The sequence below is a fragment of the Halobellus sp. Atlit-38R genome, from assembly GCF_003665925.1.
GTDB lineage: Archaea > Halobacteriota > Halobacteria > Halobacteriales > Haloferacaceae > Haloquadratum > Haloquadratum inordinatus.
Genome location: NZ_QXIJ01000002.1, coordinates 331,093 through 386,310, shown reverse-complemented (window position 1 = coordinate 386,310; position 55,218 = coordinate 331,093). Strand labels below are relative to the sequence as shown.

At 67.1% G+C, this 55,218-nt stretch carries 59 protein-coding genes (1 of these 59 only partly in view); 33 read left to right on the top strand and 26 right to left on the bottom strand.

Going from position 1 to position 55,218, the window contains the following annotated elements; translation table 11 throughout:
• The 12 genes from D3D02_RS04550 to argF all read left to right on the top strand — a co-directional run.
• Positions 1-597, top strand: partial view of a cation:proton antiporter gene (locus D3D02_RS04550; protein WP_121568784.1) — the 3' portion only. The gene continues 639 nt to the left of window position 1, outside the view; the window shows 597 of its 1,236 coding nt (coding positions 640-1,236); its start codon lies beyond the left edge, outside the window; it ends in the stop codon at positions 595-597.
• A 51-nt stretch (positions 598-648) separates the two neighbouring features.
• Positions 649-1,365, top strand: a complete 717-nt coding sequence (locus D3D02_RS04545; protein ID WP_121568783.1) for a DUF429 domain-containing protein — start codon at positions 649-651, stop codon at positions 1,363-1,365.
• Positions 1,366-1,428: 63 nt separating this feature from the next.
• Positions 1,429-1,560: a hypothetical protein gene (locus tag D3D02_RS21460; RefSeq protein WP_255410143.1), complete on the top strand. Its 132-nt coding sequence runs from the start codon at positions 1,429-1,431 to the stop codon at positions 1,558-1,560.
• A gap of 137 nt (positions 1,561-1,697) precedes the next feature.
• A complete protein-coding gene (locus tag D3D02_RS04540) occupies positions 1,698-2,909 on the top strand; it encodes an argininosuccinate synthase (RefSeq protein ID WP_121568830.1) in 1,212 nt (403 codons plus the stop codon).
• 3 nt (positions 2,910-2,912) lie between these two features.
• Positions 2,913-4,400 (top strand): argininosuccinate lyase, encoded by a 1,488-nt coding sequence (argH, locus tag D3D02_RS04535; RefSeq protein ID WP_121568782.1) that lies wholly within the window; start codon positions 2,913-2,915, stop codon positions 4,398-4,400.
• Between the two features lie 204 nt (positions 4,401-4,604).
• Positions 4,605-4,784 (top strand): lysine biosynthesis protein LysW, encoded by a 180-nt coding sequence (lysW, locus tag D3D02_RS04530; RefSeq protein ID WP_121568781.1) that lies wholly within the window; start codon positions 4,605-4,607, stop codon positions 4,782-4,784.
• A 1-nt stretch (position 4,785) separates the two neighbouring features.
• The gene (gene lysX, locus D3D02_RS04525; protein WP_121568780.1) at positions 4,786-5,652 is read left to right on the top strand and encodes a lysine biosynthesis protein LysX; all 867 of its coding nucleotides are present in this window, start codon (positions 4,786-4,788) and stop codon (positions 5,650-5,652) included.
• On the top strand, positions 5,649-6,713 hold the full coding sequence (gene argC, locus D3D02_RS04520; RefSeq protein ID WP_121568779.1) for an N-acetyl-gamma-glutamyl-phosphate reductase: 1,065 nt from the start codon (positions 5,649-5,651) through the stop codon (positions 6,711-6,713). Before lysX ends, argC begins: the two co-directional genes overlap by 4 nt.
• A gap of 2 nt (positions 6,714-6,715) precedes the next feature.
• Complete coding sequence (locus D3D02_RS04515) at positions 6,716-7,720, top strand: acetylglutamate/acetylaminoadipate kinase (protein ID WP_121568778.1); 1,005 nt, start codon at positions 6,716-6,718, stop codon at positions 7,718-7,720.
• Positions 7,717-8,856: an aspartate aminotransferase family protein gene (locus D3D02_RS04510; protein ID WP_121568777.1), complete on the top strand. Its 1,140-nt coding sequence runs from the start codon at positions 7,717-7,719 to the stop codon at positions 8,854-8,856. The genes D3D02_RS04515 and D3D02_RS04510 overlap by 4 nt, the downstream gene beginning before the upstream one ends.
• Positions 8,853-10,070, top strand: coding sequence for a [LysW]-lysine hydrolase (locus D3D02_RS04505; protein WP_121568776.1), 1,218 nt, complete (start codon positions 8,853-8,855; stop codon positions 10,068-10,070). Before D3D02_RS04510 ends, D3D02_RS04505 begins: the two co-directional genes overlap by 4 nt.
• Positions 10,071-10,078: 8 nt before the next feature.
• Positions 10,079-10,978 (top strand): ornithine carbamoyltransferase, encoded by a 900-nt coding sequence (argF, locus tag D3D02_RS04500; protein WP_121568829.1) that lies wholly within the window; start codon positions 10,079-10,081, stop codon positions 10,976-10,978.
• An 80-nt stretch (positions 10,979-11,058) separates the two neighbouring features.
• Here the strand turns inward: argF and ppk1 are convergent, their stop codons facing one another.
• The 3 genes from ppk1 to D3D02_RS04485 all read right to left on the bottom strand — a co-directional run bounded on the left by ppk1 (position 11,059) and on the right by D3D02_RS04485 (position 14,858).
• The gene (gene ppk1, locus D3D02_RS04495; protein WP_394337710.1) at positions 11,059-13,257 is read right to left on the bottom strand and encodes a polyphosphate kinase 1; all 2,199 of its coding nucleotides are present in this window, start codon (positions 13,255-13,257) and stop codon (positions 11,059-11,061) included.
• Between the two features lie 301 nt (positions 13,258-13,558).
• On the bottom strand, positions 13,559-14,260 hold the full coding sequence (locus D3D02_RS04490; RefSeq protein WP_121568774.1) for a metallophosphoesterase family protein: 702 nt from the start codon (positions 14,258-14,260) through the stop codon (positions 13,559-13,561).
• A 142-nt stretch (positions 14,261-14,402) separates the two neighbouring features.
• Complete coding sequence (locus D3D02_RS04485) at positions 14,403-14,858, bottom strand: histidine kinase (protein WP_121568773.1); 456 nt, start codon at positions 14,856-14,858, stop codon at positions 14,403-14,405.
• Between the two features lie 264 nt (positions 14,859-15,122).
• Here D3D02_RS04485 and D3D02_RS04480 point away from each other — a divergent pair, with 264 nt between their 5' ends.
• From D3D02_RS04480 to D3D02_RS04470, 3 genes are all read left to right on the top strand, one after another.
• Positions 15,123-15,671, top strand: coding sequence for an OsmC family protein (locus D3D02_RS04480; RefSeq protein ID WP_121568772.1), 549 nt, complete (start codon positions 15,123-15,125; stop codon positions 15,669-15,671).
• Between the two features lie 85 nt (positions 15,672-15,756).
• A complete protein-coding gene (locus tag D3D02_RS04475; RefSeq protein WP_255410142.1) occupies positions 15,757-17,934 on the top strand; it encodes an ATP-dependent DNA helicase in 2,178 nt (725 codons plus the stop codon).
• Positions 17,935-18,061: 127 nt separating this feature from the next.
• On the top strand, positions 18,062-19,432 hold the full coding sequence (locus tag D3D02_RS04470) for a cytochrome P450 (RefSeq protein WP_121568771.1): 1,371 nt from the start codon (positions 18,062-18,064) through the stop codon (positions 19,430-19,432).
• A 24-nt stretch (positions 19,433-19,456) separates the two neighbouring features.
• On the opposite strand, the gene D3D02_RS04465 is transcribed toward D3D02_RS04470, so the two are convergent.
• On the bottom strand, positions 19,457-19,984 hold the full coding sequence (locus tag D3D02_RS04465; RefSeq protein WP_121568770.1) for a 2'-5' RNA ligase family protein: 528 nt from the start codon (positions 19,982-19,984) through the stop codon (positions 19,457-19,459).
• An 86-nt stretch (positions 19,985-20,070) separates the two neighbouring features.
• A complete protein-coding gene (locus D3D02_RS04460) occupies positions 20,071-20,280 on the bottom strand; it encodes a hypothetical protein (RefSeq protein ID WP_121568769.1) in 210 nt (69 codons plus the stop codon).
• Between the two features lie 143 nt (positions 20,281-20,423).
• On the opposite strand from D3D02_RS04460, the gene D3D02_RS04455 reads away from it, so the two are divergent.
• The 3 genes from D3D02_RS04455 to D3D02_RS20585 all read left to right on the top strand — a co-directional run bounded on the left by D3D02_RS04455 (position 20,424) and on the right by D3D02_RS20585 (position 22,077).
• Entirely contained in the window at positions 20,424-21,599 is a 1,176-nt protein-coding gene (locus D3D02_RS04455) for an SPFH domain-containing protein (RefSeq protein WP_121568768.1), read from the top strand.
• A gap of 107 nt (positions 21,600-21,706) precedes the next feature.
• Positions 21,707-21,853, top strand: coding sequence for a hypothetical protein (locus D3D02_RS20835; protein ID WP_199723004.1), 147 nt, complete (start codon positions 21,707-21,709; stop codon positions 21,851-21,853).
• Between the two features lie 71 nt (positions 21,854-21,924).
• Complete coding sequence (locus D3D02_RS20585; RefSeq protein ID WP_158547650.1) at positions 21,925-22,077, top strand: hypothetical protein; 153 nt, start codon at positions 21,925-21,927, stop codon at positions 22,075-22,077.
• Between the two features lie 45 nt (positions 22,078-22,122).
• On the opposite strand, the gene D3D02_RS04450 is transcribed toward D3D02_RS20585, so the two are convergent.
• The 3 genes from D3D02_RS04450 to uvrB form a co-directional block, all read right to left on the bottom strand.
• Positions 22,123-22,566, bottom strand: coding sequence for a universal stress protein (locus D3D02_RS04450; protein ID WP_121568767.1), 444 nt, complete (start codon positions 22,564-22,566; stop codon positions 22,123-22,125).
• Position 22,567: 1 nt separating this feature from the next.
• The gene (locus D3D02_RS04445) at positions 22,568-23,680 is read right to left on the bottom strand and encodes a sulfite exporter TauE/SafE family protein (protein WP_121568766.1); all 1,113 of its coding nucleotides are present in this window, start codon (positions 23,678-23,680) and stop codon (positions 22,568-22,570) included.
• 346 nt (positions 23,681-24,026) lie between these two features.
• The gene (gene uvrB, locus D3D02_RS04440; protein ID WP_121568765.1) at positions 24,027-26,201 is read right to left on the bottom strand and encodes an excinuclease ABC subunit UvrB; all 2,175 of its coding nucleotides are present in this window, start codon (positions 26,199-26,201) and stop codon (positions 24,027-24,029) included.
• Between the two features lie 146 nt (positions 26,202-26,347).
• On the opposite strand from uvrB, the gene D3D02_RS04435 reads away from it, so the two are divergent.
• Together D3D02_RS04435 and D3D02_RS04430 are read left to right on the top strand one after the other, a co-directional pair.
• On the top strand, positions 26,348-27,079 hold the full coding sequence (locus tag D3D02_RS04435) for a fumarylacetoacetate hydrolase family protein (RefSeq protein ID WP_121568764.1): 732 nt from the start codon (positions 26,348-26,350) through the stop codon (positions 27,077-27,079).
• Positions 27,080-27,149: 70 nt separating this feature from the next.
• Entirely contained in the window at positions 27,150-27,419 is a 270-nt protein-coding gene (locus D3D02_RS04430) for a hypothetical protein (RefSeq protein WP_121568827.1), read from the top strand.
• A gap of 171 nt (positions 27,420-27,590) precedes the next feature.
• On the opposite strand, the gene D3D02_RS04425 is transcribed toward D3D02_RS04430, so the two are convergent.
• Positions 27,591-28,211 carry a transcription antitermination protein gene (locus D3D02_RS04425; RefSeq protein WP_121568763.1) on the bottom strand — a complete coding sequence of 207 codons (621 nt, stop codon included), beginning with the start codon at positions 28,209-28,211 and terminating at the stop codon, positions 27,591-27,593.
• A gap of 116 nt (positions 28,212-28,327) precedes the next feature.
• On the opposite strand from D3D02_RS04425, the gene D3D02_RS04420 reads away from it, so the two are divergent.
• The gene (locus D3D02_RS04420) at positions 28,328-29,935 is read left to right on the top strand and encodes a stage II sporulation protein M (RefSeq protein ID WP_233560578.1); all 1,608 of its coding nucleotides are present in this window, start codon (positions 28,328-28,330) and stop codon (positions 29,933-29,935) included.
• A 171-nt stretch (positions 29,936-30,106) separates the two neighbouring features.
• Here the strand turns inward: D3D02_RS04420 and D3D02_RS04415 are convergent, their stop codons facing one another.
• Complete coding sequence (locus tag D3D02_RS04415; protein ID WP_121568761.1) at positions 30,107-30,973, bottom strand: sulfurtransferase; 867 nt, start codon at positions 30,971-30,973, stop codon at positions 30,107-30,109.
• 253 nt (positions 30,974-31,226) lie between these two features.
• Here D3D02_RS04415 and D3D02_RS04410 point away from each other — a divergent pair, with 253 nt between their 5' ends.
• Together D3D02_RS04410 and D3D02_RS04405 are read left to right on the top strand one after the other, a co-directional pair.
• Entirely contained in the window at positions 31,227-32,009 is a 783-nt protein-coding gene (locus D3D02_RS04410) for a sulfurtransferase (RefSeq protein ID WP_121568760.1), read from the top strand.
• 39 nt (positions 32,010-32,048) lie between these two features.
• Complete coding sequence (locus D3D02_RS04405) at positions 32,049-32,900, top strand: hypothetical protein (protein WP_121568759.1); 852 nt, start codon at positions 32,049-32,051, stop codon at positions 32,898-32,900.
• A gap of 46 nt (positions 32,901-32,946) precedes the next feature.
• Here the strand turns inward: D3D02_RS04405 and hisB are convergent, their stop codons facing one another.
• Complete coding sequence (gene hisB, locus D3D02_RS04400; protein ID WP_121568758.1) at positions 32,947-33,549, bottom strand: imidazoleglycerol-phosphate dehydratase HisB; 603 nt, start codon at positions 33,547-33,549, stop codon at positions 32,947-32,949.
• A gap of 127 nt (positions 33,550-33,676) precedes the next feature.
• Between hisB and hisG the strand changes: the two genes are divergently transcribed.
• Positions 33,677-34,522 (top strand): ATP phosphoribosyltransferase, encoded by an 846-nt coding sequence (gene hisG, locus D3D02_RS04395; RefSeq protein WP_121568757.1) that lies wholly within the window; start codon positions 33,677-33,679, stop codon positions 34,520-34,522.
• 61 nt (positions 34,523-34,583) lie between these two features.
• On the opposite strand, the gene D3D02_RS04390 is transcribed toward hisG, so the two are convergent.
• Complete coding sequence (locus tag D3D02_RS04390) at positions 34,584-34,958, bottom strand: hypothetical protein (protein WP_121568756.1); 375 nt, start codon at positions 34,956-34,958, stop codon at positions 34,584-34,586.
• 33 nt (positions 34,959-34,991) lie between these two features.
• The gene (locus D3D02_RS04385; protein WP_121568755.1) at positions 34,992-35,555 is read right to left on the bottom strand and encodes a TATA-box-binding protein; all 564 of its coding nucleotides are present in this window, start codon (positions 35,553-35,555) and stop codon (positions 34,992-34,994) included.
• Between the two features lie 176 nt (positions 35,556-35,731).
• On the opposite strand from D3D02_RS04385, the gene D3D02_RS04380 reads away from it, so the two are divergent.
• Entirely contained in the window at positions 35,732-36,721 is a 990-nt protein-coding gene (locus D3D02_RS04380; RefSeq protein WP_233560577.1) for a methyltransferase domain-containing protein, read from the top strand.
• Positions 36,722-36,828: 107 nt separating this feature from the next.
• On the opposite strand, the gene D3D02_RS04375 is transcribed toward D3D02_RS04380, so the two are convergent.
• From D3D02_RS04375 to D3D02_RS04365, 3 genes are all read right to left on the bottom strand, one after another.
• Positions 36,829-37,434: a protein sorting system archaetidylserine decarboxylase gene (locus D3D02_RS04375; RefSeq protein WP_121568754.1), complete on the bottom strand. Its 606-nt coding sequence runs from the start codon at positions 37,432-37,434 to the stop codon at positions 36,829-36,831.
• Positions 37,435-37,437: 3 nt separating this feature from the next.
• Complete coding sequence (locus D3D02_RS04370; RefSeq protein WP_121568753.1) at positions 37,438-38,532, bottom strand: AAA family ATPase; 1,095 nt, start codon at positions 38,530-38,532, stop codon at positions 37,438-37,440.
• A 67-nt stretch (positions 38,533-38,599) separates the two neighbouring features.
• Positions 38,600-39,145: an SHOCT domain-containing protein gene (locus D3D02_RS04365; protein ID WP_121568752.1), complete on the bottom strand. Its 546-nt coding sequence runs from the start codon at positions 39,143-39,145 to the stop codon at positions 38,600-38,602.
• A gap of 94 nt (positions 39,146-39,239) precedes the next feature.
• Between D3D02_RS04365 and rnz the strand changes: the two genes are divergently transcribed.
• Both rnz and D3D02_RS04355 read left to right on the top strand, forming a co-directional pair.
• Positions 39,240-40,169 (top strand): ribonuclease Z, encoded by a 930-nt coding sequence (gene rnz, locus D3D02_RS04360; RefSeq protein ID WP_394337709.1) that lies wholly within the window; start codon positions 39,240-39,242, stop codon positions 40,167-40,169.
• 192 nt (positions 40,170-40,361) lie between these two features.
• Positions 40,362-42,341: a DUF460 domain-containing protein gene (locus D3D02_RS04355; RefSeq protein WP_121568750.1), complete on the top strand. Its 1,980-nt coding sequence runs from the start codon at positions 40,362-40,364 to the stop codon at positions 42,339-42,341.
• Between the two features lie 14 nt (positions 42,342-42,355).
• On the opposite strand, the gene D3D02_RS04350 is transcribed toward D3D02_RS04355, so the two are convergent.
• Positions 42,356-42,673, bottom strand: coding sequence for a PLDc N-terminal domain-containing protein (locus D3D02_RS04350; RefSeq protein WP_121568749.1), 318 nt, complete (start codon positions 42,671-42,673; stop codon positions 42,356-42,358).
• A 128-nt stretch (positions 42,674-42,801) separates the two neighbouring features.
• Here D3D02_RS04350 and D3D02_RS04345 point away from each other — a divergent pair, with 128 nt between their 5' ends.
• The 3 genes from D3D02_RS04345 (at position 42,802) to D3D02_RS20580 (ending at position 44,974) form a co-directional block, all read left to right on the top strand.
• Positions 42,802-43,635, top strand: coding sequence for an aldo/keto reductase (locus tag D3D02_RS04345; protein WP_121568748.1), 834 nt, complete (start codon positions 42,802-42,804; stop codon positions 43,633-43,635).
• Between the two features lie 84 nt (positions 43,636-43,719).
• Positions 43,720-44,715: a tyrosine--tRNA ligase gene (locus D3D02_RS04340; protein WP_121568747.1), complete on the top strand. Its 996-nt coding sequence runs from the start codon at positions 43,720-43,722 to the stop codon at positions 44,713-44,715.
• A 106-nt stretch (positions 44,716-44,821) separates the two neighbouring features.
• Positions 44,822-44,974, top strand: coding sequence for a hypothetical protein (locus D3D02_RS20580; RefSeq protein ID WP_158599317.1), 153 nt, complete (start codon positions 44,822-44,824; stop codon positions 44,972-44,974).
• 48 nt (positions 44,975-45,022) lie between these two features.
• Here the strand turns inward: D3D02_RS20580 and hisA are convergent, their stop codons facing one another.
• Positions 45,023-45,751, bottom strand: a complete 729-nt coding sequence (hisA, locus tag D3D02_RS04335; RefSeq protein WP_121568746.1) for a 1-(5-phosphoribosyl)-5-[(5-phosphoribosylamino)methylideneamino]imidazole-4-carboxamide isomerase — start codon at positions 45,749-45,751, stop codon at positions 45,023-45,025.
• 166 nt (positions 45,752-45,917) lie between these two features.
• Between hisA and D3D02_RS04330 the strand changes: the two genes are divergently transcribed.
• Both D3D02_RS04330 and glmM read left to right on the top strand, forming a co-directional pair.
• Positions 45,918-46,178, top strand: coding sequence for a hypothetical protein (locus D3D02_RS04330; protein WP_121568745.1), 261 nt, complete (start codon positions 45,918-45,920; stop codon positions 46,176-46,178).
• Positions 46,179-46,304: 126 nt separating this feature from the next.
• Complete coding sequence (gene glmM / locus D3D02_RS04325; RefSeq protein WP_121568744.1) at positions 46,305-47,666, top strand: phosphoglucosamine mutase; 1,362 nt, start codon at positions 46,305-46,307, stop codon at positions 47,664-47,666.
• Between the two features lie 174 nt (positions 47,667-47,840).
• On the opposite strand, the gene D3D02_RS04320 is transcribed toward glmM, so the two are convergent.
• From D3D02_RS04320 to hisI, 3 genes are read right to left on the bottom strand one after another with little or no spacing between them, the layout of a single operon-like run.
• Entirely contained in the window at positions 47,841-48,158 is a 318-nt protein-coding gene (locus D3D02_RS04320; RefSeq protein ID WP_121568743.1) for a hypothetical protein, read from the bottom strand.
• The gene (locus D3D02_RS04315; protein WP_121568742.1) at positions 48,158-49,342 is read right to left on the bottom strand and encodes a hypothetical protein; all 1,185 of its coding nucleotides are present in this window, start codon (positions 49,340-49,342) and stop codon (positions 48,158-48,160) included. The genes D3D02_RS04320 and D3D02_RS04315 overlap by 1 nt, the downstream gene beginning before the upstream one ends.
• Positions 49,343-49,348: 6 nt before the next feature.
• Complete coding sequence (gene hisI / locus D3D02_RS04310) at positions 49,349-49,717, bottom strand: phosphoribosyl-AMP cyclohydrolase (RefSeq protein ID WP_121568741.1); 369 nt, start codon at positions 49,715-49,717, stop codon at positions 49,349-49,351.
• A 134-nt stretch (positions 49,718-49,851) separates the two neighbouring features.
• Between hisI and D3D02_RS04305 the strand changes: the two genes are divergently transcribed.
• The gene (locus tag D3D02_RS04305; RefSeq protein WP_121568825.1) at positions 49,852-50,121 is read left to right on the top strand and encodes a HalOD1 output domain-containing protein; all 270 of its coding nucleotides are present in this window, start codon (positions 49,852-49,854) and stop codon (positions 50,119-50,121) included.
• A 12-nt stretch (positions 50,122-50,133) separates the two neighbouring features.
• Here D3D02_RS04305 and D3D02_RS04300 read toward each other — a convergent pair whose 3' ends face one another.
• The 5 genes from D3D02_RS04300 to D3D02_RS04280 form a co-directional block, all read right to left on the bottom strand.
• On the bottom strand, positions 50,134-51,195 hold the full coding sequence (locus tag D3D02_RS04300) for an A24 family peptidase (protein ID WP_121568740.1): 1,062 nt from the start codon (positions 51,193-51,195) through the stop codon (positions 50,134-50,136).
• Between the two features lie 122 nt (positions 51,196-51,317).
• Positions 51,318-51,740 (bottom strand): ester cyclase, encoded by a 423-nt coding sequence (locus D3D02_RS04295; RefSeq protein ID WP_121568739.1) that lies wholly within the window; start codon positions 51,738-51,740, stop codon positions 51,318-51,320.
• A 274-nt stretch (positions 51,741-52,014) separates the two neighbouring features.
• Complete coding sequence (gene fer, locus D3D02_RS04290; protein ID WP_121568738.1) at positions 52,015-52,404, bottom strand: ferredoxin Fer; 390 nt, start codon at positions 52,402-52,404, stop codon at positions 52,015-52,017.
• Between the two features lie 138 nt (positions 52,405-52,542).
• On the bottom strand, positions 52,543-53,700 hold the full coding sequence (locus D3D02_RS04285) for an inorganic phosphate transporter (RefSeq protein ID WP_121568824.1): 1,158 nt from the start codon (positions 53,698-53,700) through the stop codon (positions 52,543-52,545).
• Between the two features lie 109 nt (positions 53,701-53,809).
• Complete coding sequence (locus D3D02_RS04280; RefSeq protein WP_121568737.1) at positions 53,810-55,111, bottom strand: O-acetylhomoserine aminocarboxypropyltransferase/cysteine synthase family protein; 1,302 nt, start codon at positions 55,109-55,111, stop codon at positions 53,810-53,812.
• Between the last annotated feature and the right edge of the window lie 107 nt (positions 55,112-55,218).

Below are 55,218 nucleotides of genomic sequence, written 5' to 3'. Positions count from 1 at the left end.
GTCGTGCAGTACGGAACCGGGTTCTTCGTCCGCGTCCTCGACGTCTCCGAGAACGAGGCGTTCGTGCTTCGGGCGCTCGCAGTGGTCGTCCCCGTCGCCGGCCTCGCGCTGGCGCTGGGTGTGAGCGAGGCCGTCGCGGCCTTCTTCGTCGGGATGGGATTCTCGACCAGCGGGCACCGCGAGCGTATCGAGCGCCAACTCACGCCCGTTCGGGACGTCTTCGCGGCCGTCTTCTTCTTCTGGATCGGCGTCGGGACCGATCCCCGACTGCTCGGCGGCGTCGCTGTCCCGCTCGCGGCGGCGATCCTGCTGACGACGCCCTCGAAAGTCTTCTCGGGCTATCTGGGCGGTCGCGCGTACGAGCTTTCGAGGCGGCGCTCGCTCCGGACCGGCCTCGGGTTAGTGCCGCGCGGGGAGTTCTCGCTCGTCATCGCCGCCCTCGCTGCCGGCGGGTCGACGCCGGTGATGCAGGAGACGATTCCCGCGCTCGCCGTCGGCTACGTGCTCGTGATGAGCGCGCTCGGGACGGTGCTGATGCAGCGCTCCGACGCTGTCGCGGGACTGATCGAACGCGCGTGGCCGCACGCTGACTTCTGACGCCTATTTTTGCCAGCAGGCTTTCGTCGGCGGCGCGCGAGCGATCGGTACATGGCTGCACGCTCGCCCGTCGTCGGCGTCGACGCCTGCCCCGCTGGCTGGGTTGCGACGGTGTTCGACCACGACGACGCCCGAATCGAGACGCATCGAGATTTCGCGGCGGTCGCCGACACGTATGCGGACGCCGAGCGGGTTCTCGTCGATATCCCGATTGGACTGCCGACGACGCGTCGGCGGCGCTGTGACGAGGACGCCAGCGACCTGCTCGGCTGTCGCGGGATCTCCGTGTTCTACCCGCCGAGTGCGGCCGCGATCGACTGCGACGACTACGAGACCGCGAGTGAGGTCCACCGCGACGACGTCGGCCACGGGCTCTCGCGGCAGGCGTTCTACATCGGCGAGAAGATCCGGGAGGTCGCCGCTGTCGTCGGCGACGACTACGACGGGCGGATCCGCGAGGCGCACCCGGAACTGTGCTTCGCCGCGCTGAACGGCCAACCGATCGCGTACGCCAAGTCCGCAGCGCGCGGACGTCGCCTCCGGCGGTCGCTTCTCGCCGACGCGCTCGACGGCGCGGACGACGCGTACGAGCAGGCGCGAGACGACTATCCGCTGCGTGACGTCGGCCGCGACGACATCCTCGACTCGATGGTGCTCGCCGTCGCGGCCACGGGCGAGGCTGTGGCGGATGGGTCGCTGACGACGGTCCCCGCGGACCCCGACGCCGACGAACCGCGGATCTACTACCCGCCGTTCGAGGTGGCCTGAGCCGCGCCAGTCACAGGCCTGTCCCGAAAAAGTTTAGTGCGGCGGGATTGGTGTGGTGTTACGATGACGCGGCTCTCGCTGCCGACCGCTCGCGTCCAATCGAGAGTCGCTACTGCGGCCGTCTCGGCGCTTTTCTCCGCGTTCTCCGTCGAGACCGCCGACGCCGCGCGACGACCGCGACGACGGGCCTGCTAGGCCCACTATTACCTCACCTCCACGTTGCAGCGAACTCAACTGAAAAGCGACCAGCGTCTCTATAGGCATCTCTACGATTTAATTTCTAACACTCAAACCGTGTAATTTATACGGGAGAGAGCCGGACTCGGATGTATATGACAAGCGTGGCACTCGCGTTCTCCGGCGGACTCGACACCACAGTATGCGTTTCGCTCCTCCAAGAGGAGTATGGCTACGACGAGGTCGTCGGCGTCACCGTCGACGTCGGACAGCCGGAATCGGAGTTCGAGGAGGCACAGGAGACCGCCGACGCGCACGGACTCGACCTGCACGTCGTCGACGCCAAAGCGGAGTTCGCGGACCTCTGTTTCGACTCGGTTCGCGCGAACGCGACGTATCAGGGCTACCCGCTCGGCACGGCGCTTGCGCGCCCGGTCATCGCCAACGAGATTCTCGACGTCGCCGAGGCCGAGGGTTGTGACGCACTCGCACACGGCTGCACCGGCAAAGGGAACGACCAGCTCCGTTTCGAGGCCGTCTGGCGCGCCTCCGACCTCGACGTCGTCGCGCCGATCCGCGAACTCGAACTCACCCGCGAGTGGGAACAGGAGTACGCCGAGGAACACGACCTGCCCGTCCAGTCCGGTAACTCCGGCATCTGGTCGATCGACACGAACCTCTGGAGCCGCTCCGTCGAGGGCGGTGAACTGGAAGACCCCGCCCACGTCCCGCCGGAAGACATCTACGAGTGGACCGACGACCCCGCGAACGCCACCGAGACCGAACTCGTCGAGATCACCTTCGAGGACGGCTACCCCGTCGCGCTCGACGGTGAGGAACTCTCCCCGACGGAACTCATCCGCACGCTCAACGAGCAGGCCGGCAAACACGGCGTCGGCCGCACGGATATGATGGAAGACCGGATGCTCGGGCTGAAGGTCCGCGAGAACTACGAGCACCCGGCCGCGACGACGCTGCTCACCGCCCACGAGGCGCTCGAACAGCTCGTTCTCACGAAAGACGAGCGCGACTTCAAGCGCAGCATCGACAACGAGTGGGCCCAGAAGGGCTACGAAGGCCTCGTCGACCACCCGCTCGTCGGCGCGCTCGAAGGCTTCATCGACGAGACGCAAGAGCGTGTCACCGGCACGGTGACGATCAAGTTCCAGGGCGGGCAGGCCCGCCCGGTCGCCCGCGAGTCCGAGTACGCCGCCTACTCCGAGGACGCCGCCTCGTTCAACACCTCCGGCGTCGGCGACATCACCCAGAAGGACGCCACCGGCGTCGCGAAGTACCACGGCTTCCAGTCCCGCCTCGCGAACGCCGCGACGGCCGCTGCGAAGGCGAAGAAGAACGACTCCGAATAGACAATGACAGGCGCGGAGGAGACGGGAGACGGCGACACTGACGCCTCGGGCGTCGTCCGGCGCGACCGCTTCAGCGGCGGCCCCGCCCGCGGCTTTATGTCCAGCCTCGCGGCCGACGAGTGCATCTTCGCGGCGGATCTGGCCGTCGACCGCGCACACGCGGTGATGCTCGCCGAGCGGGACATCATCGGCGACGACGTCGCCGGCGAGATCCTCGCCGCGCTCGACGACGTCGAATCGGCGGGCCACGGCGCGCTCCCCGACGGCGAGGACGTCCACGAGGCGATCGAGACGGCCGTCGTCGACCGCGTCGGCCCCGACGGCGGGAAGATGCACACCGCCCGCAGTCGGAACGACGAGGTCGCGACCTGCATCCGCTACCGCCTGCGCGCGGACCTCCTCGACGCGATCGAGGCGACGGTCGCGCTCCGCGAGGCGCTCGTCGAGACCGCCGCGGCGCACGTCGACACCGTGATGCCCGGCTACACGCACCTCCAGCCCGCACAGCCGACGACGGTCGCGCACTTCCTGCTCTCCTACGAGTCGGCGGTCGCCCGCGACACCGCGCGCCTGCTCGACGCCTACGACCGCACGAACCGCTCGCCGCTCGGTGCGGCGGCGTTCGCCGGCACGCCGTTCGACGTCGACCGCGAGCGCACGGCGGACCTGCTCGGCTTCGACGGCGTCGTCGAGAACTCGATGGACGCGTCGGCGGGGAGAGATTTCCTCGCGGAGGCGACGGCGGCGCTCGCGACGCACGCGACCACCGTATCGGGCCTCGCGGAGGACCTCGTGATCTTCGCGAACAAGGGCTTCGTCGACCTCGCCGACGAGTACTCCTCGACGTCCTCGATTATGCCGCAGAAGGTCAATCCCGACACCTTGGAACTGGTGCGCGCGGTCGCGGGCGACGCCGTCGGCGGCCTCACGGGTCTCTTGACGACGCTGAAGGGGCTCCCGCGGGCGTACAACCGCGACCTCCAGCGCGCGACGCCGCACGCCTGGGAGACGGTCGACGCCGTCTCCGAAGCGACAGCCGTCGCCGCCGGCGCGGTCGCCACCGCCGAGTGGCCCGCCGAGACGCTCGAAGCCGAGGCCGGCGCGGGCTTCTCGACGGCCACGGGCGTCGCGGACGCGCTCGCGATGGCCGGCGTTCCGTTCCGCACCGCCCACGAGGTGCTCGCCGCGGCCGCAGAGCGCGCCGACGGCGAGACGCCCGACCTCGCAACACTTGACGCGGTCGCAGCGGACGTGCTCGGCGAGTCCCTGTTCGAGTACGTGAGCCGCGAGCGCGTCGAAGCGGCGCTGGACCCCGTCCAGAGCGTCGCGAGCCGCGACTCCGTCGGCGGGCCGGCACCCGAAGCGGTGGCGTCACAGCTCGACGGGTCCGAGGCCGGAATCGATGCCGACCAGACAGCACTCGAAGAGCGCGGCGACGCGCTCGAGGACGCCACGGAGACGCTCCAGGCGGAGGTGGCCCACTATGTGTGAGCCAGGCGACTGGCGGATCCCTGGCCCTCATCTGCGACGCCCGCCGCGACGGTCCCCTCACGGGGACGATAACATATGAAATCAGACATAGATTTCACACGGGCCGACTGATCGACTGTTCCACGCCGTTAGTGGTTTCGCTGTTTAGTTAATTTATTCGATACTTTCGATGGGTTTAAGGCTCTTCCTCGCCCACCGACGAGTATGGCAGAGACCATCACCGCAGAAGACCCGCTCACCGGAGAGGAGATCGAGATTCCTGCCGACGTCGAAGTCGGCGAGATCGTCGACAGCCCCGCGACCGGCGCGGAGCTGGAAGTCGTCTCGGTCGACCCCCTAACACTCGAAGAAGCCCCCGAACTCGAAGAGGACTGGGGCGAGTGAAATGAAGGTTGGGCTGCTCTACTCCCGGATTCGGCGAGACGAGAAGCTCCTCCTCTCGGAGCTTCGCGACCGCGGACACGAGATAGAGAAGATCGACGTCCGGAAAGAGCAGTTCAACATCTCCGAACCGCCGGCGTCGCTCGACGGCGTCGACATCGTCGTCGACCGCTGTCTGGCGACCAGCCGGAGCATCTACACCACGCAGTTCCTCGACGCCTACGACGTCCCCGTCGTCAACTCCGCACACACCGCGGACGTCTGCGCGGACAAGGTGAAAAACAGCCTCGCGCTGGAACGGGCCGGCGTCCCGACGCCGAACACCGAGGTCGCGTTCACCACCGACAGCGCCTTGGAGACGATCGAGAAGTTCGGCTACCCCTGCGTGCTGAAGCCCGTCATCGGCTCGTGGGGACGCCTGATGGCGAAGGTCGACTCCCGGTCGGCCGCCGAGGCCATCCTCGAACACAAGGCGACGCTCGGTCACTACGAGCACAAGGTGTTCTACGTCCAGGAGTTCGTCGAGAAACCCGGCCGCGACATCCGCGTGCTGGCCGTCGACGGCGAACCGATCGCCGCGATGACCCGCTCGTCGGACCACTGGCTGACCAACGCCGCGAAGGGCGGAGCGGTCGAGCCGTTCGACCTCGACGACCGCGCCCGCGAACTCGTCGCGGCCGCCTCCGACGCCGTCGGCGGCGGTCTGCTCGGTGTCGACCTGATGGAGACGGGCGACGACTACACCGTCCACGAGGTCAACCACACCGTCGAGTTCAAGGCGCTCAACGACGCCGTCGACGTCGACGTGCCCGCGCGGGTCGTCGACTGGATCGAAAACAAGGTAGCGACGGAAACCGAGGCGAGCGTATGAACGCTGACGCGACTGACGCAGACCCCGACTACACGGCCGCCGTCGTCGGCGGCTCGGGCTTCACCGGCGGCGAACTGCTCCGCCTGCTCTATCAGCATCCCGAGTTCGACGTCGTGCAGGCGACGAGCCGTTCGAAAGAGCGCAAGACCGTCGGCCACGTCCACCCGAACCTCCGCGAGATGGACCTCCGGTTCACCTCGCCGGCGGACCTCGAATCCGTGGACGTGCTCTTCGCGGCGACGCCTCACGGCGTCTCGATGGAACACATCGACCAGTTCCGCGACGCCGCCGGCACGGTCGTCGACCTCTCGGCGGACTTCCGCCTCGACACGGAGGCACAGTACGACGAGTGGTACGACGGCCACGTCTGCCCCGAGTACCTCGACGACGCGGAGTACGCGCTGCCGGAGATCAACCGCGAGAACCTCCCCGGCGCCGAACTGATCGCCTCCGGCGGCTGCAACGCCACGGCGACGATCCTCGGCCTGAAGCCGCTCTTCGACGCCGGCATCCTCGCGGGCGACGAACAGGCGGTCGTCGACGTGAAGGTCGGCTCCTCGGAAGGTGGCGCCGGCGGCGGCGACGCCTCCAGCCATCCCGAGCGCTCGGGCATCGTCCGCCCGTACGCGCCGACCGGCCACCGCCACGAGGCCGAGATCGAGCAGTTCCTCGGCCTCTCGGTGTCGTTCACTGTTCACGCCGTGGATATGACCCGCGGCGCGAGCGCGACCTGTCACCTGTTCCCGAACGACCCCGTCTCGAAGGGCGACCTCTGGAGCGCCTACCGCGACGCCTACGCCGAGGAGCCGTTTATGCGGACCGTCGCCGGCGGTGGCGGCGTCTACCGCTATCCGGAACCGAAGGCGGTCGCCGGGACCAATTACGGCGAAGTCGGCTTCGAGGTCGACCCCGGAAACCGCCGGCTGGTCGTCTTCTCGGCGATCGACAATATGATGAAAGGCTCGGCCGGCCAGGCCGTCCACGCGGCGAACATCGCCCTCGGGATCGAGGAGACCGCCGGCCTGGAGTTCGCCGGTCTCCACCCCGTCGGAGCACCCTGACGATGACGCACGAAGATCACACACACGACGACGCACGCGACGCGCGCCAGACGACGGACGCCCGCGACACGCGCGGGCCCGCTCGTGGCTCCCACGAGTCGGCCGCCGAGCGACCGCTCCGACCTGACGGCGGTCGGAGCGAGGCCCGTCCGCCGGTCGTCGTGAAGGTCGGTGGCGCACGCGCCGTCGACCCCGCCGGCGCAGTCGCGGACGTCGCGGCGCTCGTCGAAGACGGCCGCCAGGTCGTCGTCGTCCACGGCGGCTCGACCGCCGTCGACGACACGCTCGAAGAACTGGGCGAAGAGCCCACCTACGTCGAGACGCCGAGCGGCGTCGTCGGTCGCTTCACCGACGAGCGCACGATGGAGGTGTTCTCGATGGTGATGCCCGGCAAACTCAACACCGACCTCACCGTCACCCTCCGCGACGCCGGCGTGGGCGCGCTCGGCCTCTCGGGCGTCGACGGCGGCCTCCTGACCGGCCCGCGCAAGTCGGCCGTCCGCGTGATCGAAGACGGCAAGAAGAAGATCAAGCGCGGCGACCACTCGGGGAAGATCACCGGCGTGAACGCCGGCCTGCTCGAAACGCTCCTGCAGGACGGCTACACGCCGGTCGTCACCGTCCCGATGCTAGCCGACGACGGCGTCGCGGTCAACGCCGACGCCGACCGCGCTGCCGCGGCGGTCGCCGGCGCGCTCGGCGCCGAGCTAGTCGTCCTCACGGACGTCGAAGGCATCTACGCCGACCCTGACGACGCGTCGACGCTCATCGAGTCGGTGGCGACATCGGCTGAGTTCGACGCGCTGAAAGACGCTGCGGAAGGATTTATGACGAAGAAAGTGATGGCGGCGAAAGAAGCCCTCGACGGCGGCGCCGTGACAGTCATCGTCGCGGACGCCAACGCCGACGAGCCGATCCTCTCGGCGCTCGCCGGCGGCGGCACGCACATCGACGCGAGCGCCGTCGCGAGCGACGACGCGGACGGGGATGCGGAGGTGGCACAATGACCGGCGGCTTCGTCTTCTCGGAGAAGCCGATCCAGATCGAGTCCGGCGAGGGCGCGTACCTCTACAGCCCCGACGGCACCGAGTACCTCGACTTCGGGGCCTCCTACGCCGTCGCCGCGCTCGGCCACTCCCATCCGGCCGTCACGGAGGCGGTCCAAGAGCAGGCCGCGCGGCTGACCTACGTGCAGGCGTCGTATCCGGTCGAAGTCCGCACGGAACTCTATCAGAAGCTGGCGACGCTCGCACCCGGCGACATCGACAACGTCTGGCTCTGCAATTCCGGGACAGAGGCCAACGAGGCGGCGATGAAGTTCGCTCGCTCGGCCACCGGCCGCTCGAAGATCGTCGCGACCAAGCGCGGCTTCCACGGCCGGACGATGGGCGCGCTCGCGATGACCTGGAAGGACAAGTACAAGAAGCCCTTTGAGCCGCTGGCGGGCGACGTGGAGTTCGTCCCCTACGGCGACGCCGACGCGCTCGCTGAGGCGGTCGACGAGGAGACCGCCGCGCTCTTCCTCGAACCGGTCCAGGGCGAGGGCGGCATCCACCCCGCCGCCACTGAGTACCTCGAACACGCCCGCGAGGTGACAGACGAGGCCGGCGCGGCGCTCGTCTTCGACGAGATTCAGACCGGCGTCGGCCGCACCGGCGACCTGTGGGCTTGCGAGGGCGTCGGCGTCGAACCCGACATCCTCACCTCGGCGAAGGGTATCGCCAACGGTCTGCCGCTCGGCGCGACGCTCGTGAAAGACTGGATCGCCGAGGACCCCGGCAACCACGGCTCGACGTTCTCCGGCGGCCCGGTGGTCTGTGCGGCCGCCAACGCCACGCTCGACACCATCGTCGAGGAGGACGTCCCCGGCCACGCCGCACAGGTCGGCGAGTACCTGCAGAGCGAACTGCGGGCTGTGACCGACGAACACGACCTGCCCGTCCGCGAGGTGCGCGGCCTCGGACTGATGATCGGCGTCCAGGTGAAACGCGGGGCCAACCGCGTGCTGAAGAACCTCGCGATCCAGGAGCAGGTGCTCGCGCTCCCCGCCGGTCGGACGGTCGTCCGGCTCCTGCCGCCGCTCGTCGTCGACGAGTCCCACGCAGACCAGTTCGTCGACTCCTTCGTGGAGGTGCTCGGATGAGCGCCGAACTCGACGCCGACGAGAGCGAGGACGTCGCATCCGACGGCGAGGGCGCCATCGACGCAGAGGAGGCGCGCGAACTCGACCCCGAGGAGGCCACCGAGGCCGCCGCCGAACTCGACGCCGAACTGTCTGCGGAGGCGTCGTTCGTTCCCGACCACGACGTCTTCGAGGTCGAGGAGAACCTCACGGACGGGCTGACCGAGGCCCAGGCACTCCTGGCCGACCTGGTTTCGATCCCCTCGCCGTCCGGCGAAGAAGAAGCTGCAGCCCGGCGCCTGAAGGCGTTCTTCGAGGCGCACGACCGCGACGTCTGGATCGACGAGATCGGCAACGTCCGCGCGCCAGCCGACGACTCGGTGCTTTTGACCTCGCACATCGACACTGTCCCGGGCGACGTCCCGGTAAAGATCGAAAACGGCGTGCTCTGGGGTCGCGGCAGCGTCGACGCGACGGGGCCGCTCGCCTCGATGGCCGTCGCGGCCGTCGAAACCGGCGTCTCCTTCGTCGGCGTCGTCGGCGAGGAGACCAGTTCCCGCGGCGCGTGGCACCTCGTGGAGAACCGCGACCAGCCCGAGGCGGTCATCAACGGTGAACCGTCGGGATGGGACGGAATTACGCTCGGCTACCGCGGCTTCCTCTCGGGCACGTACGTCTCGACCAGCGAACTCGGCCACTCCTCGCGCCCCGAGGACAACGCCATCCAGTCGGCGGTGAACTGGTGGTCGAGCGTCGCGGACTTCTTCGACGAGGACGAGTCCGACGGCGTCTTCGACACCGTGACGACGAAGCCGGTCCGTTTCGACGGCGGCCCCACCGAAGACGGCCTCGCCGTCGAGGCGACCGTCGACGTGCAGTTCCGCGTTCCACCGAAGTACTCTATCGGCGACATTCGGGAGGTCGCGGAGGGAGAACTCGACCGCGGCAGCGTCCACTGGGAGAAACCGATCCCGCCGGTGATGACGAGTCCGCGGACAGAGGTCGCCCGCGCGTTCCGCGTCGCGATCCGGCAGGCCGGCGGTGAACCCCGACTGCTCCGGAAGACCGGGACCAGCGATATGAACATCTTCGCCGGCACGTGGGACTGCCCGATGGCGACCTACGGCCCCGGCGACTCCGACCTGGATCACGCGCCGAACGAACACCTCGATCTCGCGGAGTACGATAGCTCGATCGACGTCCTCGTGGACGTCTGCGAGCGCCTTATGGAGTGACGATCCGGATGCTCGAAACCGACCACTTCCTCGACATCGACGACCTCTCGACGGACGAACTGCACACCGTTCTCGACCGCGCCGCGGCCATCAAAGCCGGCGAGGACGACACCCAACTGCCCGACCAGACGCTGGGGATGCTCTTCGAGAAGCCGAGCACGAGAACCCGGATCTCCTTCGAGACCGGGATGACCCAGCTCGGCGGCCACGCCATCTTCCTCGGGCCCGACGACATCCAGCTCGGGCACGGCGAACCGCTCTCGGACACCTCGCGCGTCCTCTCGCGGTACGTCGACGCCGTGATGGCGCGGCTGTTCGACCACGAGGACCTGCTCGAAATCGCCGAGTACTCCGACGTGCCGATCGTCAACGGCCTCACCGACGACGCCCACCCCTGCCAGACGCTCGCGGATCTGCTGACGATCGAGGAGGCCTTCGACGGCTTCGACGGCGTGCAGGCGGCGTGGGTCGGCGACGGCAACAACGTCGGCCAGTCGTTCGTGATCGGGGCCGCGATGGTCGGCCTGGATCTGACGGTCGCGACGCCGGAGAACTACGGGATGGACGACGCGGTGCTCGAACAGGCCGAAGAGATCGGCCACGCGCCGACGGTCGTCGACGACCCGAAAGACGCCGTCGACGACGCCGACGTCGTCTACACCGACGTCTGGATCTCGATGGGCCAAGAGGACCAGCGCCACGAGAAACTGGCTGCCTTCGACGGCTATCAGGTGAACGAATCGCTGCTCGCAGACTCCGACGCGCAGGTGATGCACTGTCTCCCTGCCCACCGCGGCGAGGAGATCACCCACGAGGTCTTAGAGTCCGATCGGGCCCTCGTCTGGGACCAGGCGGAGAACCGCCTGCACGCCCAGAAGGGCCTGCTCGTCGAACTGCTCGACGCGTAGTTCGGCGCTTCCGAGGCTCGGTGCGTTCTTCTGTGCTGCTTTTCCGTTCGATCCCCGTCCGTGAGCGCTCGCGAAACCGATCAGAGTTCGCTCTCGTCGGTGTAGACCTCGTCGAGATCGACGTTGGGTTCGCGACGCGGTTCGCGCTCGGGGTTGCGCGACTCTCCGGGGTCTCGCGCCCGTGCGCGATCCATCAGGATCTCCTGTGTGTCGCGGATGGGTTCCTCACCGGGGCGCTGCTGTACGTAACTGCCATCCGACTGCATCACCCACCGCCGGCGGTTGTCCGAGAGCATCACCGCGAGAATCTCGTCGAGTTCGGCCTGCAGATACGGATCTTCGACCGGCGCGACCGCTTCGATGCGGCGGTCTAAGTTCCGCGTCATCCAGTCGGCCGAGCCGACGAAGTAGGCCGGATCGCCGGCGTTCCCGAACTTGAAGATCCGCGAGTGTTCGAGGAACCGGCCGACGATGCTGTGGACCTTGATCGACTCGGTCGCCCCGTCGACGCCCGGGCGGAGCCGACAGATGTCGCGGACGAACAAGTCGATGTCGACGCCCCCGTCGCCGGCCTCGTACAGTTTTTCGACGATGCCGGGGTCTTCCAGCGCGTTCATCTTCGCGACGATCCGGCCGCCGTCGCCCGCCTCGGCGTGTTCGATCTCGCGGTCGATGAGTTCACAGATGCGCGACCGAAGCGTCTCGGGGGCGACCAGCAGCTTTCGGTACTCCTGCTGTCGGGAGTGGCCGGTGAAGGAGTTGAACAGGCGGACGATGTCCTGTCCGATGTCCGGATCGGCCGTGAACAGCCCGAGGTCGACGTATCCCTTCGCCGTCCCCGAGTGATAGTTCCCGGTCGCGACGTGGGAGTAGATGCGGACGTCGTCGTCCTCCTGTCTGACCGCCAGCGCGACCTTGCTGTGGGTCTTCAGGTCGATCGAGCCGTAGGCGACGTGGATCCCCTCCTCTTCGAGGCGCTTGACCCAGCGGAGGTTGTTCTCCTCGTCGAAGCGAGCTTTCAGTTCGACCATCACGGCGACCTGCTTGCCGTTCTTCGCGGCGTCGATGAGGCTCCGGAGCACGCGCGAGTCGGGTGCGGTACGGTAGATCGCGGCTTTGATCGCCAGCGTGTCCGAGTCGTGTGCGGCCGCGTCGAGGAACGCCTGGACGGTGTCGTCGAAGGTGTGATAGGGATGATGCACGAGCGCGGGCTTCTCGCGGATCGCCTCGAACAGTTCGTCGGGGCGGTCCGGGTCCAGTTTGGCGAATCGCGGGTGCTGCTGTGGCGTCCACGGTCGCAGCTTGAGCGAGGGTGCGTCGAGATCGACCATATCGTCGAAGTCGCGCAACGCCAGCGGCGAGGAGATCTCGAACACCTCGTCCTCGGTGATGTCGAGGTGTCTGACTAACAGCTCTCGGATGCGGTCGGCCGCACCGTCTGCGATCTCCAGGCGGACGATCGTCGCGAACCGCCGCTGTCGGAGGACGTCTTCGATCTGTTCGATCAGCCCCTCCGCGACGTCCTCGTTGCGCCGCACCTCCGCGTTCCGCGTCACGCGGAACGTCGTGTAGTGTGTAACCTCGACGTTCGGAAACAGGAGGTCGAGGTTCGCCGCGATGACCTCCTCGATCGGGATGTAGCGGCCGCGCGGGTCGCCCTCGATCTCGTCGACGGGCGTCCCGACGTCGAAAAGCGGGATCAGCCGGGGCAGATTCGCGGGCACCTTGATCCGGGAGAAGCGCTCTTCGCCCTCGTCGTCGCGGGTGAGCACCGCGAGCGACAGCGACAGATTGGAGATGAACGGGAACGGATGCGCCGGATCGAACGTCAGCGGCGTCAGCGTCGGCAGGACCGAGGACTCGAAGTACGCGCGGAGTCGATCTGACTCCTCGTCGGTCAACCCCGCCGCTCCAATGATTTCGATGCCCGCGTCCTCGAGTTCGGGCTGAACTGCGTTCTGATAACACCGCGCCTGCGTCTCGACCAGGTCCGACGCCATTTCGAGGGACTCCCGCCACTGCTCTTTGGGCGAGCGGCCGTCGACCGTGGACGTGGTGACGCCGGCGTCGATCTGCTGTTTCAGCCCGCCGATCCGCTTCATAAAGAACTCGTCGAGGTTCCGCGTCAGGATCGAGAGGAACCGGAGTCGGTACAGCGGTGGCTGGCGCCCGTCTAACGCCTCGTAGAGCACCCGCCACTGGAAACTCAGCTCCGAGAGCTCCCGGTTGAGATACCAGCTCTCGTCGTCGAAGGAGCCGGTCGGCTCCTCGTCGGCCAGCGGCGGCGTTCGTGCCGGCGCGTCGGTCGCCCACTCGGTCGGACCGAGTGTGATCGGTTCGGGGAGGCCCGACACCGTCGCTTCGTCGTCGGTCACTTCGTCGTCGGTCGCGGTCGTCGATGTGGCGTCCTCAGTCGCCGCTGTGTCCCCGGTCCCTGCTGCGTCGTCCTCGATCACTGAATCGGTCCCGTCGTTCGCTTCGACGTCGTGAGCGGGATCGGCCTCGCTGTCGACGTCCGCGGCCGGGCTGGTTTCGTCTTCGCTGTTCGCCTTCGGATCGCCGTCTTCGGTGGAGTTGTGACTATCTGACATTCTTCTCGTGCGCCGTCGAGGCGACCTTCGAGTCGGGTCGTTCGAGCCCTGTTTGTTGAGCCGGGACGCGGTGGATGGAGTCGTCGCCGAGGCGGTACGCCGTCAGCGACCCGCCGTAGACGCAGCCGGTGTCGAGCCCGACGCTCCACGCCCTCACGAGCGGTTCCTCGAGTACGGTGTGACCGAAGAACACGCGCGGCGGCCCCTCGTAGGAGTCGTACCAGAACGGGCCGTCGTAGCCGCCGCCCGGGACGGTCGCTCGCGCAGTCTGGAGGTCCTCGACCGTGTGTTCGGCCAGCGGCACGTCGGGATAGACGCCGCCGTGGACGACGAGTGCGCCGTCCCAACTGATCGCGACCGGGAGCGACCGAATCCACTCGCGCGCCGCTTCATCGAGTTCCGGCAGCGTCGCCTCCCCGCGGAGGACCTGTTCCTCGTTGTTGCCGCGGACCGAGAGCATATTCTCGGCCGCCCGCACGCGCTCGACGACGCCGGCGCTGTCGGGACCTTTTCGGACGAGGTCGCCGACGAAGACGACCAGGTCGTCCACCGACAGACCAACTCCGTCGACGAGTCGATCGAGCGTCTCTCGGCACCCGTGGACGTCGCCGACGACGTAGACGTCGTCCCACTCCGTCGGATCGATCCGCCGGTGTTGATCGGCGACGTCGGGGGCGAATGATAGCGGCATTCCCTCGAATAGAGACTCTCGATCGACTTTAAGACGTGCTAAGATCGGTACGTACTGCTATTGAGAGATGGGTATTCGACGCTCTCGGAGCGCGGTCGACGCGTCCGATCGGGGCCAACGGCGGTGGGAGGGACGCGGTCGCTCACCGAAGCGCCGCGTAGGCTCCGCCGAGTACGACGCCGTAGACCACGTGACCGACGAGACTCATTACGCTCACGTTCGGGAGCGGCGGATTCGCGGGTGACCCGACAACGGAGAGCCAGATCGGCATCACGAGGACCGCGAGCACGATCCAGAGCACGACGCCGTACCCCACGCCGAGCGCGGTGCTCTTCGCGATCGTCAGATCTGCCTGCGTCGACGCGATCGCGGCGAAGACGACGCCGAGGACCGCACCGTGGGCGACGTGGATCGTGAACCCCGCGAACCCGCCCGTCAGGAAGTACATCGAGGGGATCGCGACTTCGAGCACGGGCCGCATCTGCATCGCCATCAGCCCGCCCATCACGATCGCGGCGACGACGCCGGCGACGACGCCGTACTGCCACGCGTTCGTTTCGGTCTGTGCTGTCGTCTGGGTGGCGGTGTCTGTCGCCATAGCAGAGACGACCGCACACACCCGAATAATGGCATCTCGGCCGCGCGATCCGGACGCACTGGGCCGATAGAAATATGTGGTATAAAAACAAATAGCACGGAATCGCCGAGCTCACAGATTTCTGTCGGTGTCTACAATCTTGTAGTACAAATACACTACAAGTGAGAAAAATCAATGTTTGATACGAGTAATATCCGGCTACCGTTGAGAACCGTTTCCTTCCCGTTATAAGTTAGCCCACGGATAGTATTGTGTAGAAAAAGAATGACTGTAGTAAATGGCTTAGACACCGACGAGCTCGAAAACCTGATCGAGGCGGCTGCGGAAGATCCTGACTCGGCGTCGTTCACGTTCCGGGCAGAGACGGAGTGGACTGGTGGGTTTGCCAGCGAAACGCACATCAGCGACTTCGAGCAGGACGGGACGACGGTCGAGTCGCCGGAGTTCACGATCACTGGCGACGAACCCGAAGCGCTCCTCGGCGAGCGGGCCGGTCCCAACGCCGTCGAACACCTCCTCGCCGCGATCGGTTCGTGTCTGGCTGTGACGTATGCGGGGCACGCGGCGGCGCACGGTATCCAGATCGAGGACCTCTCCTTCGAGTTCGAGGGCGACGTCGACCTCCGTGGATTCCTCGGTCTCAGCGACGAGGTCCGGCCGGGCTACGACGAGATCCGCGCGACGACGCACATCGACGCCGACGCGTCGGAAGCGGAACTCCAGGAACTACACGACGAAGTCACGGCGACGTCCCCGCTGTACGACAACGTGACGAACGAGGTCGCACTCGACTTCGATCTTCAGTTCGAGTAAGCCGCCCGCGCCGCCACGCGACGCACACGGACACGTCTCTTCCCCCGTCCGAGGCTTTTAATCTCAGGAGGGCGGAGAGATCCCTGTGTCGACGACCGGCGAGTACGAACGGTTCTTCCCCTACGAGGAGCCGTATCCGAATCAGCGCTCTGCGATGGCCGAAATCGCCGCGGCGCTGGACGACGAACGCGACGTTCTGTTAGAGGGTGCTCCGGGGACGGGCAAGACGCTCTCGGCGCTCGTGCCGGCGCTGGAGTACGCCCGTCGGACGGACAAGACGGTGGTCATCACCACCAACGTCCACCAGCAGATGCGCCAGTTCGTCGAGGACGCCCGCGCAATCACGCGGGAGGAACCGCTCCGCGCGGTCGTGTTCAAGGGCAAATCGTCGATGTGTCACATCGACGTCGAGTACCAGGAGTGTCAGACGCTTCGCGACACTACGCGGACGCTCGTCGAGAAGGAGACCGAGCGCGCCGAACTGAACCAGCAGGCCGAGGCGCTCTTGGATCGGATCCGCGAGGGCGAAGACGGCGCTGGTGAGGCCAGAAACACGGTGACGGACGAACTCGACGCCGTCGAATCCGAACTCGAAGAGCTCCGGGACGGCAACGTCTGTGAGCACTACTACAACAACCTCGTCGGCAACACCGACGAGTTCTTCGAGTGGCTCTTCGACGACGTTCGAACCCCAGAGGAGATCTACGAGTACGCGGAGCAACGACAGCTCTGCGGCTACGAACTCCTCAAAGAGGGAATGGAGGCGGTCGATCTGGTGGTCTGCAACTACCACCACCTGCTGGACCCCGCGATCCGCGAGCAGTTCTTCCGGTGGCTCGGTCGCGAGCCAGAAGACGTCGTCACCGTCTTCGACGAGGCTCACAACATCGAGTCGGCCGCGCGCGACCACGCGAGCCGGACACTGACCGAAAACACGCTCGAAGAGGCGCTCTCGGAACTGGAAGACGCCGACGACTCGCGGGCGCAACCGGCCGAGAACGTCCTCTCGGCGTTCCTCGGCGCGCTCAGGGGGACCTACGACGACGCGCTCGGCTTCGGGGAGCGCGAGCAGGTCGGCGACGACTGGTACGATCTCACGATCGCCAACAGCGACCGCCGCGACGACCTGACGCTGGCGTTTCTCGACCGCTACGAGGGCCGCGGCATCGACGCGGAAGTGGATCTGGCCCTCCAACTCGGGCGGGCGCTCGACAGGGAGTACGAGGAAGCGTACAAGAACGGGCAGGCGACGACGCGCTCGGAGTGTCAGACGCTGCAGGCCGCGGAGTTCATCGCGGCGTGGATGGCCGACGGCGGGAAACTCGGCCAGCACCCGATGTGTTCGGTGCGGCGCGACGCCGGGACCGAGGCGGTGTACGGGCGCGCGGAACTGTACACCTGCATCCCGCGGGAGGTGACCGAGACGCTGTTCGAGGAGGTCAACGCGAGCATCCTGATGTCGGCGACGCTGCGCCCCTTCGACGTGATCGAAGACGTGCTCGGCCTCTCGGATCCGGCGACGATGGCCTACGGCCTCGAATATCCCGAGGACCGCCGGCGGACGCTCGCGGTCGAAGCGCCGGCGCTTTTCAGTTCCGAGCGGAGCGACCCCAACACGCAGTCTGCGGTCGCGGACGTACTGGCCGACGCGACGCGCTTCACGCCGGGGAACGTGCTCCTGTTTTTCCCCTCCTACGCCGAGGCCGAGCGGTATCACGACCGCCTGCGGAACCGCGCCGACGTGACGAGTCGGCTCCTCCTCGACGAACCGGGCGTCGAGACCGAGTCGATGCGCCAATCGTTCGTCGGCGGGGACGACGCGATTCTCTGCACGTCGCTGTGGGGGACGCTCGCAGAGGGCGTGAGCTTCGACGGCGACGACGCTCGGACGGTCGCCGTCGTCGGCGTGCCGTATCCGCACCTCTCAGAACGGATGGAGGCGATCCAGGACGCCTACGAGCGTGCTTACGCGGACCGGCGCGAAGCGGGCTGGCGCTACGCGGTCGAGATCCCGACGATTCGGAAGACGCGACAGGCGCTCGGCCGGGTCATCCGCGCCCCCGACGACTACGGCGTCCGGCTGCTCGTCGACAAGCGCTACACCCGCGCGAGCGCCGAGATGGGGAAATACGGCGTCCGCGAGAGCTTTCCCCCCGAGGAGCGCGCCGAACTCGTCGACGTCGACCCCGAGAAGTTGAAATTCGCGATGTTGAACTTCTACGCCGACCTCGACGCCTACTCGGGCGAGCCACCGCGGCCGTAGCCGCCGCCTCTCGCGAACTGCCCACGCGCCCCGACTCCTGATCGGCGAATGGCTGATACCTGATCGGCGAATGGCTGATACCTGATCGGCCGAACGGCTGATATCGGTGGAGACCAACTAGACCCCGATGCGAACTCAGCCGCCTGGACCCGCGGGCGTACCGGTCTTCGGGAACAGCCGCCAGTACGCGCGAGACCCCTTCACGTTTCTCACGAGCGTCGCGGACGCCTACGGCGACGTGGCGCGCTTCGACCTCGGGCCGATCGAGACGTATATGGTCACGAATCCCGCGGACATCGAGCGGGTGCTGGTGACCGAGGACGCGAAGTACCACAAACCGGACTTCCAGGACGACGCCATCGGCACGCTGCTCGGCGATGGGCTGCTGCTCAGTGAGGGCGAGACGTGGCGCAAACAGCGCCAACTCGCCCAGCCCGCCTTCGGCCCGAAGCGCATTTCGGCGCTCGGCGACGTGATCTCCCGGCACGCGCAGACGATGCTCGACGACTGGGAGCCGGGGGAGGTCCGCGACGTCCACCTCGAAATGGCGCGCGTGACCGTTCGGATCATCGTCGAGGCGATGTTCGGCTCGCAACTGTCCGACGAGCAGACCGAACTGGTCCAGGAGAACCTCGAACCGCTCGGGAAACGCTTCGAGCCCGACCCGCTGCGATTCCTCGTCCCCGACTGGGTCCCGACACGAGAGAACCGCGAGTACCACGAATCCGTCCGTATCTTAGAGGAGATTATCGACGACGTCGTCGCCGAACGCCGCGGCACCGAACACGACCCCGACGTCGACCCCGCATCCGACGTCGTCGGCGACGCCGACGAGCCGATGGACCTGCTGTCGATCCTGCTGCGCGCGAAACAGCGCGGCGAGCAGTCCGATCAGCAACTCAGAGACGAACTGATGACGATGCTGCTCGCGGGCCACGACACGACGGCGCTGACGCTGACGTACACGTGGTATCTCCTCTCACAACACCCCGAGGCGGAGGCACGCGTCCACGAAGAACTCGCCGCGGTCTGCGGCGACGCGCCGCCGACGGCCGCGGACGTGCGGCAACTCGACTACCTCGAACGCGTCCTTCAGGAGGCGATGCGGCTCTACCCGCCGGTGTACGTCATCTTCCGAGAACTGCAGGTCGACGTCGAACTCGGCGGGTATCGGATTCCGAGCGGCTCGGCGGTGATGCTGTCGCAGTGGGCGGTCCACCGTTCGGAGCGGTGGTACGACGATCCCGAGACGTTCGATCCCGACCGCTGGCTGCCGGAGCGCCGGCGCGAGCGACCGCGATTCGCGTACTTCCCGTTCGGCGGCGGTCCGCGTCACTGCATCGGCAAGCACCTCTCGATGCTCGAGGCGAAACTCATTCTCGGCACCGTCGCCCAGGAGTACGAACTCGACTACGTCCGCGACCGGCCGTTCGAGCTCCGAGGGTCGCTGACGATGCACCCCGAGGAGCCGATGGGGATGCGGCTCACGCCCCGCTGAGGCGACCGCTGTAAGCCGACGCGGTCACCGTAACGGAATCCGCGCCGCGGGCTCCCGATAGCGCGAGTCCCAGATCTGGACCTCGTTCGCCGTCCACGCGACCGGCTCGATCTCCGTGCGGTCGACGAGGTCGGCGGCGTCCGCGATGCGACCCCCGCGAGCGAGCGTCACGTGCGGGACGTACCCCTCGCCCTCCATCCCTTCGACGGTGCCGAACGACTCACAGAGTCGGCGATGCAGCGCGTGGAGGTCCGGGCTCTCGACGGTGAGATAGACGACCGGACCCGGACCTCGCGGCGGCGTCTCGAAGTAATCGAGCCCGGTCACTCGGAGATCGATTCCGGAGCCACCACTCCTGCGTTCCCGAAGGATCGGCCGGAGTCGCTCGCGGAGTCGCGGGAGCGAGTCGGCGTCGTCGTCGAGTGCGGTGTCGAAGCGCTTCGCGAGCAGGGTGTGTCGCTCGCGGATCCGCTCGAACCGCGTGAGTTTCGGATGCAACTCCGAGGCGAGGCGGTCGACCTGCCCCGGGACCGGGACGTTCAGACTGAACACGGTCGAGCGTCGGCGTCAGCGGGCAAGAAGCCGTCGGGAGCGAGACCGACGCCGGGCGCGTTGGCGCGTGCGCCGGTCCGCGCTCGTTAGACCCGGTCGAGCAGCCACAGCACGATGAGCGCGACGACGGCGAGTCCCAGGAGCGGTCGTAGCGGGCCCAGAAGCTCAGCGAGGATCCCGAGGACGCCGCTGACGACTTCCAGCACGAGCCAGATCACGACGAGGACGAGCACGACCTTCAGCAGGTCTTCGACCTCCAGTTCCGCACGGTCGGGTCCGGGGCTCGGTAGGCGCATACACCTCCTCTCGTGGCCATCCTGAAGTGCCTTCGGGCACGGTGACGTCGCTCCCGACTTCCTCTTTCGACCGCGCTCTGTCGCTGCTGCTCCGTGCCTACTGGCCGGGACACCCTTAATGTGACTGCGTCACAATGTCTCTTATGACGAACCTCTTCCGCGAACTCGGCCGGCTCTCCGCCCGCGGCCTTCCCGGCTGGGTGGTCCCCACTGTGGGCGTCGTCGCCGCTGTCCTCGTCGCCTTCGCCCTCTTCGGCGGGGATCCGGTGACGGTCGTCGGTCTCGTGGTCCTCGTACTCGCGATCGCAGCGGTGTACAGCACGGTCGAGATTGTCAACGCCTACGAGCGCCGCGTGCTGACGGTGTTCGGCGAGTACCGACGACTGCTCGATCCGGGGCTCAACGTGATCCCGCCGTTCATCTCGAAGACGTACCCCTTCGACCTCCGGACGCAGACGCTCGACGTCCCCAAACAGGAGGCGATCACGCGCGACAACTCGCCGGTGACTGCCGACGCCGTCGTCTACATTCGCGTGATGGACGCGAAACGGGCCTTCTTGGAAGTCGACAACTACGAACGCGCGGTCTCGAACCTCGCACAGACGACGTTGCGGGCGGTTCTGGGCGATATGGAACTCGACGAGACCCTCTCAGAGAGAGAGAAGATCAACCGCCGGATCAACGAGGAACTCGACGAACCGACCGACGAGTGGGGTATCCGCGTCGAGAGCGTCGAGGTGCGGACGGTCAAGCCGAGCGCAGACGTCGAGAACGCGATGGAACAGCAGACGTCCGCCGAGCGCCGCCGCCGCGCGATGATCCTGGAAGCGCAGGGTGAACGACGCTCCGCCATCGAGACGGCGCAGGGTGCGAAGCAGGCGAACATCATCCGCGCCCAGGGTGAAAAACAGAGTCAGATCCTGGAAGCGCAGGGCGACGCGGTCGCGACGGTCCTCCGAGCGCGGGCCGCCGAGTCGATGGGCGAGCGCGCGATCGTCGACCGCGGGCTGGAGACGCTCACGAACATCGGCACGTCGCCGTCGACGACGTACGTCATCCCGCAGGAACTCACGAGCCTCCTCGGCCGGTACGGGCGCGGCCTCACCGACTCCGATATGCAGGAGTCAACCGCCCTGGAGAGTCTCGACTTCGATCCGGCGACCCGGGAACTTCTCGGCATCGACGACGTAGAAGAGATCGTCGCGGACGTCTCCGACATCGAAGCCGTCGAATCAGTCGGCGAGCTCCCCGAGCGAGGCGACGGCGCGGCCGAGACCGAGGTCGACCTGAATCTCGACGGCGCGTACGAGAGTCAATAACGGGGAGTGAGGTCTCACCGTCCCCGTCGGGGCCGCGGTCGCGACTTCTTACCCAGACAACACGAACAATCGTTACAATTATCCGACGACCGAAAGTATGTGGTAGTATGAGCCACGAACGCGGTCCGGCAGTTCCCCGCGGCGAGGCAACGCCCCCGACGCCAGAGAACTCTCCTCTGAGTCGGCTGAAGCGGCATCTCCTCGAGTGGCCACGGCGCTATATCGAGATGCGCGTCGACGCCGTCGAGCGATAGTTTCGCGTTCGCGCTCGCGTACTCTGATCGAATAGAAGCAGTTAGGTGGCTTCTCCAGCCATATCCGTCCGATGGTAACTCCGCTGCATCTGGGACTCGAACACCCCAGCGTACTGTGGCTGCTCGGCGCCGGCCTGCTCGCCTTCGTCGCAGGACTCGTCGTCAATCTGTACCGATCGCGTCGCGCCGACACGTCCGCGAACGCTGTCGGCGAGCAGAAATAGCGTCCGACGGTATCAGCACCGCATCGACCGAGAGCTGTTTTTCGCTTACGCGTCCGGGCCGTCGTCCCGAACGGTCAGTACCGGCACCGACGCGTGGCGCATCACCCGCTCGGTGACGCTGCCGATCAGGTAGCGGTCGATCCCCGACCGGCTGTGGGTCCCCATCACGACGACGTCGGCGTCCGCTCGCTCGATCTGATCGAGGATCTGGTCCTGCGGGATCCCCATCACGACGTCGCGCTCGACGTCGACGCCGTCGGGGAGCCGTGCGACGGTCTCGTCGATGGCTGCCTCGGCGCGGTCGCGCTCGGCTTCCTCCCACGCTTCGGGTGCGAGCCCGCTGCTCGGGCTCTCGAAGCGGTTTCGACTGTCGGCGACCGACACGACGTGGACGGTCGCCTCGTTGGTCTGTGCGAGCGATCCCGCGTGCGTCGCCGCCGCCAGCGACGCGTCGCTGCCGTCGGTCGGGAGCAGCACGGTCTCGTACATCTCAGGCCACCCCCGCAGCCATCAGGAACAGCGCGACCGAGATGATCGCGAACAGGCCGCCGACGAACGCCTTGATCGTCGACGTGCTGAGCGCGTTCGAGACGTAAGGCGCGATCTGGCCGCCGGTCACCGTCGCCGGGACGGTGAAGACGACCATATTCCACGGCGTCGAGGCGAGACTCAGGCTGTGTCCGCCGACGAGGCCGCCGCCGAACACGTGGACCAGCGAGGCCAGGATGGCCGTCAGCGCCACGACGATGTGGTTCGTGCCGATCGCGACGCGGACCGGGACCTTGGTGCCGAGCATCGAGATGATGCCGAGTTCGCCGACGCCGAAGCCGGCCAGTCCCTGGAACATCCCACCGATGCTGTAGTTGGCGAAACGGCGGAGGTAGCCGCCACGCGTGTAGCGGTAGTCGTCGCCCTCGCGGTCGACGCGGGTCACGGTGCCTTCCTCGTCGGTGTGGACGCCGGCAGGACCGAGCTTCCCGGCGTCGTTCGGCAGTTCGGCCTGGCCGCCGTCAGTCGCGGCGGCGTCGTCGTGGTCGGCGTCGGTGCTCTCGCCCTCGTGGTCGAGGTCGGCCTTGAACAGCAGATACGACGCGGCGAGCAGCGCGAGCCCGAGCAGGCCGTGGAAGAGCGGCTCGGGGATGATGAACGACAGGAGCGCGCCGCCGACGACGAACGGAACCGCGCCGCCGACGAGCGTGAGTGCGAGCCGGCGGTCGACGAGTCCGTACTGGATGAACGCGATCGCGGAACTCGACAGCCCGAACGCCTCGCTGATCAGCCCGACCTTCACGATCGTCTCCGGTTCCAGCGGACTCGCGGCCAGCGGGAAGATGAAGATGAGGAACGGGACGAACAGCGCCGAACCGCTGATCCCGACCGTGTTCACGATAGTGGCCCCCAGCAGGAACGCCGGGAACAGCCACCAGTACTCGAGCCAGTAGTCCATCCACGGACCCTCGAACATATTTCCGATGCCGGTCTCGGCCGGCGTCGGCGCGCTCAGCAGGACCCCGACGATGAACACGAGGGGCGCGAGGAACACGAAGATGTGCTGATAGCGCAGGAACGACCGCTGGACACGACTGTAGGACACTGATGTCATTGATTTCGTTTGGAGATTAGTTGTCGACAGGAGATACGACCGGAGCGACGGCAGAACGAGGGGCTACCGACCGGTGCGGTGCTGCGCTGACGGAGTCCGTATGCTGACAGCGGTCGAACGTCGACTCGAGCGACGAACGGGCGAGCGCACGGGACATCTACGTGATGCCCCCTCGCGTATCGCGGCGGAAGTTGTGATCGATTCGGTCAATCGCGTCGTCGAACATCATCGTAGCCGCCGGATAGCGACGACCGAGGAATAAATCTTGAGGTTCGAACTCGCCGTGGGGACGTGTGGCGTGCGGCGCTTCGCCCGCCGTTTCCCCGTCGTCGTGACCCGCGTCAGGTCAGCGATCGTCGGCCGACGCGTCGTTCTGGCGGTCTCCGATCGCGTCCTCGCCGGGCGGCACGCCACCGAGTGCATCGTCGCCCACTGGCACGCCGTCGAGCGGGTCGTCGCCGGGGTCGACACCCTCCTCGCGGCCGTCGCGTTCGTCGTCCTCGGCGATCCCGAACTCCTGTCTGAGTCGCCGAATCCGATCGCGGATGTCGGCTGCGAGCTCGAATTCGAGGTTGTCCGCGGCCTCCTGCATCCGGTCTTCGAGGTAGGCGATCCGCTCGCGCGCCTCCGACTCGTCGGCCGGCTCGTCGCTCGTCGACTCGCCGCTGCTCCCGCCGCTCCCGGGGAGGTTCGTCTCGCCGATCGCTTTCTCGATCGTCTTCGGCTCGAAGCCGTGCTCCTCGTTGTACTCGCGCTGGATCCGCCGTCGGCGACGCGTCTCCTCGATCGCCGACTGCATCGAGTCGGTCGTCTCGTCGGCGTAGAGGACGACCTCGCCCTCGACGTTTCGCGCGGCACGGCCCATCGTCTGGACGAGCGTCGTCTCCGAGCGGAGGAATCCCTCCTGGTCGGCGTCGAGGATGGCGACGAGCGAGACCTCGGGGATGTCCAGACCCTCCCGGAGGAGGTTGATCCCGACGAGTACGTCGATGTTCCCCAATCTGAGGTCCCGGACCAGTTCGTGGCGCTCCAGCGTGTCGGTCTCGTCGTGCATATACGCCACGTCGACGCCGGACTCTTCGAGGAACTCCGTGAGGTCCTCGGCCATCCGCTTCGTGAGCGTCGTGACCAGCACGCGCTCGTCGTTCTCGATGCGCTCGTCGACCCGATCCAAGAGGTCGTCGACCTGCCCGGTCGCGTCCGCGACCTCGATTTCGGGGTCGACCAGGTGCGTCGGGCGCACAATCTGTTCGACGATCTGCTCGGAGTGCTCCCGCTCGTAGTCGCCGGGCGTCGCCGACACGTAGAGCGTCCGGTCGGTCTTCTCCTCGAACTCCTCGAACGTCAGCGGTCGGTTGTCGTACGCCGTCGGGAGCCGGAAGCCGTTCTCTACGAGCGAGTCCTTTCGCGACTTGTCGCCGGCGAACTGTCCGCGGATCTGCGGGAGCGTCTGGTGGGACTCGTCGACGACGGTGAGGAAGTCGTCCGGGAAGTAATCGAGCAGCGTGTACGGCGACTCTCCGGAGTCCCGATCGGACATATGCACCGAGTAGTTCTCGATGCCCGAGCAGTAGCCCGTCTCCTGCAGCATCTCGATGTCGAAGGTGGTGCGCTCCTCGATTCGCTGGGCGGCGACGAGATCGCCCTGCCGCTCGAAGTACCGGACGCGCTCGTCCATCAGCTCCTCGATCTCCGCGATCGCCTCCGTTAATTTCTCCTCGGGGATCGAGTAGTGCTCTGCGGGGTGCACGAGGACGGCCGGCTCCTCGGAGACGACCTCGCCGGTCAGGGGATCCAGTTTCGTCAGGCGGTCGACCTCGTCGCCCCAGAACTCGATGCGGACGGCGTAGCGGCCGTACATCGGGTACACTTCGACGGTGTCGCCGCGGACGCGGAACGTCCCCTGCTGGAAGTCGACGTCGTTGCGCTCGTAGTTCAGGTCCACGAGGCGCGCCAGCAGGTCGTCGCGGTCGAGTCGGTCCCCGAGTTCGACTCGGAGCGCCATCTCTGTGTAGTTCGACGGGTCACCGAGGCCGTAGATCGCCGAGACGCTCGCGACGACGATGACGTCGTCGCGGGTCAACAGCGACCGCGTCGCCGAGTGTCTGAGCCGGTCGATCTCCTCGTTGATCGACATATCCTTGTCGATGTAGGTGTCGGTCTGTTCGACGTAGGCCTCCGGCTGGTAGTAGTCGTAGTAGGAGACGAAGTACTCGACCGCGTTGTCCGGGAACAGATTGCGAAACTCCTCGTACAGTTGGGCGGCGAGCGTCTTGTTGTGGGCGATGACCAGCGTCGGCTGCTGGAGCTCCTCGATGGTCCACGAGACCGTGTTCGTCTTGCCCGAGCCCGTGACGCCGAGCAGCGTCTGTTTGTCCATTCCGGACTCGAAGCCCGACGCCAGTTGCTCGATGGCCTCGGGCTGGTCGCCTGCGGGATCGAACGGGGCGTCGACCCTGAACTCCCGATCCGCCGCCGGTCTGTCGGGCGAGAGCGGACTCGACCCGGAGGTATCGCTCATCGGAGGCTCGTTGGGCGTACACGCACTTGAGCGGGTCGGTCACCGGAGTGCGACGGGCGCACGATTCCCGGCCGCCCCCCGCCGGACCTGCGCGTGTGGCGGGCCACAGACAGTAGACCTTTGCTCCCGGTCGTCGACGTCCGCGTATGCGACTCGCACGGCTGCAAACTCCGGACGGAATCGTTCGCGGACGGTACGACGACGGCGTCGTCGTCGCCGACGATGGCGAATACGTCGTCGGACGCGACGGATCCCTCGTCGCGCCCTGCACCCCGTCGGCGCTGTACTGCGTCGGCCGGAACTACGCGGAGACTCTCGATCAGATGGACTACGAACGGCCCGAGGAGCCGGATTTCTTCATCAAGCCGCCCGCGTCGCTGCTCGGTCACGAGACGTCGATCAGATACCCCGCGTGGACGGACGAACTCACCTACGCGGGCGAACTCGCCGCGGTCGTCGGCCGGCGGTGTCGCGACGTCGCGCCCGAGGACGTTTCCGACGTCGTTCGCGGCTACACCATCCTGAACGACGTCGACGCGCTCGATCAGGCGGGCCGAACTGCGCGGAAGGCGTTCGACGGGTCGGGTCCGCTGGGGCCGTGGATCGAGACGGACCTCGACCCGACCGCGATCGAGATGGAGACGCAGATCAACGGCGAGATCCGGCAGGACGCGAACACGGAGCTGATGCTGTTCGGCCCCGACGAGATCGTCTCGTTCCTCTCCGAACGGTTCACGCTCCGCCCCGGCGACGTCGTCGCGTTCGGCAGCCCGGCAAATCCCGGCCTCATCGAACCGGGCGACCGAATCGAGATCACCTACGAGGGCGTCGGAACACTCCGAAACGACGTGATCGCGCCCGACGACGCATCGCGGTAGGCGTCGGTACGCCACCAACTCTCGTGACAAGGGCTCAAAAGTAATGTGTCTGTGGGCGGAACCGTACGATATGTCACGCGAACTCCTCCAGGAAGCGAGCGAGCGGCTCCGCGCCGCCGCCGAAGCCGCCGACGGCGACGTACAGCGACGTATCTACGACCAGTCCGACGCGCTCGCGACGCTCGCCGCGCGCGAGGAGCAACCGGACCACGGCCGACTCGCTCGCCATATGAACGAACTCGCGGAACTGGCCGACGCGACCGACGGCGACGCCCACGACGCAGTCGTCGACGCTCGCTCGAAAGTGTCGACGTTCCGTGAGGGCGTCGAAGGCGTCTGACGCGCGACAGACGAACGCGCCCGTTCTTCAACGATTCAGGCGCCAACCCCTCTGTTTCGGGTGGAGATTGACACCAGGTAACAGGGTCGAGTGGGGACGCCGGCGTCGGTGCCGAAACCTGCGACTGCGCGTTCCGGCGCCGTGCGGTCGACCACTGATCCTCAGATCGTCCTAGCAGACGTTCTTCGGCTTGATCCCCATCGATTCGAGCGTCTCGACGTAGTCGTCGTAGGCCGCGTCGATCACGGCGTCGCCCGCGCCACGCGCGGCGTCCCAGTCGTCGTCGCTCTCACAGACGTCGTCGAGGGCGTCGGTGACGCGGTCGCGCTCGGCTTCGAGATCCGAGCGAAGGCCGCGGAAGTCGTCGGCGGCCATCGGGTCCGCGTCGCCGACGAAGAAGCCGACCATCTGGCCGACGTGTTCGAGCGTGACGAGGTAGCGGCCGAGGAGGCCGCCGAGGCGACCGGGCGCCGATTCCAGTCCCGAAAGCGTCTCGTAGCGCTCCGGTACGTCGTCGAGCGACGGGTCGTCGACCACCGACGCGGCGTGCCCGCGAGCCGCGTCCGCGAGTTCGGCGTAAAGTGCGCCGACGTCGCCGTTTTCGGCCGTGCTCGCCGTCCATTCGTCGAGCACTGCCGCGAGTGCGAGCGCGTCGTCCGCGGCGGCCGCGCGGACCTGCTCGGCCGCCATCTCGCCGCCGGTGAGGGCGTACATCGCTTTCGAGGATCCCAGCCGGGAGAAGGCGGTCTCGTGGCCGTCGCGCAGTTCCGTCGCGAGGTCGCGTCCGTTCATACAGCACTGTTGGCCCGCAAATCGCTTGTAGCCATCGACACGTCGAGGTACCCGATACGTCTGCGCGCTGTCGGAGGCCCCGAACATCTATGTCTCGCGGCTGAGACGTTCGAGCCGTGACTCCCTCCACCGCCCTCCGCACCGGCGCCCGGATGCTCTGGGAGCGTTCGGCGTCGGTCATCCCCGTGTACCTCCTGGTGAGCGGTCTGTACGGCGTCGCTCGCGTCCCGTTGCTCCTCGCTGGGCTCCTCGCTCTGTGGCTCGCCGCCAGCAGCGGACGGCTGCAGCCGTTCGTCGACGCGCTCCGCGACGCCGCCAGCGACTCGGCGCCGCCTGCGAGCGGTGACGGATCGGGGTCTGTCGACCTCGGCGCGGTCGATCCGGACCAACTCGGGCCGGGTCTCGGCGACGCCGTCGCGAACCTCCTGACGCCCGATATCGTGGGGGTCGTCCTCCTCGGTGTGTTCCTCTCGGTGCTCCTTTCGGTCGTCGTTTCGGCCGTCGGCGGTGCGGCAGCGATCAGCACCGTCTTCGGCCTCCTGACGGACGAGGACGGCGTCCTCGCCGCGGTCGAGGGCGCCGGGACGTACTGGCGCTCGTTCCTCGGCGTTCGCGTGCTCTTGCTGGCGGCGCTCGCGATCGTTCTCGTCCCGATCGGAGCCGCTATCGTGTGGGCCGTCGGCTTGGTCGTCGGCGCCTCGACGGGCGGCGTCGCGGCTTCCACGTCCGCCTCGGCGGCCGCCGGTCCGTCTGCGGAGTCCTCGGTGCTCGCGCTCGCGGTCGTCGGGATCGGCTCGATCGCCGCGTTCGTCGCGGTTCTCGTCGTCTTCCTCCTCTTCGCGTTCGCCGAGCAGGCGGTCGTCGTCGACGACGTCGGCGCGGTCGCGGCTGTCCGACGCAGCGTTCGGTTCCCGTTCCGTCGCCCGACGGCGTTCCTCGGCTACGTCGTCGTCGCGTTCGGCGCCCTCGTTGTCTCCGGATTGGTCGCGGGCGCCGCGTCGGTCGCCGGTGCGACCCGCGTCACCGGTCTCGTGAGTGCCATCGTCGTCCCGCCGGTCCTCGACGGCTTCAAGACGTCGCTGTACGCGGAACGGCCGCTCCCGCCGACGCCCGAGGTGGCTCCCCCCGGCGAGCGACTCCGATCGGCGTTCGGCGGCGGTCTCAGGGCCGTCGGACGGTTCGTCGGCGACCACCCGCTCGCGAACGTCGCCTCGCTCGCCATCGTCCTCGCTGGCGGCGCAATCGGGTGGCGAGCGACGGCCTCCCTCGGCGTGTCGCTCCCCGTCGGCAGCGACGTGGGTAACGTCTTCGGCGCGTTCCCCGGCGGGACCTTCGTCAACCTGGCCGTGAACAACTGGCTGGTCGCCAGCAACGTTGCCTTCAGCGGCCTCGCAGCAGGTATTCCGGCGGTGGTGACGCTCGGGTTCAACGGGCTCATCGTCGGCGCTGTCGGCGGCGTCTTCGATCCGATCGCCTTCCTCGCGCTGGTCGCGCCGCACGGGGTCGTCGAGATCCCCGCGCTCGTCGTCGGCGGCGGTCTCGGCCTGTGGCTCGGCGGCGTCGGCCTCGGTGCCGCCCGGGGACGACTCGTCGCCGACGAGGTCGCATCGGCCATCCGTCGGACCTATCGGGTCCTCCTCGGCCTCGTGCCGCTTTTCGTTCTCGCGGCGTTCATCGAGGCGTTTCTCACGCCCGCGATCGCCAGCCTCGTGCTGACAGGGTGAACGCCGCCGAACACCGTCGCTCACGGGCGAGGAAGCGACGGGTGACTTCGGAGAAGCCAGATCGGAGGGCCGCAGTCAGCGGACGAGGAGAGAAGGTGTCAGAGGCACCGGGTCGCGTCGGTCTGTCGAGCGCCACGTGCTGCCGCCCGTGACGGCCCGACCGCGACGTGACTATTGAGCGTCGCCGGTCTCGATCGGCGCGCCGACGAGGTTGCCCCACTCCGTCCAGGAGCCGTCGTAGTTGACGACGTCGTCGTAGCCGAGCAGTTCGTGGAGCGCGAACCACGCGATCGAGGAGCGCTCGCCGATCCGGCAGTAGGCGACGGTCGTCTTCGAGCCGTCGATTCCTTCCTCGGCGTAGAGTTCTCGGAGTTCCTCGGCGGACTTGAACGTCCCGTCGGAGTTGACGGTCGCCGCCCAGGAGATGTTGCTCGCGCCGGGGACGTGGCCGCCGCGCTGAGCCGTCTCCTGCAGTCCCGGCGGTGCGAGGATGTCGCCGCGGAACTCCTCGGGCGAGCGGACGTCGACCAGCGGAAGTCCCTCGTCGACCGCGTGCTGGACGTCGTCGCGGTACGCGCGGATGGACTCGAACGGCCCCTTCGCGGTGTACTCGACGGGGGAGAACTCGGGGACCTCGTCGGTGACCGGGTAGTCGTTGTCGATCCAGTAGTCGCGGCCGCCGTTCAGGAGGCGAACGTCGTCGTGCCCGTAGTACTTGAACTGCCAGTAGGTGTAGGCGGCGAACCAATTGGAGTTGTCGCCGTACAGCACCACGGTGGAGTCCTCGGAGATGCCGTGGCTGCCGAGGAGGTCGGCGAAGTCGTCCTTGTCGAGGATGTCGCGCGTGGTCTGATCCTGCAGCTGGCTCTCCCAGTTGAAGCCGATCGCACCGGGGGCGTGGCTGTCGTCGTACGCTTCCGTGTCGACGTCGACTTCCACCAGTCGATACGCGGGGTCGTCGCTCTGGAACTCGTCGAGGTGCTCCGCTACCCACTCGGGGGAGACGAGCACGTCTTTGGCGTAACCGTCGTCTGTCATTGCGTCCTTCTATACACCCCCATACGGTATAATCCTCACAGCTACGGCGTGTACTGCCCATCCTCGCATTATCAAGAGAATTTTGCCGCATTAACAGATCGTGACAGGATTCGGGGGCGCGACGGCGTCCACACGCCGACCTCCCTCGTCTCGACGCCCGAATTAATAGGCAATATGGTCCTCTTTCTCTGACAGCGGGCGAACCACGCCAACATCGGCCACGTTGAAGGGTGCTGCGCCGGTACTGGTAGCTATGTACGAGAACGTCGTCGTCTCGGCCGACTGGCTGGCGTCGCGACTCGACGAGGTGCGGGTGATAGACGTTCGGGACGCGTGGGAGTACGACGGCATCGGCCACGTTCCGGGCGCGGTGAGCGTGCCGTTCGAGACGTTCCGCAGCGAGGCGGGCGACGAGGGGATGCTTCCCGGCGCGGAGACGTGGGAGTCGCTGCTATCGGACGCCGGCGTCGGCTCGGACGACGACGTGGTCGCCTACGACGATACGCACGGCGTCTTCGCGGCGCGCTTTCTCGTGGCTGCGGAACTGTACGGCCACCCGCCGGAGCGCCTCCACCTCCTCGACGGCGACTACAGCGCGTGGAACCGCGACCACGAGACGACCTCGGAGTCGCCGTCGCCGACCGCGACGTCGTATTCGGTTCGAGAACCCGAACACTCGCCGCTCGTCGACTACGAGACGGTTCGCGCGGCGCTCGACGAGCCGGACACCACCGTCGTCGACACCCGCGACCCCGAGGAGTACGCCGAGGGCCACCTCCCCGGCGCGGTCAACCTCGACTGGCGCGAACTCGTCGACGACGAGACGCGCGGGCTCAAGCCCGAGTCTGAACTCACGGACGCCCTCGCGGACGTCGGCGTGACGCCCGACGCGCGCGTGATCCTCTACTGTAACACGGCACGGCGAATCAGCCACACCTACGTCGTGTTGCGCTCGCTCGGCTACGCCGACGTGGGGTTCTACGAGGGCAGTCTGACCGAGTGGACCGAGCGCGGCGGCCCGCTGGAAACCGCGTAGGTCGAATGGTTTTATCAGCGCGCCCCGGGAGCATCAGGTATGCCGATGCGTCAGCTTCGCACCTGTGACTTCTGCGGCGACGACGCGGCGGGCGTCTACGAGGTCCTCCCGCCGGAACTGTCGCCGACCGAGGCCGAACAGCGACGGGTCGTCCTCTGTGCCGACTGCTTAGAGACGCTCGAAGGCGTGCTCGATCCGCTCCTCGCGCGCCTCGGTGTCGGCCGGAGCGACGAGCACGGCCCCGACCGCCCCGTGACTCCCGCGGCGTCGAGCGGCGCGCCCGACTCATCGGAGTCGACTCCGGCCCTAGATTCGCAGTCCCCTGCCGACACCGCTGCTGCTGATACCGCCGTTGCCGATTCGAGTGAGTCGGTCGATACCGGCGCCGCGCCCGAGACAGATACGGGCACGGATACAGAGGCGGAGGTGGACATAGACGGAGAGACAGATATGGACAGCGAGACGGAGACGGACACGGACGCAGACGCGGACACAGAATCACCGACGGGGGCCGACCCCGATTCGGACGACGCTTCCTGGGAGGACGCCAGGTCGCCACCGCCGCTCGGCGAGAGCGAGGAATCGGCGCCGTCGATGCCCGACGCCGCCAGCAACGGCACGGCAGAGGCTGACGCGTCATCCCCGCCGGAATCGTCGTCGGAGGCTCCCGAGCGCGCATCGGGGCCGTCGACGACTGACGAGGAACCCGAGGAGTTCAGAACAGTGATGCGCCTGCTCGGCAATCGCGAGTTCCCGATCCCGCGAGCGGAGATCGTCGAACTGGCGGCGGGCGCGTACGATCTCGAGGAGTCGCACGTCGAACAGATTATAGAGTACGCGGTCGACCGCGACCTCCTCGTGGACGACAGCGGGACGCTCCGGAAGGCCTGAAGACGGGCCGCGTCGGAACGTCCGAGAACGAGACGCTTCGGCCGGGCTAGAGTTCGCCTTTCGTGCTCGGCGTGTCGCTCCGGCGCGGGTCGACGCGTGTCGCGTCGTCGAGCGAGCGCGCGAGCGCCTTGAACAGCGCTTCGACCTCGTGGTGAGCGTTGACGCCCTCGACTTCGGTGTGCAGCGTCAGGCCGGCGTTCATCGCCAGCGAGTACGCGAAGTGCCGCGCCATATCGCTCGTGAAGTCGCCGATCTGTGCCTGGGAGAAGTCCCCGTCGAAATCGAAGTGCGGTCGCCCGCTCACGTCGACGACGACGCCTGCGACCGCCTCGTCCAGTGGGACCTTCCGGTCGGCGTAGCGGACGATGCCGCGCTTGTCGCCGAGCGCCTCCGCGAAGGCCTCGCCGAGAACGATCGCGACGTCCTCGACGGTGTGGTGATCGTCGATGTCGAGGTCGCCGTCGCAGTGGACGGTCAGATCGAACAGGCCGTGCTTCGCGAACGATTCGAGCATGTGATCGAAGAAGCCGACGCCCGTGTCGACCGCGGCGTCGCCGTCGCCGTCGATCGTGAGCGTGAGGTCGATCGTCGTCTCCGAGGTCTCGCGGGAGACGGCCGCGGTGCGCTCCGTTCCGTCGTCGTCGCTCATACCGGCGAATCGACGCGCGCGCCTATCACCGTTGTGCCTCGCTCGCTCCCGTGTCGCGCCCGCCGGGGAGCCGAGTCGCCCCGACAACGAGCGAAAGTGGTACGTCCCGGGCGCGCGACGCTCCGGTATGCGCATCGCCGTGCCCAACAAGGGCCGCCTGCACGACCCGAGCGTCGACCTCCTCGAACGCGCCGGCCTCCACATCGAGAGCGCTGCCGACCGGAAACTCTACGCCGACACCGTCGATCCCGACGTGAGCGTCCTGTTCGCCCGCGCGGCCGACATCCCGGAGTACGTCGCGGACGGGGCCGCCGCGGTCGGCATCACCGGCCGCGATCAGGCCGTCGAATCCGGGTGTGACCTCGTGGAACTCCTCGATCTCGAGTTCGGCCGCTGCCGACTCGTCCTCGCGGCGCCCGAGGACGGCGACATCTCTGATCCCGCCGACGTCGCGGGCAAGAGCGTCGCAACCGAGTTCCCGCGGATCACACGGCAGTACCTCGACGAGGAGGGGATCGACGCCGACGTCGTCGAGGTGACGGGCGCGACGGAACTGACGCCGCACGTCGAGATGGCCGACGCCATCGTCGACATCACCTCGACGGGGACGACGCTGCGGATGAACCGCCTCGCGGTCGTCGACGAGGTACTCGAATCGTCGGTGCGGCTGTACGCCCACCCGGACTACGCCGACGACTCGAAGGTCGAACAGCTCGTGACGGCCTTCGAATCTGTGCTCGCTGCGGAAGACAAGCGCTACGTGATGATGAACGCGCCGCGGGATCGCCTCGACGACGTCCGCGAGGTCATTCCGGGTCTCGGCGGTCCGACGGTGATGGACGTCGCGGGCGACGACACCGTCGCGGTCCACGTCGTCGTCGAGGAACACGACGTCTTCGAGGTCGTCAACGACCTGAAGGCCGTCGGGGCCTCCGGAATCCTCGTCACCGAGATCGAGCGACTCGTCGAGTGAGTTGAGAGCGGCGCGCGAGCGGACGGAAGGGCGCGCCCGCCGGACAGAAGGGTGCCCCTGTCTACCCCGGCGCGCTCGTCAGGAGCGCCAGCACACCGAAGATGATGGTCCCGAGGATGACGCTGACGACGAAGTGGATGAACGTGATGTACGCCGACAGCCGCCGCGTCTGCTCGTAGAGCAGCGCGATCGCGACCCCATCGAGGACGAGCGCAGCCACGAGCCCCACGAACGGATTCACCCCGAACGTCGTGACAAGGATGGCGACGACGGCGGGAACGGGACCGACGACGAACGCGTTGCGGACGGGGACGTCTCCGAGGACGTTGCGGGCGGCGATGTGTGCAGTGACCGACAGGAAAATCGCGAACGAGGCGAACGTCCCGGCGATCGCGATCGGACTCCCGGCAGCGGTGGATTGGATTGGCAGCAACATACAGAACGAATCGAGAGCGTCGACAGCGGGACCTCAGTCCTCTAGCAGGCCGAGTTCGCTCAGCCGAGAGACGATCACGTCGACGGCCTCGCGGGCGTCGTCGGGCTCTTTGCCGCCGGTGATGACGAGCTTCCCAGACCCGAAGAGCAGCGCGACTACCGCGGGCTCGTCGAGTCGGTAGACGAGCCCCGGGAACTGCTCGGGCTCGTATTCGATGTTCTCCAGCCCGAGCCCGATGGCGATGGCGTTGAGGTTGAGATTGCGACCGAGATCCGCGGATGTGACGATGTTCTGAACGGTGATCTCGGGGTCGTCGTCGACGGGGATCTGCAGATCACGGAGCTTCTCGAAGACGATGTGGAGGCTCTCGTGAACGTCGTCGGTCGACTTCGCGCCGGTACAGACGATCTTGCCGGAACGGAAGATGAGCGCCGCAGACTTTGGCTCCTGGGTTCGGTACACGAGACCGGGAAACTGCTCGGGGTCGTAATCAGCACCTTCGAGGTCCATCGCCACGCTCTGGAGGTCGAGCTCCTGACCGATCCCGGTGGAGGCGACGACGTTCTCGATGTTGATGGTGTCCTTGGGGTCGCTCATTGACGACTTAAACGACGTATTTAAGGTTTAAAAAGGTTGGTGCGGGTGCTGACAGGTCGCAAGCACCGGACGGCGCGGCGTCTGGGCGGCCGTGAACCGCCAGGGCCGCGCTTTTGGAATTCCTGGATTCGACGTGCAATCGCTACTATCATTGGCGGGCAGGGCGAGGGACGAGCGTGTACTGTCTGGAACTCGCGGGCGAGGCGGACGACGAGGCGTTCGCCGCCCTGGAGGCCGACCGCGCCGCTGCGTCGGCCGTCACACGCGTCGCCCCGGGACTCGCCACCGCCCGCGGCGTCCGTCTTGACTGCGTGCCGACGCTCGCGTACACGCGCCGCGTCTCCGAACTTCTCGGCCGGACCGACGCGTCAGTGTCGAGTGCGGTCGCCCTCCTCGAAGCGGCCTCGATCGAGCGGCGCGGCAGCGTCGCCGTGCGGGCGCGGAACGTCCGCGCGACGGCCGACGTGAGCACTGCGACGGCCGAGCGCGAACTCGGCGGGGTGCTCGTCGACCGCGGCTTCTCGGTCGACCTCGACGACCCCGATCACGAACTCCGCGTCTGTTTCGCCGACGACGTCTGTCTCGTCGGCTGGATCGCCGCCGAGCGCGATGCGGCCTTCGGCTCGCGCGCGCCGACGGACCGGCCGTTCTTCCAGCCCGGGAGTATGGCCCCGATGGACGCCCGCGCGTACGTCAACCTCGCGGCCGGCCCGGCGCTCCCGGACGCGACGGTGCTCGATCCGATGTGCGGCACTGGCGGCCTGCTCATCGAAGCGGGACTCGTCGGCGCGCGCGCCGTCGGCTCGGACGCCCAGCCAAAGATGGCACACGGCGCGGCCGAGAATCTCGATCACTACCTCTCTGAGACCGACTGGGGTGTCGTCCGCGGCGACGCCACGGAACTCCCCTTCGCCGACGGCGCGGTCGACGCCGTCGTCTTCGATGCGCCCTACGGCCGCCAGTCGAAGATCGCCGGGCACGAACTCGCGGACCTCGTCGGCGGCGCGCTCGCGGAAGCGGCGCGCGTGGCCCCCGCGTGCGTCCTCGTCGCCGACCGCTCCTGGGACGACGAGGCCCGCGAGGCGGGTTGGACCGTCGACGCGCACTTCGAGCGTCGCGTCCACCGGTCGCTGGTCCGGCACGTCCACGTGCTACAGCGCGTGTGATCTGTCACCGACTGATCGGGCTTATCGTAACTGTTCGGGGACTCTCGCCGTTCCGTCCGGCGAGAAATCTATGACGACTTACGATACGCCCTATGAGCCCGACCCGCCTACCGCTCTTGTGCTGCTAGAATCGACTCGCCGGCGCGGACGCTGTCGCCCTCCTCGACGAGCAGGTCTTCCCGGTCATAGGCGGGCGGGAGGAGCACGTCCGCGCGCGAACCGAAGTCGATGTGGCCGATCCGCTGCGCGCGCTCGATGTCGTCGCCGCCGGCGACGTACGGGTGGATGCGCCGCGCGAACGCACCGGCGATGAGCGAGAGTTCCGCAGGCCCCTCGTCGGTCGCGACGTCGACGTCGACGCGCTCGTTGCGCTCTGATTCCTTCGAGAACGCCGGTCGGTGTGCGCCCGGACGGTGGGTGACGCGCTCGACGCGGCCGTCGAACGGCGCGCGGTTCACGTGCACGTCGGTGACGTTCATAAACACGCCCACGCGGAGCTGATCGCCCTCCTCGCGCACGACCGAGACGTGGCCGTCGGCGGGCGAGACGACGCCCGGACCCGAGGGCTGGCGATCGGGATCGCGGAAGAACCACGCGACGAACCCCCCGACGGCGAGCGCGACGACGGCCAGCGGGAACGCGAACGGCGCGAGTACTGCGGCCGCGGCGAACGCGGGAACTGCGAATCGACGAGCGCCCGGAGCGAAGCGCATCGCTCAGGCCAGTGCCTCCTCGTCGAGCTCCGACTGGCCGCCAGCCCACGCCGCTAGGAGATGAGTGATGTGGAGGCGGCCGTCGTTGCCCTCCGCGAGGTCGAGGTCGACGCGTCCGGCGAGCCGGTGCAGCCGCACGAGGTTCGTCTCGCCGAACTCCTCGGGGTAGGTGTCGGCGACGCGAAGCAGTTCCGAGAGGAGTTCCTGGCCGCCGAAGCCCTCGTCGTCCAGCAGCGACGTCACTTGCTTGCGAGCGTCGCTGATCTCGCCCGTGGCTGCGGCGTCGAGGACGTCCTTCAGCGCGTCGTCGTGGCCGGCCTCCGAGAGCGCCGTCTGTGCCGCGTCGACGGTGATCTCGTCGTCGCCCTCGATCGCAGCGTGCTGGGCGGCGAGCACGGCGTAGCGGAGGTCGCCGTCGGCCTTCGAGGCGATGAGGTTCAGCGCCATCGGCTCGGCGGCGACCGCCTCGGCGTCGGCGATCTCGACGAGCACGGCTTCGATCTCGTCGGTGGTCGGCGCGCGTACGGGAACCGGGAAACACCGCGAACGGATCGGCGGGATGAGCTTCGAGGGCTGCCGCGTCGTGATCACGAACTGGGTGCTCTCGTGGTACTGCTCCATCACGCGGCGTAAGGCCTGCTGGAAGTCCTCGCGGATGGTCTCGGCGTTGTCGAGGAGCACTGTCTTGTACGTTCCCGAGGCGGGCTTGTACGACGCGAGCTCCTGCATCACGTGCGAGATCATATCGCGCTTGGACCACTCGCGCTTGTACTTGTTCCCCTTGCCGCCGCGTCGGTACTGTTTCGAGAACGCCGTCTGTCCCTGCAGGAAGCGCTCGAAGCGCGGGTCCTCGCGGATCTCCTTTTTGCTTCGGCTGAAGAAGTCCGCGACGTTGATCTCGACGAGGTCGGCGTCGGGATCCTCGTGCGCCTCGCGGGCGAGCGCGCGGACGGCAGCGGTCTTCCCGACGCCCGGCGGGCCCTGCACGACGAGGTTCATCGGTTCGTCGACGGTGCGGGCGAGTCGCTCTCGAACCTCCTGCTGCGGCAGGTCCGAGAGCGAGGGCGCGTGCGTCTCCGTCCACAGGGGCGCGTCCATCGACGGCGAGTAGTCGGCGAGGGGCTAAGAAACTCTCCCTCCGCGCCCGCGACACGCTCGGTGGCCGTTACGGGGCGCGCTCGGTTTCGGGACCGTTGCGTTCCCGTTCGCGACCGTCGCCACGCTGGCTCCTGTCGTGCTCCTGTCCCCGCCCTTGCGGTCCCCCCTGTTCGATGCGTTCGCGGGCGTTCTCGGGCGTGTCCGTCTCCAAGAGGACTTCGAGCTTCCGCTCGAACTGCTCCTCGGAGAGGTCACCACGCGCGTAGCGGTCACGCAGTCGGTCGAGCGCGGCGTCTACGCCGCCGTCGGCGCCGTTCCACTGGTCACCACCCACTGTGCCGTCTGACTGCTCGACCCGATCGGTACGCGGCGTCGACGAATCGGTCTCTGCTTCGGCGCGTTGTCTACTGCGAGCGAGTGAGACCAGCGGAACGACGGCCGCGTAGCCGACGACGAAGACGAGCCAGAAGTCGACCGCGGCGAGCAGCGGGACGCCGAAGAGCGAGCCGAGCCCCGCTCCGAGGACCACGAGCGCAGTGGCGGCGACGACGGGGTCGTCCGAGTCGGCGGGACCGAGGCCCGCTCGGTCCAGTCGGTCTCGGCGATCGTCCATACCTGTCGGTTCGGGAGGACGACCAAAAAGATACGCCGCACCGATATGATCCGACACGGGTTTACCCCGTCGCCTCCCAAAATCGAGTATATCGATGCGCGTGACATTTCTCGGGACGGGTGGGGCCGTACCGACGACCGAGCGGGGGCCGAGTGCGTTCCTCCTCGAACGGGAGGGAGAACGGCTCCTGTTCGACTGCGGAGAGGGATCCCAGCGGCAGATGATGCGGTTCGGGACCGGATTCTCGGTCTCGCACGTGTTCGTCACGCACCTCCACGGGGATCACGTCCTCGGCATTCCGGGGCTGATCCAGACGCTCGACTTCAACGACCGCGAGGAGCCGATCGCAATCCACGGTCCACCGGGCTCGAAGGGCCACCTCGAACGCCTCGTCGAAGCCGGCGGCTATCGACCGAGCTTCCCCGTCACGGTCCACGAATCCCGCCCCGGCGGCGTCGCGCTCGACGCCGAGGACTACGAGGTTCGAACCTTCGCCACCGAACACCGGGGCGCGAGTTCGATCGGCTACGCGCTCGTCGAGGACGACCGCCGCGGTCGTTTCGACCGCGAGAAGGCCGAGGAACTGGGCGTTCCCGTCGGTCCGAAGTTCAGCCAACTCCACGACGGCGACGCCGTCGAACTCGACGATGGCACGGTCATCTCCCCCGAACAGGTCGTCGGCGATCCCCGCCCCGGGCGGCGCTTCGTCTACACGGGCGACACTCGCCCGGTCGACGCCACCGTCGAAGTCGTCGACGAGCCCGACCTGCTCGTCCACGACGCCACCTTCGCGACGGAGTGGGCCGAACGCGCGCGTCAGACGGGCCACTCGACCGCCCGCGAGGCCGCCGAGGTCGCCAACCGCGCCGGTGCGAAGCGGCTCGCGCTCACGCACATCTCCTCGCGGTACGCCGGCGACGCCTCGCCGATCGAACGCGAGGCGAAACAGACGTTCTCCGGCGAGCGAGCGTTCGTCCCCGACGACGGACAGAAAGTCGAGATTCCGTATCCGGACGACGAGTGAGCGACGGCTTGCGGTAATCGAATCAGGTTTGCGAACAGCCGACCACGAGTGTTCCCGCGCGGGGAGGCCGGACAACCGCTGACCGGCGCGGGGTGAGCGTCACGTCACGGCGGCGATGGCCCCGGCTTCCGATATAAAGGCTCGTGATGCATCCGGCGTGGCATATATATCCGCAGACGCCCAAACGACGGTGTGAACGACCGGACGAGCGCACTCGACACCCTCGTCTTCGGCGTGGACATCCAGAGCGGCGACGTCCGCGGGGACGCGCCCTCGTACGCCCTCGTCGCCTTCGATGGCGAGAACGTCGACCGCGACGTGGTCTCCCACCGAAAGCTCCGCCGCCTGCTCGACCGCGAGGAACCGGCGATGCTCGCGACAGACAATATGTACGAGCTGGCGGCCGACAAGGACGAACTCGTCCACTTTCTGCGGGCGCTTCCGGCGGAGACGAAACTCGTGCAGGTGACCGGCGCAGAGCGGCCGGAACCGCTCTCGCGCGTCGCCTCCAGACACGGCGTTTCCTACGGGAAGAAGCCGATGAAGGAGGCCGAAGCCGCGGCACGGCTCGCGGCGGCGAACGTCGGCTACGAGGTGGCGGCGTTCGGCGACACCACGACGGTCAAGGTGTCTCGCGGGCGCTCGACCGGCAAGGGTGGGTGGAGCCAGGACCGCTACACGCGGCGGATTCACGGCTCCGTGAAGCGCCGCTCTCGTGAGGTCCAAGAGCGGCTCCGACAGGCCGACCTCGACTTCGAAAAGGAAGTCACAGAGAAGTACGGCGGCTACGCGAACGCCGTGTTCACGGTCGAAGCGCCGCCGACCGACATTCCGGTCTCCCGCGGTCGCTCCGGCGACACGCGAATCGAGATCGAACGTGAGCGCCACGACGGCATCGAGTTCGAGCCGTTAGTCAAGCGGCGCGACCACGTCGTCGTCGGGATCGACCCCGGAACGACGACGGCCGCGGCGGTCGTCGGCCTCGACGGCTCCGTCCTCGACGTCTACTCGACGCGGACCGCCGACACGGCCGACGTGATCGAGTGGCTCATCGAGCGCGGGCGACCGATCGTCGTCGCCGCCGACGTCACGCCGATGCCCGAGACCGTCGAGAAGTTCCGGCGGAGCTTCGACGCCGCCGCGTGGACGCCGCACTCGGATCTCCCGGTCGACGAGAAACTCCACCGCACGCGCGAGGCCGCCTACGAGAACGACCACCAGCGGGATGCCCTCGCCGCGGCGCTGTTCGCCCTCGACGACCACGAGGACCAGTTCGAGCGCATCTCACAGAAGGTGCCACCGGACGTCGAGCGCGGTACGGTCATCTCCCGCGTCGTCGCGGGCGAGGAGTCCGTCGAGGCCGTCCTCCGTGACCTCCGGGACGACGAAGACGACGAGGAGTCCGAACCCGAACACGAGGAGCGCGAACTCACCGACGAGGAAAAGGAGATCCGGCGGCTTCGCAAGCGCGTCGAACGCCTCGAATCGCACGTCGACGACCTCAACGAGACGATCGACGAGCGCGAGGCGACGATCGAGGAGTACAAAGGGAAACTCTCGGAGGCAAAGCGCGAGGAGCGCCGGAAGGCCAGAGAACGCCGCGAGGTGAAGCGTCTCGAACGCGAGAACGACCGGCTCGAACGGCGCGTCGAGACCTTAGCGGAGGAAAACGAGGAACTCGACGGGAAATTGGAGCGACTGAAACGCCTCTGGAAGCTCGATCACTCGAACTTCGCCGACGTCGACACCGACGGCGACCTCGTTTCGGTGAAGGTGATCGAGCAGTTCACGCGGGACGCCATCGAGACGACAGACGAGCAGTACGGCCTCGCGGCGGGCGACGTCGTCTACCTCCGCGACGCCTCCGGAGCCGGGCGGTCGACCGCCGAACGGCTGGCGGACGTCGACCCACGTGTCGTCCTCCGCTCGGGCGGCAATCTCTCGGAGATCGCTGACCAGATTCTCTTCGAGCACGATATCCCCGTCGCGCCCGCCGACGACGTCGCGATCCAGGAAGTCGACGAACTCGCGGTCGCCAGCGAGGCCGACGTCGAGGCCGCCATCGACGACTGGGAGCGTCGCGCGGAGGAACGTCGGAAAGAACGGAAGGCGTCGATGGTCGATCAGATCATCTCCGAGCACCGCGCGGAGACGCGCAGCGAGAGCCGATAACGGATTTTATCTTCTCACCGAGCGCGAGCGGTGGCGTCGACTTCGTAGGGCGCGTCGGGCTGACCGAGGAAGTAGTACGCGACGAAGCCCACGAACGGGAGGAAAAAACACAGCGCCGTCCACGCCAGTACGGCATCGCTCCCGCGCCCCGTCGCGTCGAGGTAGACCCATCCCGGCAGCGCGACGTGGGCGACGAGGAAGTACAGCGCGAAGCCCGCGAAGTACGCGAACGTCCCGACGTCGGTGACGACGATCCACATCACGAGCAGCGGCAGGAACGCCACGGCGACCAACCCCCCGAGGACGATGAGCGGCGAACGGGTCGTTGCCATCGCCGATACGTTGGGACCGCGTGCGTATGACGCTTTCCAGTGGGGTCGGCAGTCGCCCCGGTAGCCTCTGCACGGACAGCGTCCGACCCACTTCTTTACAACGCCGCGCGAGGTATCTACGGCCGACTATGAGTTCGATGCCGAGCCGGACGCTTCCGAGTGGCGATGAACTCCCGATCGTCGGCTACGGGACGTGGGACAGTTCGGGCGAGGACCTCCGCGACGGCCTTCGAACCGCGCTCGATGCGGGCTACACCCACATCGACACCGCCGAGGGCTACCAGAACGAGGACACGATCGGTGAGGTCCTCGCCGAGTACGACCGCGACGACCTCTTTTTGACGTCGAAGGTGCTCCCCTCGAACCTCCACTACGAGGACGTCCTGGAGTCGCTGTCGGCATCGCTCCACCGCCTCGGCACCGACTACCTCGACCTGTATCTGATCCACTGGCCGAACCCGACTATTTCGCTGCGCGAGACGTTCCAGGCGCTCGAACGCGCGTACGACGAGGGCCTGATCCGCAACGTCGGCGTGAGCAACTTCACGCCCTATCAGCTCCGGTTCGCCCAGAAGGTCGCCGACGTGCCGATCGCCGCGAACCAGATCGAGTTCCACCCCTGGTACTTCCAGGAGGATCACCTCGAATTCTGTGACGAACACGACATCGTCGTCGAGGCGTCGGCTCCGCTGGCCCGCGCGGAGTTCCTCGACGACCCGCTCGTGACCGAACCAGCCGACGCCTACGGCGTCTCGCCCGCTCAGATCGTCCTGAAGTGGGCGGTCGAGAAAGGCGTCGTCGTCCTCCCGAAGTCGTCGGATCCCGACCACATCGAGTCGAACATCGACCTCTTCGACTGGGACCTCGACGCGGACACGGTCGCCCGCCTCGACGGCGTCGACCGGATGGAGAACGTCTATATGATCGACCTCGACGACGAGATCTACGGGATTCCGTCGTAACCGCGTCGCGGTCGGCGGCGTCCCCGATCCTGCCCGCGACGACATCCCAGAAGTCATATGCCGGAGTCGCGATTCTGCGCACGTATGGACGCCTACGAGCAGATCACCCGGAACGTCTCCGAGGTGGTCACAGAGGACGAAGTGCGCGCGCTAGCCGAATCCCCGGACGGAAAGCGGGCGTACGTCGGCTATGAGCCCTCCGGCGTCCTCCACATCGGTCATATGCTGACCGCGAACAAACTCATCGAACTCCAGGAGGCGGGCTTCGAGATCGTCGTGCTGTTGGCCGACGTCCACGCCTACCTCAACGACAAGGGGACGTTCGACGAGATTCGCGAGACGGCGACCCGAATGCAAGAGCAGTTCGTCGCCTACGGCCTCGAGGAGTCCCAGACCGAATTCGTCCTCGGCTCTGAGTTCCAACTCGACGAGGAGTACGTGCTCGACCTGCACGCGCTCGAACTCGAAACGTCGCTCTCGCGGGCCGAGCGCGCGATGGCGGAGATTCAGAGCGGCGACACCGCGACCGTCGCACAGGCGGTCTACCCGCTGATGCAGGCGCTCGACATCGTCTATCTCGACGTCGACCTCGCAATCGGCGGGATGGAGCAGCGCAAGGTGCATATGCTCGCTCGCGACACGCTGCCGAGTATCGACGCCGACGCGCCGACGTGTCTCCACACGCCCTTGATCGCGGATCTGACGACCGGCATCGGCAAGATGTCGACTTCCTCGGGCGTCTCCATCTCGATGGAAGACTCCGCGTCGGACGTCGAAGACAAGGTTAACAAGGCGTACTGCCCGCCGACCGCGGATCCAGAGCCGACAGACGAGGGCCAAGAGCGAGAGAACCCCGTCCTCCAGATCTTCGAGTACCACGTCTTCCCGCGCTTCGGCGAAGTCGTCGTCGAACGCCCCGAGAAGTACGGCGGCGATCTGACCTACGAGCGCTACCAGGACCTCGAAGACGACCTCGAATCCGGCGAACTCCACCCGGCGGACGCGAAGGGCGCGCTCACGACGTACCTGAACGACCTCATCGCGCCCGGTCGCGAGAAGATCCGCGAGCAGCGGGACTGAAGCTCTGTCGTCGGTCTCCTCTACCGACGTCGCCTCCTTCCCACTGCGGCCGTCTGACGCCCGTCTTGCTGAGATTGATATTCGTGAGCCGTCAACTTAGCCGATTATGGGGATCAAGGGAGTAGTGCTCGGCGCGTATGCGCTCTGTCTCGGGGGACTGCTGTTGTTCTCGGACTCGGGCGTCGCGACCGGGTTGGGGGTAACGCTCGTCGCGCTCACGGGCGTCGCAGTCGTCGCCCAGTACGGGACTATCCAGTAGCGTTTGCAAGCGTTCGCACGCTGACCGACGTACGAGGCGCTGCAAGCGCTACTGTACAGCCATCGCGTCCGCGAGAGTGAACGTCCCTTCGTAGAGCGCGGTCCCGACGACGACGGCCGCTGCACCGGCGTCTTTCAGCGTTCGGACGTCGTCGAGCGACGCGACCCCGCCGGAGGCGACGACCGGGATGTCGACGGCGTCGACGACGCGGCGCGTCACGCCCGCCTGGACACCTTCGTGCTGGCCTTCGACGTCGACGTCGGTGAACAGAATCGCGCCCGCGCCGAGGTCCGCATAGCGCGCCGCGGCGTCTGCGGGATCGAGTCCGGTGCCCTCGGTCCACCCGGAGACGACGACCTCGCCGTCTTTGGCGTCGAGGCTCACCATCACGCGTCCGGGGTACTCCGCGGAGATTTCTTCGACCAATTCGGGCTCTTCGACGGCCGCCGTCCCGAGGATGACGCGCTCGACGCCGCGGTCGAGCAGGTCGATCGCGTCCGCCGCAGTGCGGATTCCGCCGCCGAGTTGCACCGGCACGTCGACGGCGTCGACGACTGCTTCGACCGCGTCGGCGTTCTGTCGCTCGCCCTCGAACGCCCCGTCGAGATCGACGAGGTGCAGGGTCTCGGCGCCGGCGTCGACCCAGCGCTCGGCGGCCGCGACCGGGTCGCCGTAGCGTTTCTCGGTGCCGCGTTCGCCCTGTACGAGCTGGACGACCTCGCCGTCCTGCATATCGACCGCGGGGACGACCTCGAAAGTGGGGAATGGATCGCTCACGCGCGAGTGTCGGCGGGGGAGCGGCCTAAAGTCTCCGGAGCGGCGTGCCGCTGCGCGGTCGGGGTCGGACGCAGCGGTGCGAGACTGCGGCTTGCAGTCGCGGCGGGGTGCGTGTCTGTGTCACTCGAACCGAAAGAGCCACAGCAGTGAATCCTCCATTGGAGGTATGACAAGCGCACCCCTCGAACTCGTACCCGAACTGCTCGAGGTCCTGTTCTTCAGTCTGGGCTCCGTCGGCCTCTCGCTCGTCGGGGCATCTCTCGAACGCTTCGCGCTCACGACCGCCCAGGGCGGCGAGGTCACGCTCGGCCTGTGGGCCGCGGTCATCGGCGCCGTCGCGCTGTATTTCGCGTACTACGTCGCCGTCGACAAGGCTCTGCCGACGATGACCGAGTTCAAGCGCGCTCTCGGCGACGCTGCCGAGTGAACCGGGCGAATCAGTCGAACCGGTGCCGGCGCGCGAGTGCTCGTCCGCCCACGGCAGGCGATCGACGCTCTCTGACCGACGATTCCTTCGCAACCGCTTTTACGGCGCGATGAGGAAGACGACGTAATGAAACTGTTCGGTTCGAGCGGCACTCGCGGCGTCGTCGGCGACGGCCTGACGCCCGAGTTCGTCCTCCGCGTCGCGAAGGCGGCGGGGACAGTGTGGGAGACGGACCGCGCCGTCGTCGCACGCGACACCCGAACCACCGGCGAGATGCTCGCGAATGCGGCCGTGAGCGGCTTAGAGAGCGTCGGCGTCGACGTCGACCGGCTCGGGACGACCCCGACGCCGAGCGCCGTCCGCTACGCCGGCGAGTACGAGCGTCCGGGGATCATCATCACGGCCTCGCACAACCCGCCGGAGTACAACGGCGTCAAGCTCGTCGGCGCCGACGGCGTCGAACTCAGCGTCGCCGACCTCGAACGGATCGAAGCGCACGTTCTCAGCGAAGACTTCGGGACCGCCGCCTGGGACGAGGTCGGCGACTCGCGGACGATCGACGCGGTCAACCGCGAGTACGTCGAGGACCTCCTCGCGTCGGTCGACCGCGAGGCGATCGCCGACGCCGACCTCACCGTCGCGCTCGACCCGGGCCACGGCGCGGGCGCGCTCACGAGCCCCGAGTTCTACCGCGAACTCGGCTGTGAGGTCGTCACCGTCAACGCCAACCCCGACGGGCACTTCCCCGGCCGCGAGTCCGAGCCGGTCGAACCGAACCTCGCCGACCTCAAATCGCTCGTGAAGGCGGCCGACGCGGACGTCGGCATCGCCCACGACGGCGACGCCGATCGGGCCGTCTTCGTCGACGAGACCGGCGCGTTCGTCGCGGGCGAAGCGTCGCTCGCCGCGCTGGCCGCCGCCGAACTGGAGGCAGGCGACACGACTGTCGCCGCCGTCAACGTCTCACAGCGACTCGTCGACGTCTGTGAGGACGTCGGCGCCACGCTCGAACTGACCCCGATCGGCTCGACCAACATCATCACTCGGATTCGGGAACTCCGCACGATGGGCGAGCGCGTCCCGATCGCCGGCGAGGGCAACGGCGGGATCTTCTTCCCCGAATACCGACTCGTCCGAGACGGCGCCTACGTCGGCGCGAAGTTCCTCGAACTCGTCGCCGAACGGCCCGTGACCGAGATCGTCGCCCCCTACACCGACTACGAGAACGTCCGCATCAACCTCGAATACGACACGGACACGGAACTCGACGCGATGCTCGGCGCGGCCCGCGAGTTTGCCGAGTCTGCGGACGCCGACCCGAACACGATCGACGGGTACCGCCTCGACTACGGCGACGCCTGGGTGCTGGTCCGTCCCTCCGGCACCGAACCGAAAGTGCGCGTCTACGCCGAGGCGCGCTCGGAGTCACGTGCTCGCATTCTCGCCGAGGAGGCGGCCGACGCACTCCGCGCCGCGCTTGCGGAGTGATACTGTCGGACAGACGTTCGTGAATGATGTTGGCACCCACGGAGTGCCGATACTTTTCACATCGTTCTGTCCGACAGTATGAGGCTGTAGCCCGCATCGTCCAGGGTGTTCGGGCGTTCAGAGTTCCCAGTTGTCCACAGCTCACAGTTGTCCTGACGCACGGATCGCCGCCGTTCACAGCGCGAAAAAACCGAATAGCAGACAGACCACGCCGAGCACCAGAAGGACGAAGCCGCGCTCGACTGAGACATCGTCGCGGCGGTTCGTCGCCGACTCGGTCGTCGTCGAGGCCGAGTCGTCCGACGAGGACCGCTCGCTAGGTGGTTCGAGCCAATCTGTCGGGTGTGCGAGTCCCGTCTCGGTCCCCGCGTCGAGTCGCTCGTCGCCGTCGGCATCGAGTCGTTCGAGCGCGCGCTTCGTCCGCAGCGACCGCGCCCCGTAGTAGAGGCTGAGTGCCCCGGCTGCGAACGCCACCGCCGAGACGGCGACCATCAGCCCTGTTGCCTGCCGGTCTCGTTCGCGTCCTCCAGCGCCGCCGACAGGCGCTCGCGGGCGTCGCGGAGGCGTTCCAGTTCGGCTGCTGCGACGCCGGACTGAACGCGCTCGCGTTCGTCGGCGTCGAGTTCTTCGTGCGCGCGAGCGGCGAGCCTGAGTTCCGCGTAGTCGTCGCGGCGGGTCAGATCCCGCACCTCTCGAAGCAGTGCGACAGTCTCCTCGGAGGCGAACCGTCCGAGTAGCGAGATCGCTTCGCCGGCGAAGCGGCGGAGCGTCCCCGCCGACGGCGGCGGGAGCGAGACGGTCAACGGCCCGGCCGAGAGCCGTTCGAGGTACGTTCGGTGGACGGCGACGCTCGTCTGGAGCGCCGCGGGGTCCTCGGCGTAGTGATCCAGTTTCGACCCGGAGTAATCGGCATACTCCAAGAGCGTCGGAATCGGTTCGTCGGCGTCGGGACTCTCCCGAACGAACTCGCGGAGGTCGCGCGGCGGCGACCGGAACGCGACGAGCGGGAACGACTCCCCGCGTTCGAGGAACTCGATCACGGCGGTCGCCGACGCCGACTCGTAGAACGACTGGAACTCGGCGCTGACGGCGTCGTTGTACGCCTCGATCGGGTCTCGGAGCGTCTCGACCGGCGCGCCGAGGTCGGCGTCGGCGAAGGCGAGCGTCTCCGCACGCGATTCGATCTCCTCGTCGAGGTCGCGGAGACAGAGCTTCGCGTCCCGGCGTGCCTCTGAAAGCGTCTCTTTCGTCTCCTCGCGCCGGTCGAGGAGGTCGACGTACTCCGCGGCGGGTTCGAGGTCCTCGCGCGCCGCGTCGAAGTGGTCCTCGCTGAGTCGCCGTCGGTCCATCCGCTCGGCGGCGGCCTCGAAGCCGTCGTGCGCCGGGATCGACTCCGGGAGGTCTTCGACGAGGCCGAGAAAGCGATCCTGGAACTCGACGTACGCCTGGAAATCCCCCGTCCCGGTGGCGGAGTCCTCGTAGTTCTCGAACAGCCGGATCGACTTCCGGTAGGCGTCCGCGGCGGCGACGACGGACTCCTCGCCCACGTCCTCGATCCGCGATTCCACCTTCTCGCGCCGCTCGCGCGCCGCCTGCAGGTCCTCGATCCGCGCGTCGACTTCGGCGAGCAGCGCATCCACGTCGGCGTCGTCAGCCGTCGATTCCGGTTCGGACATCGGTCCTTACTCGTACACCGCGTCGGGATCGAACACTTGCTCGCCGACGTTCTCGCCGTCGATCGTCCGGTAGAAACACGAGCGGTGCCCGGTGTGGCACGCACCGCCCGCCTGGTCGACGAGATACAGAAGCGTGTCGGCGTCGCAGTCGACGCGAATCTCCTGAACCTCCTGGGTGTGGCCGCTCGTCGCGCCCTTCTCCCAGAGTTCGTCGCGACTGCGGGAGTAGTAGTGTGCGCGCCCCGTCTCGCGCGTTCGCTCGAGCGCCGCCGGTGAGACGTACGCCAGCATCAACACCTCGCCGGAGTCGGCGTCCTGTGCGACGGCGGGGACGAGTCCGTCATCGCCGAAGTCCACCTCGACGTCGTCGGTCATTACCTCGACCGAGGAGTGTCCGTCCGATAGGTCTTTTGCCCCGTTCTGGACCCGGAATCGCGCTGGCATAAAAATAGTTTGACAAAATAGTGAAACTCCAGAAAACACAAAACTACGACCGCAGACTGATCGCAATGACTGACCCTCCAGATGACGAAATCGTCCATCGGACTCTCGAGACGGATCGAGAACAGCCGGTCGTCCAGATTGCAGAGGTCGTCGCCGAACTCGAAGGAAAGAGCCACGAACAACTGACGACGACGTACGAGCACCTCGATCACGTTCTCGAATACCTATTCACCACGCCGCCGGTCCCGGAAGCACAGGTCGAAATTACGTTCAGCTACGAGGGATACCGAATCACCGTCGAGCAGGACGGGAGTGCGCAGTTCGTCAAAACGTGACTCGGCCGGCGCTCACAGCACGCCGAGCGCCCCGAGAACACCGAACACGACGTCGCCGTACGTGAACGCCAGCAGCGTCCCGACGAACATCGGGACGATGAACGGGATGCCCGGCGAGATCCACACGTCGTTCTGATCGGCGACGATCTCTAGGCCGCCGCGGAGTTTCGCCGGTGTCGTGCCGTAGGCCGTCCCGTCGATGCTGTCGAGGAACGCCTCCGCACCCCACTGGTCGTCGGCGCCGACGTCCGTGTCGCTTGCGGCGGCCGCTCTGCCGTCCGTATCGCTCGCGAGTGCCGTTCCCTCATCGGTTCCCCCGTCAGTGTCGATATCGGCCGCTCCCGTCTCGGGAACCGGTGAGTCGCTCTCGACGCCGACTGCGCCGTCTGTCGGCTCGTACGTCGCACCGATGCTCTCGGGGTCCCGGAACCCATCGGGGTCCGCCCGGAGGTCGTCGAGGTTCGCGCCGCGCCAGCGGAGGTACATCCGCAGTGCGTCGATGTCGAGGCCGTTCCGCGAAAAGCCGTCGGGGGTCTCGAACAGGCGGCCGTGCGCCGTCGAGAGCGCCGAGACGTCGATCCGCCGGCCGAGGAAGACGACCGGGAATCGGACGTCGCCGTCGAGCAGATTCCGGCCCGCGATCGCGAGCGGATAGACGGCCGCGAGGACGACCGTGTTCGTCAGGACAGTCATCGAGAAGACGCCGAGCGTCGTCACGGTCGAGGGCAGCGTGAACCCCGCGAAGTAGTACGTCGGAAACGTCGGGAGGAGAATCGCGATCGTGATGAGCGCCTTCGCGTCTGCGCCCCCGAAGCCGCCGAGCAGCCAGAAGATGTAGGCGATCGGTGCGACGAGAAAGAGGCTGATCGCGACGCGCACGAAGAACAAGACGTCCGCAGACGTCGCCATCGAGACGTGTCCGAGGGCGTCCCACACGAGCAAGAGGACGCCCAGCGCGACCAGCGGGTACCAGGTCCGACTCGGCACCCGCCGCGTCTCGACGTCCCGCCACGCCGCCCACCCGAGGACCGGGAGGACGGCCAACCGAAGCAGATCCGGTACGCTGGCGAACATACAGGGGAAGTGACCCCGGGGGAGTTGTAGTTTGCGTCTGCGTCGGCCCCACCTCGCTCACCGCGTCGGCGCTCACACGTGACAACTACGACGCTCGCTGGCTCGTCGTCTTCTATCCAAGCTTACTCGCCGGGCGACTCGACGACGCCCAGCTGTTGGAGGAAGCTGAGGTTGTCGGGCAGCACCCACCATTCAGCGACCTTTCCGTCCTCCAACCGGAGGAACGCCATCGTCTGATGCTCGAACTCGTTGCCGGTCGGTTCGATCCCCATCAACTCCCCGTCGTGGACGCCGCGCTCTGTCAACCTTGCAGCGACGGTATCTCCCTCCGCGATCATATCCTCGACGGTCACCGTGTAGTCCGAAAACGCATCGAGCGTCTCCGCCAAGCTCTCTTTGATCTCTTCGTGGCCACGGAAATCACGCATCGGGCTGTGTTCCACCGCGTCCGCCGCATACAGCTCCTCGACTGCGTCGAGGTTTCTCTGCTCCAGTACGTCCCGCAGGATCCGATGGGCGATTTCTTTGTTTTCCTCACTCGACATCGGCGTCCCCTGTATGCTGGAGCCACGACTATTGTTAGCGAGTGCTGTATCGAACTATGACCGACGTAAACGAGAGAAAGGCCCGCTTATTTTCCGATCGGTCAGATCCGGGAGGGCGATCGATCTGCAGTGGCGATCGAGGACGGTTCTTCCCGGCGTTGGTCGTCTGCGCTGCCGACGAGGTCGCGGGCGCAAAAAGCGCGAATGTTGGGATTTCGGTTCTCGGTGGGACCGAGAACGGGTGTTAGAGGAACCGTTCGTCGTACAGCCTTCGTTAGATGACGCGGTTCTGGAGGTAGTCGAGGTGCTTCGCGTTGTAGACGATCTTGACCTCGTCGGCCGCCGGCGAGCCGATACAGGTCAGGCGGACGTTCTTTTCGGAGACTTCCTCGTCGGAGAGGATCTGCTGCATATCCATATCGATCTCGCCCTCCTTGAGGATGGACGCGCAGTTCGCGCAGGCACCCGCGCGGCACGAGAAGGGCCAGTCGTAGCCCTGCGCCTCGGCGGCTTCGAGGATGTATTCGCCCTGGTTGACTTCGAGAGAGCCGTAGTCTTCGCTGTCCAGACCCGCGTCAGCGGCCTTCTCGAAGAGGTCGTCGTCGTCCATGTCCCAGCCCTGGTCGTCCAGCACTTCGTAGTTGAGGTATTCTACGGTAGGCATCAGCAAGCGGTTTGTATGCCACCCCATTAGACTTTGCTGTTCGATTCGTCGATTACGGGCGATTGTTCGGGACGTGTCACCGCTGTGTGCGGTGACAGTGGGTGTCACTCCCCCGGAGGTGCGGCCGACCGCGACGACTTACAGCGGGACGGCCGCGAAGAGCGCGTACGACGCCGCGGCCGAGAGACTCGGCGTGAGGAGCCAAAAGAATATCACGCGACCGGTCGTCCCCGGGTCGAACAGATCGGTGCCGCCGAGATCGCGTGCGGACTCTTCGCCCACTGGCGGGACCTCGTCGCTCGTTTCGGTCGTCAGCGCATCGACGGACATCTCCGGCGCGGTGCCCCCGAGCGCTTCGCCGAGGGTCACCGTCCGCGTGGCGCGCCCCCAGCCGAGGCCGACGATGCACATCGTCGCCGAGACGGCGAGACTCGCGGGGATCCCGAGATACGACAGCATCGCGATCAGCGACGCCGACACCGTCTCGACGACGAGCGCGGCCAGGATCGGCAGTTCCGTGAGGTCGTTGCCGACGGTGTCGAGCGTCCGCCGTGCGATGGTGAACGCGCCGAGACCGATCGCGCCGGCCGCGAGGAAGATGCCCTGATTGATCGACACCGCGCCGTTGCCGACGAGCGGGGCGACGGCGTTGGCGGCGTTCGACGCGCCCGCCGAGTAGGCCATATAACAGGCGATGACGACGACGAGGCCGACGCTGCCGAGTTCTCGGGGCGTCGTGTTCGGCCCGAGTCGGGGCCGCGGAAACGCGTTCTCGCGGTCGAGGACGACGATCGGGCCGGGAGAACGGTCGAGTTTCAGTTTCGCGTCGAGGTATGGGTAGACGTACCGGCCGATGACCGCACAGATCCAGAAGGCGATCACCGGGGCGACGATCCACCACGAAATGATTTCGAGCATCACGGCTTCGTTCAGCGTCCCGGAGGCGACGCCGAGGCCGGCGATCGCGCCGACCGCCGTCATCGACGTCGACGCGGGGACGCCGAACGTGTTCGAGATGAGGAGCGCCAGGCCGACGAAAAAGAGGACGGCGACGCTGGCGGCGAGCGTGAACTCGCTCTGGGGGACGATGCGCCCGCCCATCGTCTCGATGACTTCGCGCCCGGCGGTCCACGCGCCGAGGAGCGCGAAGCCGGTCATCAGTATCGCCGCGCCCAGTTTCGACACGAGGTCGCTCCCGACGGCGGGGCCGAACGCGACGCCCGTCGAGGAGCCGCCGATGTTGAATCCGACGAAGACAGCGACGAAGAGACCGACGGCGAGGAGTGTTTCGACCACGACGCGTGATTCGCAGTACCGGCGGAAAAACGTCACCATCGACGCCGAGAACGCCCGGCGCGCCGGAGTACGATCGGTCAGGCCGCTCGACTGCGTCCGGGCACGACGCTCAGTTCGTCGCGGCGTCGATCGCCTGTTCGAGGTCGGCGATGATGTCGTCGACGTCCTCGATGCCGACCGAGAGGCGAACCATATCGGGCGTCACGCCCGCGGCGTTCTGTTCTTCTTCGGTGAGTTGTTGGTGCGTCGTCGAGGCGGGGTGGATCACGAGCGTCTTCGCGTCGCCGACGTTCGCGACCAGGGAGGCGAGGTCGACGTTGTCGACAGTGTCGCGGGCGGCCTCGTAGCCCGCTTCGAGGCCGAACGTGATCATCCCGCCGTAGCCGCCCTCTAAGTACTCGGAGGCCTCCTCGTGCGTCTCGTGGCTCTCCAATCCGGGGTAGTTGATCCACGAGATGGCGTCGTGCCCTTCTAAGAACTCCGCGACGGCCATCGCGTTCTCGCAGTGTCGCTCCATCCGCATCGGCAGCGACTCCAGCTTTTCGAGGGTGTTCCACGCGTCGAACGGCGACTGGGCGTTCCCGAGATCGCGCAGGCCGCGGGCGATGGCCGCGTACGTGAACGCGGCGTCGCCGAAGCGCTCGGCGAAGTTGACGCCGTGGTAGGCGGGGTTCGACGCGCCGATCTCGGGGTACTTCTCGGCGTGCTCGCTCCAGGGGAACGAGCCGCCGTCGACCAGAATCCCACCGATCGTCGTCCCTGCGCCGGTGAGCCACTTGGTCGTGGAGTTCCACACGAGGTCTGCGCCGTGTTCGATCGGGCGGCAGAGATACGGCGTCGCGAAGGTGTTGTCGACGAACAGCGGCACGTCGTGCTCGTGAGCGATGTCGGCGATGCGTTCGATGTCGGGCGTGACGAGCGCGGGGTTGCCGATCGTCTCTAAGTGGACGTACGCCGTGTCCTCGTCGATTGCCTCCTCGTACGCCTCGTAATCGAGCGTGTCGACGAACTTCGTCGTGATCCCGCGGCGCTCGACGGTGTGCGTGAAGTAGGTGTAGGTGCCGCCGTACAGCGACGCCGCCGTGACGATGTTGTCGCCGGCGCTGGCGAGCAGGAAGGTCGCAAGGTCGAGCGCGGCCATCCCGGATGCCGTCGCTGCCGCACCGACGCCGCCTTCGAGCGAGGCGAGGCGCTCCTGCAACATTCCGACCGTCGGGTTCATCAACCGGCTGTAAATGAAGCCCTCCTTCTCTAAGGCGAACTGGCCGGCAGCGTCTTCGGCGTCCTCGAAGACGTAGGAACTCGTCTGATAGATCGGTGGCGCGCGTGAGCCAGTCGTCGGGTCGGGTTCCTGTCCCGCGTGGAGGCTCCGCGTCCCGAATCCGAGTGGTGTGTCGTCGTCGTCAGCCATAGCGCACCCTTCTCGGAGCGGGGGCCTAACGGACGTGGCGCGTGCAATTTCCGCCGGTATCTGCGACGAGCGCGTCTGTCGCGCGGATTCATTTCGTCAGCTAATCG

Coding starts and splice junctions, on each gene's coding strand:
- D3D02_RS04320 (WP_121568743.1), bottom strand. CDS start 48,158: ATGGTCGCCGTCTCGGCGGTGGCGTTCGCAGCCGGGGCACTCAGCCTC.
- D3D02_RS04315 (WP_121568742.1), bottom strand. CDS start 49,342: ATGTCCGAACCGGAATCGACGGCTGACGACGCCGACGTGGATGCGCTG.
- D3D02_RS21460 (WP_255410143.1), top strand. CDS start 1,429: ATGACGCGGCTCTCGCTGCCGACCGCTCGCGTCCAATCGAGAGTCGCT.
- D3D02_RS04410 (WP_121568760.1), top strand. CDS start 31,227: ATGTACGAGAACGTCGTCGTCTCGGCCGACTGGCTGGCGTCGCGACTC.
- argF (WP_121568829.1), top strand. CDS start 10,079: ATGCTCGAAACCGACCACTTCCTCGACATCGACGACCTCTCGACGGAC.
- D3D02_RS04455 (WP_121568768.1), top strand. CDS start 20,424: ATGACGAACCTCTTCCGCGAACTCGGCCGGCTCTCCGCCCGCGGCCTT.
- rnz (WP_394337709.1), top strand. CDS start 39,240: ATGCGCGTGACATTTCTCGGGACGGGTGGGGCCGTACCGACGACCGAG.
- argH (WP_121568782.1), top strand. CDS start 2,913: ATGACAGGCGCGGAGGAGACGGGAGACGGCGACACTGACGCCTCGGGC.
- D3D02_RS04415 (WP_121568761.1), bottom strand. CDS start 30,973: ATGACAGACGACGGTTACGCCAAAGACGTGCTCGTCTCCCCCGAGTGG.
- lysX (WP_121568780.1), top strand. CDS start 4,786: ATGAAGGTTGGGCTGCTCTACTCCCGGATTCGGCGAGACGAGAAGCTC.
- D3D02_RS04405 (WP_121568759.1), top strand. CDS start 32,049: ATGCCGATGCGTCAGCTTCGCACCTGTGACTTCTGCGGCGACGACGCG.
- D3D02_RS04540 (WP_121568830.1), top strand. CDS start 1,698: ATGACAAGCGTGGCACTCGCGTTCTCCGGCGGACTCGACACCACAGTA.
- D3D02_RS04505 (WP_121568776.1), top strand. CDS start 8,853: ATGAGCGCCGAACTCGACGCCGACGAGAGCGAGGACGTCGCATCCGAC.
- D3D02_RS04480 (WP_121568772.1), top strand. CDS start 15,123: ATGACTGTAGTAAATGGCTTAGACACCGACGAGCTCGAAAACCTGATC.
- D3D02_RS04385 (WP_121568755.1), bottom strand. CDS start 35,555: ATGAGCGACCCCAAGGACACCATCAACATCGAGAACGTCGTCGCCTCC.
- D3D02_RS20580 (WP_158599317.1), top strand. CDS start 44,822: ATGGGGATCAAGGGAGTAGTGCTCGGCGCGTATGCGCTCTGTCTCGGG.
- D3D02_RS04340 (WP_121568747.1), top strand. CDS start 43,720: ATGGACGCCTACGAGCAGATCACCCGGAACGTCTCCGAGGTGGTCACA.
- D3D02_RS04485 (WP_121568773.1), bottom strand. CDS start 14,858: ATGGCGACAGACACCGCCACCCAGACGACAGCACAGACCGAAACGAAC.
- lysW (WP_121568781.1), top strand. CDS start 4,605: ATGGCAGAGACCATCACCGCAGAAGACCCGCTCACCGGAGAGGAGATC.
- D3D02_RS20835 (WP_199723004.1), top strand. CDS start 21,707: ATGAGCCACGAACGCGGTCCGGCAGTTCCCCGCGGCGAGGCAACGCCC.
- D3D02_RS04545 (WP_121568783.1), top strand. CDS start 649: ATGGCTGCACGCTCGCCCGTCGTCGGCGTCGACGCCTGCCCCGCTGGC.
- uvrB (WP_121568765.1), bottom strand. CDS start 26,201: ATGAGCGATACCTCCGGGTCGAGTCCGCTCTCGCCCGACAGACCGGCG.
- D3D02_RS04330 (WP_121568745.1), top strand. CDS start 45,918: ATGACAAGCGCACCCCTCGAACTCGTACCCGAACTGCTCGAGGTCCTG.
- hisB (WP_121568758.1), bottom strand. CDS start 33,549: ATGAGCGACGACGACGGAACGGAGCGCACCGCGGCCGTCTCCCGCGAG.
- D3D02_RS04460 (WP_121568769.1), bottom strand. CDS start 20,280: ATGCGCCTACCGAGCCCCGGACCCGACCGTGCGGAACTGGAGGTCGAA.
- D3D02_RS04305 (WP_121568825.1), top strand. CDS start 49,852: ATGACTGACCCTCCAGATGACGAAATCGTCCATCGGACTCTCGAGACG.
- D3D02_RS04515 (WP_121568778.1), top strand. CDS start 6,716: ATGACGCACGAAGATCACACACACGACGACGCACGCGACGCGCGCCAG.
- D3D02_RS20585 (WP_158547650.1), top strand. CDS start 21,925: ATGGTAACTCCGCTGCATCTGGGACTCGAACACCCCAGCGTACTGTGG.
- hisG (WP_121568757.1), top strand. CDS start 33,677: ATGCGCATCGCCGTGCCCAACAAGGGCCGCCTGCACGACCCGAGCGTC.
- D3D02_RS04350 (WP_121568749.1), bottom strand. CDS start 42,673: ATGGCAACGACCCGTTCGCCGCTCATCGTCCTCGGGGGGTTGGTCGCC.
- D3D02_RS04390 (WP_121568756.1), bottom strand. CDS start 34,958: ATGTTGCTGCCAATCCAATCCACCGCTGCCGGGAGTCCGATCGCGATC.
- D3D02_RS04470 (WP_121568771.1), top strand. CDS start 18,062: ATGCGAACTCAGCCGCCTGGACCCGCGGGCGTACCGGTCTTCGGGAAC.
- D3D02_RS04435 (WP_121568764.1), top strand. CDS start 26,348: ATGCGACTCGCACGGCTGCAAACTCCGGACGGAATCGTTCGCGGACGG.
- D3D02_RS04345 (WP_121568748.1), top strand. CDS start 42,802: ATGAGTTCGATGCCGAGCCGGACGCTTCCGAGTGGCGATGAACTCCCG.
- D3D02_RS04370 (WP_121568753.1), bottom strand. CDS start 38,532: ATGGACGCGCCCCTGTGGACGGAGACGCACGCGCCCTCGCTCTCGGAC.
- D3D02_RS04490 (WP_121568774.1), bottom strand. CDS start 14,260: ATGCCGCTATCATTCGCCCCCGACGTCGCCGATCAACACCGGCGGATC.
- D3D02_RS04510 (WP_121568777.1), top strand. CDS start 7,717: ATGACCGGCGGCTTCGTCTTCTCGGAGAAGCCGATCCAGATCGAGTCC.
- D3D02_RS04445 (WP_121568766.1), bottom strand. CDS start 23,680: ATGACATCAGTGTCCTACAGTCGTGTCCAGCGGTCGTTCCTGCGCTAT.
- D3D02_RS04300 (WP_121568740.1), bottom strand. CDS start 51,195: ATGTTCGCCAGCGTACCGGATCTGCTTCGGTTGGCCGTCCTCCCGGTC.
- hisI (WP_121568741.1), bottom strand. CDS start 49,717: ATGACCGACGACGTCGAGGTGGACTTCGGCGATGACGGACTCGTCCCC.
- D3D02_RS04295 (WP_121568739.1), bottom strand. CDS start 51,740: ATGTCGAGTGAGGAAAACAAAGAAATCGCCCATCGGATCCTGCGGGAC.
- D3D02_RS04450 (WP_121568767.1), bottom strand. CDS start 22,566: ATGTACGAGACCGTGCTGCTCCCGACCGACGGCAGCGACGCGTCGCTG.
- D3D02_RS04365 (WP_121568752.1), bottom strand. CDS start 39,145: ATGGACGATCGCCGAGACCGACTGGACCGAGCGGGCCTCGGTCCCGCC.
- D3D02_RS04280 (WP_121568737.1), bottom strand. CDS start 55,111: ATGGCTGACGACGACGACACACCACTCGGATTCGGGACGCGGAGCCTC.
- D3D02_RS04375 (WP_121568754.1), bottom strand. CDS start 37,434: ATGCGCTTCGCTCCGGGCGCTCGTCGATTCGCAGTTCCCGCGTTCGCC.
- glmM (WP_121568744.1), top strand. CDS start 46,305: ATGAAACTGTTCGGTTCGAGCGGCACTCGCGGCGTCGTCGGCGACGGC.
- D3D02_RS04430 (WP_121568827.1), top strand. CDS start 27,150: ATGTCACGCGAACTCCTCCAGGAAGCGAGCGAGCGGCTCCGCGCCGCC.
- argC (WP_121568779.1), top strand. CDS start 5,649: ATGAACGCTGACGCGACTGACGCAGACCCCGACTACACGGCCGCCGTC.
- D3D02_RS04425 (WP_121568763.1), bottom strand. CDS start 28,211: ATGAACGGACGCGACCTCGCGACGGAACTGCGCGACGGCCACGAGACC.
- fer (WP_121568738.1), bottom strand. CDS start 52,404: ATGCCTACCGTAGAATACCTCAACTACGAAGTGCTGGACGACCAGGGC.